At 42.6% G+C, this 43,683-nt stretch carries 37 protein-coding genes and 1 tRNA gene; 7 read left to right on the top strand and 31 right to left on the bottom strand.

Annotated features, from left to right (window positions below; translation table 11 throughout):
* Window positions 1-462: 462 nt before the first annotated feature.
* Both BM283_RS10650 and BM283_RS19455 read left to right on the top strand, forming a co-directional pair.
* The gene (locus tag BM283_RS10650) at window positions 463-705 is read left to right on the top strand and encodes a helix-turn-helix domain-containing protein (RefSeq protein WP_090692883.1); all 243 of its coding nucleotides are present in this window, start codon (window positions 463-465) and stop codon (window positions 703-705) included.
* Between the two features lie 113 nt (window positions 706-818).
* Window positions 819-974, top strand: a complete 156-nt coding sequence (locus tag BM283_RS19455; RefSeq protein WP_217646499.1) for a hypothetical protein — start codon at window positions 819-821, stop codon at window positions 972-974.
* Between the two features lie 671 nt (window positions 975-1,645).
* Here the strand turns inward: BM283_RS19455 and BM283_RS10645 are convergent.
* The 7 genes from BM283_RS10645 to petA form a co-directional block, all read right to left on the bottom strand.
* Complete coding sequence (locus tag BM283_RS10645; protein WP_090692880.1) at window positions 1,646-1,897, bottom strand: hypothetical protein; 252 nt, start codon at window positions 1,895-1,897, stop codon at window positions 1,646-1,648.
* A 324-nt stretch (window positions 1,898-2,221) separates the two neighbouring features.
* Window positions 2,222-2,297, bottom strand: a tRNA-Thr gene (locus BM283_RS10640).
* A gap of 71 nt (window positions 2,298-2,368) precedes the next feature.
* The gene (locus tag BM283_RS10635; protein WP_090692879.1) at window positions 2,369-2,800 is read right to left on the bottom strand and encodes a ClpXP protease specificity-enhancing factor; all 432 of its coding nucleotides are present in this window, start codon (window positions 2,798-2,800) and stop codon (window positions 2,369-2,371) included.
* Window positions 2,797-3,396 carry a glutathione S-transferase N-terminal domain-containing protein gene (locus tag BM283_RS10630; protein WP_090692876.1) on the bottom strand — a complete coding sequence of 200 codons (600 nt, stop codon included), beginning with the start codon at window positions 3,394-3,396 and terminating at the stop codon, window positions 2,797-2,799. Before BM283_RS10630 ends, BM283_RS10635 begins: the two co-directional genes overlap by 4 nt.
* Before the next feature lie 42 nt (window positions 3,397-3,438).
* Complete coding sequence (locus BM283_RS10625) at window positions 3,439-4,158, bottom strand: cytochrome c1 (protein WP_090692875.1); 720 nt, start codon at window positions 4,156-4,158, stop codon at window positions 3,439-3,441.
* Window positions 4,155-5,402: a cytochrome b gene (locus BM283_RS10620; protein WP_090692872.1), complete on the bottom strand. Its 1,248-nt coding sequence runs from the start codon at window positions 5,400-5,402 to the stop codon at window positions 4,155-4,157. Before BM283_RS10620 ends, BM283_RS10625 begins: the two co-directional genes overlap by 4 nt.
* Window position 5,403: 1 nt before the next feature.
* Complete coding sequence (gene petA / locus BM283_RS10615; RefSeq protein WP_090692869.1) at window positions 5,404-6,003, bottom strand: ubiquinol-cytochrome c reductase iron-sulfur subunit; 600 nt, start codon at window positions 6,001-6,003, stop codon at window positions 5,404-5,406.
* 474 nt (window positions 6,004-6,477) lie between these two features.
* Here petA and BM283_RS10610 point away from each other — a divergent pair, with 474 nt between their 5' ends.
* The gene (locus BM283_RS10610; protein ID WP_139225251.1) at window positions 6,478-6,687 is read left to right on the top strand and encodes a hypothetical protein; all 210 of its coding nucleotides are present in this window, start codon (window positions 6,478-6,480) and stop codon (window positions 6,685-6,687) included.
* Between the two features lie 733 nt (window positions 6,688-7,420).
* Here the strand turns inward: BM283_RS10610 and secA are convergent.
* The 13 genes from secA to BM283_RS10545 form a co-directional block, all read right to left on the bottom strand.
* The gene (gene secA / locus BM283_RS10605; protein WP_090692866.1) at window positions 7,421-10,144 is read right to left on the bottom strand and encodes a preprotein translocase subunit SecA; all 2,724 of its coding nucleotides are present in this window, start codon (window positions 10,142-10,144) and stop codon (window positions 7,421-7,423) included.
* A 1,119-nt stretch (window positions 10,145-11,263) separates the two neighbouring features.
* Window positions 11,264-11,638, bottom strand: a complete 375-nt coding sequence (locus tag BM283_RS10595) for a hypothetical protein (protein ID WP_090692862.1) — start codon at window positions 11,636-11,638, stop codon at window positions 11,264-11,266.
* A gap of 367 nt (window positions 11,639-12,005) precedes the next feature.
* On the bottom strand, window positions 12,006-13,316 hold the full coding sequence (locus tag BM283_RS10590; protein WP_090692859.1) for an adenylosuccinate synthase: 1,311 nt from the start codon (window positions 13,314-13,316) through the stop codon (window positions 12,006-12,008).
* Between the two features lie 37 nt (window positions 13,317-13,353).
* The gene (locus tag BM283_RS10585; RefSeq protein ID WP_090692857.1) at window positions 13,354-14,526 is read right to left on the bottom strand and encodes an ATP phosphoribosyltransferase regulatory subunit; all 1,173 of its coding nucleotides are present in this window, start codon (window positions 14,524-14,526) and stop codon (window positions 13,354-13,356) included.
* A 64-nt stretch (window positions 14,527-14,590) separates the two neighbouring features.
* On the bottom strand, window positions 14,591-14,776 hold the full coding sequence (locus BM283_RS10580; RefSeq protein WP_046849467.1) for a DUF2065 domain-containing protein: 186 nt from the start codon (window positions 14,774-14,776) through the stop codon (window positions 14,591-14,593).
* Between the two features lie 121 nt (window positions 14,777-14,897).
* Window positions 14,898-15,785, bottom strand: coding sequence for a protease modulator HflC (hflC, locus tag BM283_RS10575; protein WP_090692854.1), 888 nt, complete (start codon window positions 15,783-15,785; stop codon window positions 14,898-14,900).
* Between the two features lies 1 nt (window position 15,786).
* A complete protein-coding gene (gene hflK, locus BM283_RS10570) occupies window positions 15,787-16,962 on the bottom strand; it encodes an FtsH protease activity modulator HflK (protein ID WP_090692853.1) in 1,176 nt (391 codons plus the stop codon).
* On the bottom strand, window positions 16,949-18,160 hold the full coding sequence (hflX, locus tag BM283_RS10565) for a GTPase HflX (RefSeq protein ID WP_090692850.1): 1,212 nt from the start codon (window positions 18,158-18,160) through the stop codon (window positions 16,949-16,951). Before hflX ends, hflK begins: the two co-directional genes overlap by 14 nt.
* Window positions 18,153-18,398: an RNA chaperone Hfq gene (hfq, locus tag BM283_RS10560; RefSeq protein ID WP_046849471.1), complete on the bottom strand. Its 246-nt coding sequence runs from the start codon at window positions 18,396-18,398 to the stop codon at window positions 18,153-18,155. Before hfq ends, hflX begins: the two co-directional genes overlap by 8 nt.
* A 247-nt stretch (window positions 18,399-18,645) precedes the next feature.
* Window positions 18,646-20,157, bottom strand: coding sequence for a threonine ammonia-lyase, biosynthetic (ilvA, locus tag BM283_RS10555; RefSeq protein WP_090692847.1), 1,512 nt, complete (start codon window positions 20,155-20,157; stop codon window positions 18,646-18,648).
* Window positions 20,158-20,222: 65 nt separating this feature from the next.
* A complete protein-coding gene (locus BM283_RS18080) occupies window positions 20,223-20,489 on the bottom strand; it encodes a hypothetical protein (RefSeq protein WP_139225250.1) in 267 nt (88 codons plus the stop codon).
* 220 nt (window positions 20,490-20,709) lie between these two features.
* Window positions 20,710-21,708 (bottom strand): cytochrome-c peroxidase, encoded by a 999-nt coding sequence (locus BM283_RS10550; RefSeq protein ID WP_090692846.1) that lies wholly within the window; start codon window positions 21,706-21,708, stop codon window positions 20,710-20,712.
* A 148-nt stretch (window positions 21,709-21,856) separates the two neighbouring features.
* Window positions 21,857-22,417, bottom strand: a complete 561-nt coding sequence (locus tag BM283_RS10545) for an RNA pyrophosphohydrolase (protein ID WP_090692844.1) — start codon at window positions 22,415-22,417, stop codon at window positions 21,857-21,859.
* Between the two features lie 242 nt (window positions 22,418-22,659).
* Between BM283_RS10545 and BM283_RS10540 the strand changes: the two genes are divergently transcribed.
* Both BM283_RS10540 and BM283_RS10535 read left to right on the top strand, forming a co-directional pair.
* Window positions 22,660-24,369: a proline--tRNA ligase gene (locus tag BM283_RS10540; protein WP_090692842.1), complete on the top strand. Its 1,710-nt coding sequence runs from the start codon at window positions 22,660-22,662 to the stop codon at window positions 24,367-24,369.
* Window positions 24,357-24,962, top strand: coding sequence for a lytic transglycosylase domain-containing protein (locus BM283_RS10535; RefSeq protein WP_090692840.1), 606 nt, complete (start codon window positions 24,357-24,359; stop codon window positions 24,960-24,962). The genes BM283_RS10540 and BM283_RS10535 overlap by 13 nt, the downstream gene beginning before the upstream one ends.
* A gap of 8 nt (window positions 24,963-24,970) precedes the next feature.
* Here BM283_RS10535 and BM283_RS10530 read toward each other — a convergent pair whose 3' ends face one another.
* The 10 genes from BM283_RS10530 to BM283_RS10485 form a co-directional block, all read right to left on the bottom strand.
* Window positions 24,971-25,477 carry a TlpA family protein disulfide reductase gene (locus BM283_RS10530; protein WP_090692838.1) on the bottom strand — a complete coding sequence of 169 codons (507 nt, stop codon included), beginning with the start codon at window positions 25,475-25,477 and terminating at the stop codon, window positions 24,971-24,973.
* Between the two features lie 4 nt (window positions 25,478-25,481).
* Window positions 25,482-27,014, bottom strand: coding sequence for a 2-isopropylmalate synthase (locus BM283_RS10525; RefSeq protein ID WP_090692835.1), 1,533 nt, complete (start codon window positions 27,012-27,014; stop codon window positions 25,482-25,484).
* A gap of 254 nt (window positions 27,015-27,268) precedes the next feature.
* On the bottom strand, window positions 27,269-28,051 hold the full coding sequence (gene pssA / locus BM283_RS10520; protein ID WP_046849479.1) for a CDP-diacylglycerol--serine O-phosphatidyltransferase: 783 nt from the start codon (window positions 28,049-28,051) through the stop codon (window positions 27,269-27,271).
* Between the two features lie 121 nt (window positions 28,052-28,172).
* Window positions 28,173-28,820 carry a phosphatidylserine decarboxylase gene (locus tag BM283_RS10515; RefSeq protein WP_090692833.1) on the bottom strand — a complete coding sequence of 216 codons (648 nt, stop codon included), beginning with the start codon at window positions 28,818-28,820 and terminating at the stop codon, window positions 28,173-28,175.
* Between the two features lie 104 nt (window positions 28,821-28,924).
* Window positions 28,925-29,941 carry a ketol-acid reductoisomerase gene (ilvC, locus tag BM283_RS10510; RefSeq protein WP_090692831.1) on the bottom strand — a complete coding sequence of 339 codons (1,017 nt, stop codon included), beginning with the start codon at window positions 29,939-29,941 and terminating at the stop codon, window positions 28,925-28,927.
* A gap of 250 nt (window positions 29,942-30,191) precedes the next feature.
* On the bottom strand, window positions 30,192-30,683 hold the full coding sequence (gene ilvN / locus BM283_RS10505; RefSeq protein ID WP_090692828.1) for an acetolactate synthase small subunit: 492 nt from the start codon (window positions 30,681-30,683) through the stop codon (window positions 30,192-30,194).
* A gap of 3 nt (window positions 30,684-30,686) precedes the next feature.
* Window positions 30,687-32,390 carry an acetolactate synthase 3 catalytic subunit gene (locus BM283_RS10500; protein ID WP_090692826.1) on the bottom strand — a complete coding sequence of 568 codons (1,704 nt, stop codon included), beginning with the start codon at window positions 32,388-32,390 and terminating at the stop codon, window positions 30,687-30,689.
* Window positions 32,391-32,739: 349 nt separating this feature from the next.
* Window positions 32,740-34,188, bottom strand: a complete 1,449-nt coding sequence (tldD, locus tag BM283_RS10495) for a metalloprotease TldD (RefSeq protein WP_090692823.1) — start codon at window positions 34,186-34,188, stop codon at window positions 32,740-32,742.
* A 122-nt stretch (window positions 34,189-34,310) separates the two neighbouring features.
* Window positions 34,311-35,180, bottom strand: a complete 870-nt coding sequence (locus tag BM283_RS10490; RefSeq protein ID WP_090692821.1) for a carbon-nitrogen hydrolase family protein — start codon at window positions 35,178-35,180, stop codon at window positions 34,311-34,313.
* A gap of 120 nt (window positions 35,181-35,300) precedes the next feature.
* On the bottom strand, window positions 35,301-39,209 hold the full coding sequence (locus tag BM283_RS10485; RefSeq protein ID WP_090692819.1) for a YhdP family protein: 3,909 nt from the start codon (window positions 39,207-39,209) through the stop codon (window positions 35,301-35,303).
* Between the two features lie 238 nt (window positions 39,210-39,447).
* Here BM283_RS10485 and glnE point away from each other — a divergent pair, with 238 nt between their 5' ends.
* Window positions 39,448-42,240 (top strand): bifunctional [glutamate--ammonia ligase]-adenylyl-L-tyrosine phosphorylase/[glutamate--ammonia-ligase] adenylyltransferase, encoded by a 2,793-nt coding sequence (glnE, locus tag BM283_RS10480; RefSeq protein ID WP_090692815.1) that lies wholly within the window; start codon window positions 39,448-39,450, stop codon window positions 42,238-42,240.
* A gap of 198 nt (window positions 42,241-42,438) precedes the next feature.
* On the top strand, window positions 42,439-42,861 hold the full coding sequence (locus BM283_RS10475; RefSeq protein WP_090692813.1) for a pilin: 423 nt from the start codon (window positions 42,439-42,441) through the stop codon (window positions 42,859-42,861).
* Between the two features lie 425 nt (window positions 42,862-43,286).
* Here BM283_RS10475 and BM283_RS18845 read toward each other — a convergent pair whose 3' ends face one another.
* Window positions 43,287-43,553, bottom strand: a complete 267-nt coding sequence (locus BM283_RS18845; protein WP_175492102.1) for a hypothetical protein — start codon at window positions 43,551-43,553, stop codon at window positions 43,287-43,289.
* Window positions 43,554-43,683: the final 130 nt, after the last annotated feature.

Raw genomic sequence — 43,683 nt, 5'->3', positions numbered from 1 at the left:
CAGGCTAGTCACCTTCATCGTTTTAGTCAAGTAGTTTTTCCATATTTATAGCAGGGTATTTCAGAAAAAATTAATTTTTATTACTACTTCAATAGCTTCAGTGAATTAAAAATGAATCTAAGAATTACATTCTCGCACTGGGTTTTAATACTTAGTATCAACCCAGATTTTCTATTAGAACTTCAAATAGGGAGAAAATCAATACCTCGTTTTAATAGCTCTTTATAATAATAATATTAAGAATCAGATAATTAGAATCCTAATGGAAAACTTGGGATCAATTAAACATGTCCAAGTCTTAATAAACAATAAACTCAAATTTTCCAATAGTAAGATTTTCTAACGGATGGCATTAGAATAAGATATCGGATTCAAGCTTGAAGTGCAGCTTTATAAGGTTAAAAGCAGTAAGCTGCGATAGCATCCGAGCTTATTGAACGACGACCAAATAAAGAAGCATAGATGAAGGATTGTCAGCAATTCACCCGAGAGCAACGCTATCAGTTTTACGGGTTACGAAAAGCAGGCTTTAAGCAAAGAAAGATAGCGAATGAAGTTGGCAGGAGTAAGTCTGCGATCTCACGCAAACTCAGGCTTAATGGATGGCAATGCGGCTGGCATCCGAAGCAGGTGCAGGAATTACGATATAAACGAGTGAGGCAGAAAGCCAAAGCGGAAGCGATTTGGCCGAGAAGATCGGAATAATTCTATTTCTAAATCAAAACTTACTTTGTCGGCTTCTTTTGCCGTATTATTTATACTATCTGCGATTCGCCTTCGCGTCATGTTTGATTTGGAAATGGAATAAAGTAGACAGAATGATTCGGCAGGATATGCGACCTGAACAGGCACCAGCCCGACTATCAGCCGAACATGCCGAAGAAGCAACAGAAAGGATCAACCATCTACTGCTTCCCCAGCAGCACAAAGAGCACACCATAATAATATTTGGTAGTGACAAGAAATCTGCATAATTTGAAACAATCACCCCAGAACTGGAAGCAGCCATTTACCTTGCACTTCTTACCCTTCATGGAAGCGAGAATTGAATGGAAACAGCAATGGTTTACTACGACAATATTTTCCCCAGAATAAGAAAGGCTTTCTTACATACCAATCTCATATACTGCATCAGCCTTTTTGTTCTCACCTCGTATTTTTAAAAACTCTGAATTTTCAGAAATACCTAAGAGTTCTGAAGTAAGCAATGACTGAAATGTAATAACCCACATATCATCCCATCTGCTAATAAAGTTAGAGTTGCTCATCTCGTTCTCAGCTCAGGTAAGAAAAGCTTAGCTTTAGGAAATTTAAATTGCTGTCTTAAAATTGATTTTACAGTGGCACGGCTAATTACTATTGAATATCTATTGAAATAGCAATCAAATTTACAACGAATAAATAGAAACATGGAAGGAATATGAGTCACTTCTTCAATAAGAAAGATTCATACCCTTCCATTTGAGATAAGCCTTAGCGATTCAATTAAAAAGAATAGCTTATAATCTTTTCTCTATAACATCCTTCAGTATAGCGTAACTACAGTCTTTACTGCTCGCCATAAAACAGAAACAGCCATACAAATGACATTTACAGCAGAAATCTATTAATTACACTTAGATGTATTTAATTAGTAGCGCACTGCCTATTTAGCTAACTTAGCATTAGCATTTACCGCACTTTCAGTTTTTTTCGTTACCTCACCGCATGAAACTTTCGTTCCATCTATACGGTCTTTAATTTGGTCTTCTGCTTTTTTATCTTTGCAAGACATGATGTTCAATAGATCCTGCGCTCTAATAGGCGTTAATGCAGATTCCACATTTCCACTAGCAAAGACAGAGGTAGAACCCAATATCAATGCAGAAATGAAAGCAGAAATAATAAATTTATTCATTTTTGACTCCTTCCTTTTACCTTTTATTGAATTTAATGAAGCAAATCGCTTCTCCTAGAAACTAACAGTAACAATGAATTTATTATACTCTCGGAAACGATATTGTTATTTCCAACATAAACGAGCGCTTCATACCATTCCAGTATATAACAGCGCTTTACGTAGGCGTGAGCGATAGATTTCTTAGTGATTTATTGGTGCATGGCTGTGATGTTTTCCATAATAATTTTTCCAATAAAATCATTTTTCTTTTGGGGGTGCGTAACCCCGGTGTAGCCGCAAAAACAAAAGGGTTTAACATTTCTGCTAAACCCTTAATTTTATTGGTGCCGACACCAAGAATCGAACTCGGGACCTTCTGATTACAAATCAGCTGCTCTACCATCTGAGCTATGCCGGCACGAAAATAGATAATTAGTAATAAAAAATTTTAAATTATAAACTTTAAGTTTTAGCAAGTTAACCTATTTTTTACCTAACAATCTTTAAGTGAGCTCGTTCACGTTCATTGTGAGGAGCCGGATAATTATCCGGCAAAGATTCCAATTGTTTTGTATCTTCCTTCTCACAAGTATGAAGCATTTTTTGTTCAGTATCAGGCGTAAAGAATAAGCCACGATTAATTTCTTTCGCAAATATCGCTTTTACTGCACTAGTTGGGATAAATATCTTCCTTGATACACCACTAAAACGTGCAGTAAACTGAACAGAATCATTGTCAATTAATAAGTCACGTGCAGCTATAGGGTCAATATTCAGAGTAATTTCACCATCTTTTACATATGCCTCAGGGACAGATGTGTTTTGATCAATTTCAACAGAAATATAAGCGGTCAAGTTATTATCGACACACCACTCATAAATAGCCCGTATTAAATATGGCTTGGTCGTAGGATATTTCATTTACGCATTAATTTCTCTGAAGGAGTCAAAGCATCAATAAATAATGGTCTACTAAATAATCGCTCAGAATATTTTAATAATGGCGTAGCCTGTTTTGGCAGACTGATTCCATAATAGTCCAATCTCCATAGTAAGGGCGCTATAGCGACATCTAGCATAGAATATTCATCACCCAACATATATTTTTGCTTATCAAAGATTGGTGCAATCATTGTCAGACTCTCAGCAATGGCTACTCGCATTTTGTCAGCTATCTTTTGATCATTTTGCTCGACAGCTTCAATATGACAGAATAATTCTTGTTCAAATCGATGTAATAACAATCTTGCCCGAGCACGCATTACTGGTTCTGCTGGCATTAATTGTGGATGAGGAAACCGATCATCAACATATTCATTGATAATATTAGATTCATAGAGCACAAGATCACGTTCAATCAGGATTGGAACGCGACCATATGGACTTATCACAGCCAGATCTTCTGGTTTATTGTGAGGGTCAACATCAATGATCTGAAAATCCATGTCCTTTTCATGCAACACAATGCGACATCGGTGGCTAAAAGGACATGTTGCAGTAGAATACAACGTCATCATAATGACTTATACATCTTCGTTATATTTTTATTCAATAATTTATTAATGCACGTCTCTCCAATATTCACGTTTTAGTAAATAAGTCAATCCAAGCATACCTAATAAAAAGATAAGGACGAAAGCTCCCAGTTTCTTACGATAATTCGCATGAGGCTCACCCAAATAGACTATGTAGTTTACCAGATCTGCGGCAAAGTTATCATATTCCTCTTTGGAAAGTAATCCAGGCACACTCAGATTCAACTCTTTAACTTCTGAGCCATCTTGTGATTTGACATTAAGTGTCTGTAGACCCTGCAATTGGTAGAGAACATGCGGCATTGCAACTTTATCAAAAATTAAATTATTCCAGCCGCTAGAAGATGATTCATCTCTATAAAAAGATCTAAGATAAGTATATAGCCAATCCGCGCCACGAGAGCGCGCAATTACAGATAGATCGGGCGGAGCGACCCCAAACCATTCTTCAGCTTCACTCTTCTTCATTGAAGTAAACATTACATCACCAACTTTTTGCCCTGTAAGAATAAGACGCTCGCTAATTTCCTGGTTACTTAGTCCGATATCTTGATGTCGATTATAACGCATATAGCTTGCCCCATGGCATGTCAAGCAATAATTGACAAAGCTTTGCGCCCCACGCTGTAATGAAGCGTCGTCAGAAGTATCAATCGGGGCCTTATCAAGTGTTATGTCTGTGGATGCGAAAACAAAAGTCGGAGCCAAACTGATAAAAAAAAGCAGGAATTTAATTAATCTCATTTTGTCACTCTTTTGGGTTCTGGTTTTGTTTTATCTATCTTGCTATATAGTGGCATCAGAATAAAAAATGCAAAATAAATAACCGTAAAAATTTGTGCTAATAACGTGTATAAAGGTGTTGGTGCTTTTGTGCCAAGCCAACCTAATACAAGAAAGCTTATTACAAAAAGTGCCAGCGCGAACTTAAAGATTGGCCCTTTATAACGTATTGATTTTACCGGACTACGATCCAGCCAAGGTAAGAAACAAAAAATAATTACCGAACCCGCCATTAAGATAACCCCCCACAGTTTCGCATCTACTCCGAGAAAATTAACTGTGACTGCCCTAAGCATTGAATAATAAGGGGTGAAATACCACACAGGAGCAATATGATCGGGTGTTTGTAGCGTATTTGCAGGGATAAAATTATTATGCTCAAGAAAATACCCACCCATCTCAGGAACAAAAAATATAATGCCAGTAAACACAATTAAAAATGCAACAATTCCGACTATATCCTTGACAGAGTAGTAAGGATGAAATGGTATCCCATCTACCGGAATTCCTGTTTTTGGATCTTTGTTAGCTTTAATTTCAATCCCATCTGGATTATTCGATCCGACTTCATGTAATGCGATGATATGAACAAATACCAGCACAATTATCAATAATGGCAAAGTCACCACATGATATGCAAAGAAACGATTAAGCGCTGCATCCGAGAGCATGAAGTCACCCAGAATCCAGTTTGATAACGTGTCACCAATATATGGAATTGCCCCAAACATACTTACAATTACCTGAGCACCCCAATAAGACATCTGTCCCCAAGGTAAAATGTATCCAGTAAACGCCAGACTCATCAACACAAAAAATATCGCCATCCCTATCAACCACAAAAGCTCGCGAGGCTTGCGATAAGAGCCATACATCATTCCTCGGAACATATGCAGATATACCACCACAAAAAACATGGAGGCTCCCGTGGAATGCATATACCGAATTAACCATCCAAAGTTCACGTCCCGCATGATGTATTCAACTGATGCAAATGCAAGGCTGGCATCCGGCTTATAGCTCATAGTAAGAAAAATACCGGTAATTAATTGGTTAACCAGCACAAGCATTGCTAGCGAACCAAAGTAATACCAGAAATTAAAATTTTTAGGAGCATAATATTCAGAAAGATGCGCTCTCCAAGTAGCAGTCATTGGGAAGCGCTCATCAATCCATCCCATAAACGAATTTTCTTGTTTACTCATTTTATACAGATTCCTTGCTTTCAGAGCCAATTAAAAGCCGATTTTCACTCAAATAAACATGAGGAGGCACAACCAGATTAGTAGGTGCCGGAACATTCTTATAAACACGTCCTGCCAAATCAAATTTTGAACCATGACATGGGCAGAAAAAGCCGCCTAACCAATCAGGCCCTAAATCAGCAGGAGCAATATCCTTCCTATAAACCGGAGAACAACCAAGATGTGTACACACACCCACTACCACCAGAATTTCAGGTTTAATAGAACGCGTCTCATTCTGTGCATAAGGTGGTTGCTGATTTTTTTCCGATGTTGGGTCAGCCAGCACATCATTTAGTTTTTTCAAATTCTCTAACATCTCTTGCGTGCGCTTCAGCACCCAAACAACCTTTCCCCGCCACTCAACCATCAACAGCATACCAGGCTCCAGCTTACTAATATCGACTTCTACCGGTGCCCCAGCTGCTTTAGCACGCTCACTAGGCATCATATATAACATAAATGGGGTTGCTACCGCTACGGCAGCAACCCCACCTGCTACAGATGTGGTTAGCACTAGAAAACGACGCCGACTATTCATCTCACCATTACTATCTGCCATTTTTTAATAATTCCATCCAATGAATTTTCCAACCAGAATCGACTCAAACTGGAAGCCGATCAGCCTGTTTATCTTATGCTTTACTTTCCAAAATATTCATAATACATCATATGCTTAAAAAGCATAATCTTAAAAGTATAACATAACCCATTACGTATTAGGGTATTATATAAAGCTAATCACCAAAATAGATTCCTCCTTAAAAATTTTCATCTTTTGAATTTTACAATTATCCGAAGTAAATGATTTTTGGATGATGTTCACACCTATCAAGATGATAATCTGTATAAATTTGTACGCCAGCTCTTACTAAATAGCGCGGCTCCCCCCCCCAAAAAACCTTCTGCATGGAGATAAAACAAGGATAGCAGAGTATATAAAAAATCAGGAACAGGAATATTTCAAGCTTTATGAAGATGCGCGGATGGGGGGGCTATTCCAGACACAGACTCTAATTCCATTTCCAAATCAAACATGATGCGAAGGCAAGCCGCAGACATTATAAATAATACGGCAAGAGATGAAGTCGACAAAGTCAATTTTGATTTAGGAATGAAATACCCTGCAGCTTGCTGCAGGGATACTTTATTTGCAGTTTTTCTGGGTTTGATGCAGGTATATCGCAGACCTATGCTACCAGATGCCAATGGTTTTGATCGGGAACTGATAATCGTACCCAGATAGAATAATATTAATCTATCTTCAGAACCAAGCAATATTATAATTAACCAATTCACTTCCAATCTGTTAAGTATGACCGTTATAAATTTTCAGAGCATAAATTCGTAGTGCTGCCTTCCAACTAACTATTTATTAGCGCTTCCACTTCATCAATTTGTATAAAAGTTCTTCTGGCAGGCCATTTAAAAATTATCTACGTTATCGCTGCGATATTAAAAATAAAATTTAAAGCCTATTTACAAGCTATAGACTACGCTTTTTTTACCTGTTTCTGCCTATTAAAACAACCTCAAATATGATTTCTACATCCTATTAAGTGCTTATGCATTGGCTCGATTATCTCTTTCTTTTTTTCGAATATATATGAAATGACACATGGCATTTCATGTCATGTACGCAAGATTCTAATTATCACGCATTGGATGCGCTAGTTCTTGATCAAGCTAAAAGAATGAGGTTAACTGCCTTACCCGGTTAGATCTCTAATCATTCCCCAGCATAACCGAGGAATTACTTTATCTATTCATATGATCTGTTAACTGGAGCCGTTATATTCATTCACAAACCAATTGTTATATTAATTGAAGACTCCTTTTATTATCAATCACCCTTAACTCGTATAAAAATAATCGTAAATTCATTTGATTCTTATTAAATAGCGCTTAGATTAGAAATCTATCACCAGTAAAGGAAGTAGTCAGCAATTTTATTGACTCCACGTTTAATCAATCATTTACTATTTAAGCTTACCATGGCAATGTTTATATTTCTTGCCAGAACCACATGGACAAGGATCATTCCGACCAACTTTAGTACTTTTGCGAACAAAAGGTTGTGGTTTTTCTTCAGAACTCTGGGATTGCTTATCTATAACTTCTTCATAAGCCGCATGGTGGTATTGCATATTGCTAGAAGGAGGAACTGTTTCGGCTACTGTTTCCACTTGTTGCTCATTCTTTATTTGAACAGTCATGAGGATTTTAGTTACTTCAATCTTAATCTCTTCAAGCATATTAGCAAATAACTCGAAGGCCTCTCGTTTATATTCCTGCTTTGGATTTTTAGCAGCATAACCACGCAAATGAATCCCTTGCCGTAAATGATCCAATGCTGCCAGATGTTCTCGCCAATGAGTATCAAGACTATGTAACATCACTGCCCGCTCGTATTGGTGCATAAGATGACTGCCGACCATTTCTGATTTACTACGGTAAAGCACACGCGCTGCTTCCCAAACCCTTTCCAGTAAATTCTCAGCGTGCAAATCGGGTTCTTTATCTAACCACTCCTGAATTGGCAGATGAATATGATAATCGCTCGCCAATGCTTTCTCTAAACCAGAGATATCCCACTGTTCTTCTATACTCTGAGGTGGAATATGAAGATTGAAAAGATTACTGATTACACTTTCTTGAATAGCTGTTATCGTCTCTGTAATATCTTGTTGCGCTTCTAGTAATTCATTTCGCTGCTGATAAATTACTTTCCGCTGATCATTAGCAACATCGTCAAATTCAAGCAATTGTTTACGAATATCAAAGTTCCTCGCTTCAACTTTCCTCTGTGCATTCTCTATTGCTCGTGTTACCCATGGGTGCTCTATTGCTTCTCCTTCAGGCATTTTAAGGCGTGTCATAATATTTGCCACACGGTCAGATGCGAAAATGCGCAGAAGAGGATCTTCAAGTGACAAATAGAAACGACTTGAGCCGGAATCACCTTGCCGACCAGCACGTCCACGCAACTGGTTGTCAATTCTACGTGATTCATGCCGTTCAGTACCTATGATATGTAATCCACCCAATTTAATTACTTCATCATGTCTCTCCTGCCATACTTTCTGTATTTCAGCGGTACGCTTCGCTTTGGTTTCTTCATTGAGTGTTTCATCGGAAAGCACCCGATGAATTTCTGGCTCTGGATTACCCCCTAATACAATATCGGTACCCCTTCCAGCCATGTTAGTCGCGATCGTGATCATTTTGGATCGACCCGCCTGAGCAATAATATCCGCCTCACTGGCATGCTGCTTCGCATTGAGGACTTGATGCGGTAATTTTTCTTTGCTTAACAAAGAAGAAAGTAATTCATTATTTTCAATAGAAGTTGTTCCAACAAGCGTTGGCTGTCCACGTTGATAACAATCCTTGATATCTTCCAGAATGGCTTGGTGTTTTTCTTTCATGGTACGAAAGACTTTATCCATCTTGTCTTCACGAATCATAGGACGATGTGTCGGAATAACAACAGTTTCAAGTCCATAGATTTGTTGAAATTCAAAAGCTTCGGTATCTGCTGTGCCTGTCATGCCAGCAAGCTTGTGGTACATACGAAAATAATTTTGAAACGTGATCGAAGCAAGTGTCTGATTTTCTTTCTGAATAGGAACATTTTCTTTTGCTTCAACAGCTTGATGCAGACCTTCTGACCATCGCCGCCCTGACATTAAGCGACCAGTAAATTCGTCAACGATAATAACTTCATTATTTTGTACCACATAATGCTGATCACGGTGATATAGGGCGTGCGCACGTAATGCAGCATTGAGATGATGAATCAAATTGATATTGGCCGGATCATATAGGCTTGTCCCAGCCGCTAGTAAGCCAGCCTTAGCAAGCAATTTCTCGGCATGCTCAAAACCTTCCTCACTCAATAATACCTGTTGAGATTTTTCATCCACACTATAGTCGCCAGGACCTTTCTCTACTTGCTGCCGGGTAAGCTCAGGTATTAACGTATTGATACGCACATATATCTCAGTATCGCCTTCTGCCTGGCCTGATATGATTAATGGAGTACGCGCCTCATCGATCAAAATTGAATCGACTTCATCGACAATTGCAAAATTAAGCATACGCTGTACCCGCTCAGCAGGGTGGCTAACCATGTTGTCGCGCAAATAATCAAAACCATACTCATTATTAGTGCCATAGGTAATATCAGCAGCATAAGCAGCCTGTTTGGTATCTTGCGCCATTTGGGAAGTAATCACACCAACCGACAAACCTAGAAATTGGTATATTCTCCCCATCCAGCCAGCGTCACGAGTGGCAAGGTAATCGTTTACCGTCACAATATGCACTCCCTGCCCCGTCACGGCGTTAAGATAGGCAGGCAGGGTGGCCATTAAGGTTTTACCCTCGCCAGTACGCATCTCAGCAATTTTCCCATCATGTAGCACCATTCCGCCAATCAGTTGCACATCAAAATGACGCATTCCCAACACTCGTTTGCCTGCTTCCCGCACTACGGCGAATGCTTCGGGTAATAACGCATCGAGCGTTTCGCCATTGGAAACCCGTTGCTTGAATTCATGAGTCTTGCCGCATAGATCAGCATCAGATAAAGGTGCAATAGTTGATTCCAGTTCATTGATAACACGCACGATTTCAGAATATTGCTTGATTAAGCGGTCATTGCGGCTACCAAAAATCCTTTTAAGCAAATTGTTTAACATAAAATATTTAGTTTTTTAATTTGAATCAATTAACCACGAAAAATCTTTATATTTCTGACATTCCAGTGGAGATTAGAAAAAATAACAAGATAATTTTTATCTTGCTTTTTATGACAAAATCCCAATAATATATTGAATTTATTAATTATTTATCATTCACCAGATTTACAAAGATGGAATAAAGAATCTATCTATTTTTAAGAATTTAGAAATGAATCATAAAAGGTATTGATTTTATGTTGCCCTTTGGATTCACACTTAAGTTCTCGCAAAGAAGAGCAGTTAATTTTTTACTCTAAGTCTCTGAGATTATCCATTCATCAAATACACTCACCGCTACCGGTAAAGTTCACGACCACAATGTCTATAGTCAAAATACTCTTATCTTATCATACTCAAAATAGCAGTCAGTGGAATCAAATGATATGACGTCTTGAAACACATAAATTATGTCTTTGTAGAAAATGAAAATTTTAATGATTTTTCGTTTTATTCGATTTCATCTTGCTCATAAGAGATTACTGTATCTAAATGACAATGCAATACATGTCACCTTATCGCACAATATCACCGAAATGAATAAACAACTTGAACAAACAACTCACTTTAGAATTACACCAAACTATAAGGCTGATGATGATATCTTGGCAGTGTTAACAAACCCATTTTATTATTAACATATTGGGGTTGAATTGACATTTAGCCTTCCCTATACGTTCCTGAGATATTGAGCATCCGTGTTGTCACGAATCTAATTCCATTTCCAAATCAAAATTGATTTTGTCGGATTCAACTTGACGTATGATTGATACTGTCTACGGCTCGCATTCGAGTCATTTTTGGTTTGGAAATGGAATCAGTTTCGCAGTCAGACCATTCTAGAACTAAGCCACATCGGATTAACATTCAAATTCACATCAAATACTTATTGTAGAAACAAATTTGTACCTAGTTCTCAAGCTTGATAACAGAATGCTTCTCGCCATAATTTATTTACAATTCAGTAACTTATAAATATAAACAAAGATGGAAGAATGAGATATATACTTTTCTATAGCTTATTTGCAGGTCATATAGCAACTTAGATATTTCTTATCGTAACAATCATTTCAGATTATGTTAATTTTTCGTTGGTATATATGGCTTACAATAAACCCTTGCAGGAAAAGCTTCACTGCGACGCGAGTTTTTAATTACATCTCCCCCATTTTTTATACAAGCCATTGTTGACTTATCAAGGCTGGCAAAATATTCATTAGTACCAGGTGGTGAAGATATGGGAGCCACTTGTTCTCGGATTTTTTTGCAAGTTTCTGGCTCATCTTCTACAATCTTATCAGTAGTCATTGGGGGTAATGAGCATAAACGACACGGATCACCTACACAAAGACATCCCTTGCATGATGCTTGTACTAAAGTAGCTAATGAGCATAAAAAGATACTTGATACTAGCAAAATTATTACTCGCATTAAATTAACTAGTTTTAGTTTCATAAAATATTCTCCAAAATTAAAATCTAAAAATAATGCTTTGCACTTTTTCTTCCTTAATTTCTGCGGAAACTACTTCAATATGCTGCGGTAACCAATATCGTTTATGATCAAACGTAAGAGGCTGAACAAATAAACAACAATCGCTAGAAAACAAATCGATACAATAAATATATGGATGAATGGTAATGTATTTTAACCAAAGATTGCTGAAGCTGAACAGGAACTCTAAATAGCTTAGAAAAAATCGAAAGAAACAAAAACGAAAATAGAATCATCGAAAAAGAAGTGAGATGAGTTCTCCAATACACTCGCTCAAGAATGAAGAAGACGAAAAAACAAATGATAAAAATGAATACAAAGATTAAAATTATTTAAATGGATGCCTAGAAACAATAGTTTCGTCACGATCAGGGCCTGTCGAAATCATATCTATCGGTACTTCACAGATTTCTTCCACTCTTTTTAGATAATTCTGCGCTGCTTTCGGTAACTGCTTAAATTCTCTTAATCCTTGGGTACTCTTGGTCCATCCAGGCATTTCTTCATAAATAGGTTCACAGTTAATCAACTCATCAGCGCCTACTGGCAAGATGTCTAGAGACTTTTCCTTATCAGTATGGGTACTATTTAACTTATATCCTATGCAAAGCTTCAAAGTTTCGATACCATCAAGAACATCTAATTTAGTAATACATAAGCCCGAAACGCCATTGATCTGAGTAGAACGTTTCATTGCCACAGCATCAAACCAACCACAACGGCGGCGACGTCCCGTTGTAGAACCGTATTCATTGCCACGATTGGCTAAATACTCACCTACATCATCCTTAAGTTCAGTAGGGAATGGCCCCGATCCTACGCGAGTTGTATAAGCTTTAGTAATACCCAGGACATAATGCAACATCTGTGGTCCAACCCCACTGCCTGATGCTGCGGCACCAGCAATACAATTACTAGAGGTGACAAAAGGATAAGTGCCATGATCAATATCGAGCAATGCTCCTTGGGCACCTTCAAATAAAAGGTTATTACCTTCTCTATTGGCTTTAAATAGCAACTGCGGTACATCTGCCACCATAGGTCTAATACGCTCAGCCTCAATAAGGCTTTCCTCAATTGTCTTGTTGAGATCGACTACAGGCGCTTGATAGTAATTTCTCAGAACAAAATTATGGTAATCAAGTATCTCTTCTAATTTAGCAATAAATCTCTCACGGCAAAGTAAATCTTGCAAACGTATTGCACGGCGTGCGACTTTATCTTCATAAGCTGGACCAATACCACGACCAGTCGTACCGATTTTATCTGAACCCCTGGCTGTTTCTCGCGCATTATCAAGAGCAATGTGATGAGGTAAGATAAGCGGACAAGCTTCACTGATACGTAATCTTTGATAAACATCAATGCCTGCCTTTTCAAGCATATCAATTTCTTCAAGCAAAGCCTGCGGAGAAAGCACTACCCCGTTACCAATATAGCAAACAACACTCTCGCGCAAAATACCAGAGGGTACAAGATGTAAAATTGTTTTTTTGGTACCGATTACTAACGTATGACCAGCATTATGACCACCCTGGAAGCGAACGACACCTGTTGCATGATCAGTTAACCAATCGACAACTTTACCTTTCCCTTCATCTCCCCATTGTGTTCCAATGACGACTACATTTTTGGTCATTTCTCAGGATTCCTTCATCTTGATGTATATGGACAATTTATATTCCCACTACCTGCCATACGCCATTGTGCAAGATAATCTTCCTGTCATAGTAGAGGGTGTTTTCTTTGTTTTCACTTCCAGGTAACTCTGTTATAACGATATGACCCTCATTTCTCAACTGCTCAATTATTTTTTCCAGTGCTTTATCATCTTTTTCGTAAGGGGCTAGAATCCCCCTAGAGCATGTGTCTGATCTGACTAACCTCGATAATTCCCGCAAATCAATACTGAAGCCTGTAGCCGGCCTTGCTCTTCCAAATGCTTTGCCTATTTCATCATATCTTCCTCCCAACGCTATTGCGTTAGCACTTCCTAGCGTATAAGCAGCAAATACCATCCCTGTGTGATAATGATAACCACGTAAATCTGATAAATCGAAAGTGATGGTATCGACAAACTCTTTTAGCTCTTCCTCAACCATTTCAAGCTGATCCAGCGCATTTTCAATTTCTGGATAACTAGGGAGCATTTTACGAGCGTGTGCTAGTATTTTTTTGCCGCCATATAATTCCGGAAGAAGCATCAGAGCATCTCGAATAGGCTTATCCAGCCGTTTATCAAGCCCAGTACACAGGAGCTCCTTCAGAGCAGCGGTATCTTTGGCTTGTAATATATTGTATAAATCCACTTCAAACTGGGGGAGAGCGCCTGAATCTTTAATCAAGCTTCTGACAATAGCGACATGACCCAGGTCGAGATGAATTTTGTCAATTTCAGATACTGCAAGACATTTCAACATTAAACATTGGATCTCAAGATCACTTTCCAGACCAGAGTGACCATATAATTCTGCACCAATCTGGAAGGGTTCGCGTGTACGTGTTATTTCACAAGGAACAGTGTGTAACACGCTGTTTGCATAGCAAAGACGAGTCACTCCTTCATCATTCAGTAAATGTGCATCTATGCGTGCAGTTTGAGGTGTACTATCTGCGCGCAATCCCATCATTCTTCCGCTTAATTGATCTAGCACCTTAAACATGTGCAGATCCATGTCACTTCCACTACCTGACAATAATGATTCCACATATTCTAATAATGGGGGAATAACAAACTGATAGCCATGCACAATCAGTAAATCCAAAATGCAGCGACGCATTTTTTCGATACGTAATGCCTCGGACGGTAGAACATCTTCGACATATTCAGGAAGAAGCCAATTACGCATTCTAATAATGATTTAAGAGCCGCTTAATTTATGAACTGCTAGAAAAAGAGATATTTTTAAGAATTTAATTCACTAAATAGAGCAATATTAATCCTATTACCATTGACGTTAATCCAATGAATCGAATCTGATTATCTTCCAATTCAACAAGTTTTCTAAAACTATCACGCCAAGCATTAGGAAATGTAAAAGGAAGAATACCTTCCAATACCAACATTAATGCAATGGCCATCAGGAAGGTATCCCACATACAACAGTATCTCCAGCGAAGTTTTTAATAATCTTACGTTTTCTATGAGGTTATTCACTTTTCCAGATCAATTTTTTATATAAATCAAGAAAATACTATTCAGAATAACTTAACCTAACTTTTATTTTTTATTTGCTGAACTATTTTCCGGATTATTCAAATATTTAAAAAATTCTGAGCTGGGTTCAAGTACTAACATATCTCCTCTGTCTTTAAAGGATTTTTTATAGGCTTCCAAGCTACGGTAAAACGTATAAAATTCAGGACTCTTTTCAAAGGTACCTGCATAGATTGCAGCAGCCTGACCATCACCTTCCCCCATAATTTTCTGGGCTTCACGATAAGCTTCAGCCAATATCACTTCACGTTGCCGATCAGCATCTGCACGGATCTTTTCAGCTTCTGCAGCGCCAGTTGAACGTAATTCATTGGCTACCCGTTTTCGCTCAGCCTCCATCCTGCGATAGACTGAATCGCTAACCTCTTGGGGTAAATCAACACGTTTCAAACGCACATCCACCACTTCAACACCGATTTTTTTAGCATCCACATTTGCTTTCTGGCGCATAATTTCCATGATTCTATCACGCTCACCAGAAACGACTTCATGCACCGTGCGGTTACCAAACTCGTCACGCATACTTGAATTTACGGTTTGTGCCAATCGAGTCCGTGCCAGTGCCTCATCTCCTCGTACACTGATATAGTATTGCTTCACGTCAACGATACGCCATTTCACGAAAAAATCTACCAGAACGTTCTTCTTTTCTGAAGTAATAAAACGCTCCGGTTCTTCTGTATCCAAGGTAAGTATGCGCGAATCAAAGTAACGTACATTCTGTGCTACCGGGATCTTGAAATACAACCCCGGGGAAGTTTTTACATCAACGACTTCTCCTAGTTGAAATAAAATTGCTTGCTCGCGCTCATCAACAATAAATAATGCAGAAGTTGATATTAAAACTAGTACAGCGACTATGACCGATAATATTGATGATAATTTTCCCATTTTATCTTACCTCCCGTTCACGACTACGAAATGATTCCCGTGTGCGCGTGCTCACATCAGGAACTTCTGGAGCTATTTGCGTGGGCGTCGTTGTCACGGGTGGTTTCGAAGCACCCCCATCCGTTTGCATCAACTTATCCAGTGGTAAATACAACAAGTTGCTACCACTTTTTTGATCAATCAGAATCTTACTTGTGTTGGAAAGCACCTGCTGCATCATATCTAAATATAGACGATCGCGTGTCACGACTGGTGCTTTACTATATTCGACAAAAATCTTCTCAAAGCGGCTGACATCACCCTCTGCACTGGAAATGACACGCTGCTGATATCCCCCTGCCTCTTCCATTAAGCGCGCCGCGGCACCTCTTGCTCTAGGAATGACATCGTTGGCATAAGCCTGCCCTTCATTACGTTGCCGCTCTCTATCCTGACCAGCCTTAACCGCATCATCGAATGCCGCCTGCACCTGTTCAGGTGGCTGTGCATTCTGCATCGTTACTCTACTGATAGTAATGCCTATCCGATAGCGGTCCAGAATAGTTTGCATTATTTCTGTTGCGCGGGCGGCGACTGCCTCACGTCCTTCGTACAATACAAAATCCATTTTGCTTTTTCCGATAACTTCACGAATAGCTGTTTCCGCGATTTGCAGCACGGCGTTATCAGGCTCACGATTATTAAACAAGAAATTCTCAGGATTATTTAAAATGTATTGAACAGCAAACTGAATATCAATAATGTTTTCATCATCGGTCAACATCAGCGATTCTTTTAGCACCTTGCTTCTGACATTATTCCGATAGCCAATTTCTATTGTGCGCACTTGACTAACGTTGACAGTTTCCACTTTCTCAATCGGATAAGGTATATGCCAATTCAACCCAGCTTGGGTAGTATCAACATGTTTGCCAAAGCGAAGTACGACGCCGCGTTGACCCTCATCTACAATGTACAAACCGCTGGCAGCCCAAACAATTGACAGCAAGACGATAATGACTATGATATTACCACTACTTTGTTTTTTTGGGCTCTCTCCTTCAGGACCATCATCACCCCCGCCCTTCCGGCCAAAAAGCTCATTAATTTTTTTGCTGATATTACGCAGCACATCATCCAGATCTGGAGGGCTAGAATTGCCTTTTCTTCTTCCCCATTGAGGATCATTTAATCCCATGATAATTTAATCCTTCCTCTCGTTCTAAAAAAGGTGTAGCACTGCTATCGTTCACTTTCCCAACTTCCAAGAAGCTCTCTCTTAAATCTACAGAGTTCTGTGCAATAGCTTCTGCCAGAGCTAATTTAACAAATTCTAACCCATCGCCGGTCTTAGCACTTAACCGAATAGACATTATTCTACCATACTCATCTCGCACATAATTTGCAGTCCTGCTTGATTCGGCACAATCAATTTTATTGAATACCAAAATTTGTGGAATACTTTCTGCACCAATTTCTTTAAGTAGTTTGTTTACTTCTGCAATATGCTCATTACGCGATGGGTCAGCCGCATCAACTACATGTAAAAGCACATCAGCTTGCACTGTCTCTTCCAATGTAGCACGAAACGCAGCAACCAAAGTGTGAGGCAATCCACGAATAAAGCCAACCGTATCCGAAATAACCACTTCCCCGCACTTCGGAATAAATAATTTACGTGTCGTCGTATCTAGCGTAGCAAACAACTGATCAGCCGCATAGGTCTGAGAACGCGTTAGATTATTGAATAGAGTTGACTTCCCGGCATTAGTATAACCAACAATCGATACTGACATTACCTTAGTACGCTGCCTCGCACGTCGCTGGGTTCCTCGTTGGCGTTGCAGCTTTATGAGTTTCTCTCTCAGAAATTTAACCCTCTTAGACAGTAATCGCCGGTCTGTTTCAAGCTGTGTTTCACCCGGTCCGCGCAAACCAATCCCCCCTTTTTGTCGCTCCAAGTGAGTCCACCCTCGTACTAACCGTGATGCCAGATGTTCTAGCTGAGCAAGCTCAACTTGTAATTTACCTTCACGGCTTTTAGCACGCTGTGCAAAAATATCAAGAATTAAACTTGTGCGATCAATAACGCGGCACTGCAGCCGCTCAGTTAGATTCCGCTGCTGTATGGGGGAAAGATCATGATTGAATATGACCAGTGATGCACTAGTCTGGCTTAAAACCTGGTAAATTTCGTTTAATTTACCACTGCCAACAAAAGTCGCAGGATCAGGGCGCGAGCGCTTTCCTTCCACGACAGCTAGAACTATAAGCTGATCACTTATAGCAAGCTGACGCAACTCTTCCAAGCTCTCTTTATCGCTATCGCCTAGATTGAGCCCAACTAAGATAGCAATGTTATTCTGTTCTGTTTTTAGTTCTATGTGATTAATCATCACGTACAGCTGGTGCTTCAATTGGGAAAGTCACAGCCCTGGCTGGAACGACTGTAGAGATCGCGTGTTTGTATACCATTTGTGTAACTGAATTTTTTAATAGCACAACATATTGATCAAATGAATCAATATGTCCTTGTAACTTAATACCATTGACCAAGTAAATAGATACTGGAATATGCTCCTTCCGGAGGATATTTAAAAATGGATCTTGCAACAACTGCCCCTTAGCACTCATGAACAACCCTCCCTGTTTTTTCCAATCATCTCTAATTATAATTATTAGATATGAGACTCTACTTTATTTTTTTAAGTGGACCATCTGCGCCCAACAGGATTATCATCGAAAGACTTAAATAGAAGAATAAGATATTGCAACTGGATATTAACAAATGCAAGGAGTATATTAGAAAAAAAATTTAAATACTCAGTTTGGCAAATAAAATTTATGCAAATGAGGACTAAGCTTATCGGAATTTAGGCAATTATGCTAAGAACAGTTTATATACCGGGTTATTGCTCTCATCCCAGTATCGATACCCAAGATTGTCAAGAAAATTTTTAAAGTCATTTTTTTCACTAGGAGGCACTTCCATTCCTATTAATACGCGCCCAAAATCTGCCCCATGGTTACGATAATGGAACAAACTGATGTTCCATAGATGACTCATATTATTCAGAAAATTCATTAAAGCGCCTGGTCTATCAGGGAACTCAAAACGATAGAGAATCTCATTCTTAACATCTCTGGAACGTCCTCCTACCATGTGACGAATATGTAATTTTGCCATTTCATTCCCGCTCATATCCTCAGTACGCAATCCGCTTGCTTCCAGATTTTTGATCAGATTAAGCGCTTCCTCACGATTATGAACTGAAACCCCAACAAATACATGCGCCTTTTTAGGATCTGCATAGCGATAATTGAATTCAGTAATACTTCTTGCGCCTAACAAGGCACAGAATTTCTTGAAACTACCAGGCTCTTCAGGAATCGTAACCGCCATGAGCGCTTCACGTTGCTCGCCTAACTCTGCACGTTCAGAGACATGGCGTAAACGATCAAAATTCATGTTAGCACCTGATGCTATCGCTACGAGTGTTTTATGACGTAATTTTTCACGATCGACATAAGCCTTTAATCCAGCAACAGAGAGCGCTCCAGAAGGCTCAAGAATGGCACGGGTATCTTCAAATACGTCTTTAATAGCCGCACAAATAGCGTCCGCATCGACTAGAAAAATTTCATCAACCAGCTCTTGACACAAGCGAAAAGTTTCTTCACCAACATATCTCACTGCTACACCATCAGCAAATAGACCTACTTGCGAAAGCTTAACGCGATGTCCTTTCTGTAATGAACAATACATGGCATCTGAATCAACTGGTTCAACCCCAATAATCTTGATTTCCGGGTATAGCCTTTTTACATAGGCTGCAATCCCAGAAATCAGTCCTCCTCCTCCTACCGGTACGAATATGGCGTATATTCCAGCTCCATACTGGCGTAAAATTTCCATGCCGATGGTCCCTTGTCCAGCTATTACATCTGGATCATCATAAGGATGAATAAAAGTAGCATCCTCTTGCTGCGTAAGCTCTAAGGCATGTTCATAGGCATCGTTATAAGAATCGCCATGAAGTAACACGGTTGCACCAAGCGCCATCACTGCATTGATCTTGATTTGAGGAGTCGTTACTGGCATCACGATCGTAGCGGAGCAATCCAATTTCTGGGCAGCCAATGCAACACCTTGCGCATGATTACCAGCCGAAGCAGCAATCACGCCACGTTTGAGCATAGCGGGAGGAAGCTTTGCCATTTTATTGTAAGCGCCACGCAACTTGAATGAGAATACGGGCTGCATGTCTTCTCGTTTCAAAAACACTTGGTTATGGATGCGTGCTGAAAGATTAACTGCCTCCTCTAGTGGTGTTTCTATAGCGACATCATAAACACGGGCAGTAAGCACTCTTTCGAGATAGTCATTCCTCATAAGATGGCATTTTGGAAGTGGTAAACAAAGTCAAGAGTATGAATTTACAGGATGTGCTGATTCTATCATGCTAAACGAATTGCAATTGATAAGAGGCAAAATTTAAATGAATTAATTCCACCACTCATTGCAGATACCTGGCTAGAGTCAAGGCGATCTAATTCCATTTCTAAATTAAAAATGATGCGAAGGCGAGCCACAGATAGCATCCATAATACGGCAAGGTGAAGCCGACAAAGCCAGTTTTGATTTAGAAGTGAAATAACGGGTAGAGAGAACGCTCTAAAACCAGCATCATCATTAGAATCGTTCTTAAAATTTATTTTAGACAATTAATTTCATTCTAAATACGGAAGAATTAGAATTATTATTGATAAACAAACTGAGGTTTAGGCTCAATACAATCTGTTTTGAATTAAAGAGAGTTATACATTGCAATACTGGCAAATTAAAATTTCTGAAAAACTCACCCAGCCCATCATGAGTCTGGGTGAACCTGAAAGTATCTCAAATTCCTGATTATTTTTAATCAAACCCATTTATTAAGGCCATTTATTCAAATGGCTCATATCGATGAGTTGCATTAGTGGATGGAGGTAAAATTGGCAATTTAAAGTCTGGCTGCTTACCCGTCAATGTTTTCAGAAAAGCCACAATATTAGCAATCTCCTCTTTGTTGAATTCACGATTGACTTGTAATTTTCCCATGGTAGCCACTGCTTCTTCCAGCGTTGCAGCACCACCATCATGGAAATAGGGGTAGGTTAATTCCACATTGCGTAATGTTGGCACTTTAAATACAAAACGATCTTCTTCCTTACCTGTTACATCCATGCGGCCTACCGCAGGGCTTTCTGTCTCATAGGGTTTATAAACACCCATTTTTTCAAATGAATTTCCACCCACTGCTGGGCCATTATGGCATTTTGTACAACCAGCGCTCTTGAATAATGCATATCCATCTGATTCTGCCTTGGTCAGCGCCTCTTTATCACCTTCCAACCATTTATCAAAACGGGAGCCAGGTGTCACCAGAGTTTCCTCAAAAGCTGCGATGGCAGTAGTTACCCCATCTATATCAATTTTATCCGAATTAAAAGCTTTCTTGAATTGGTCCTTATATTGAGGAATCGTGTTTAACATCGCTACCACTTTGTCATGTGCAAAAGCCATTTCCCCGGGATTCGCGATAGGTCCACCCGCTTGCTCTTTGAGATCTTTTGCACGTCCATCCCAGAACTGCGCCAAATTCATGCTTGCATTCAGCACAGTAGGAGCATTGATCGGGCCCTGTTGCCATTTATGGCCAATGGAAGTTTTGAGGTTATCAGTCCCTCCCATGCTCAAATTATGGCAGGAATTACAGGAAATAAAACCAGATTTTGACAATCGGGTATCAAAAAATAACATCTTCCCAAGTTCAACCATTGCTGCATTTTCTGGTTTTACCGGTTTAATAGGCTGTATTGGTTCATTAGCAGCAAATACATGCACAGACATAAACATTACGCCAACCGATAATAGCGAGGCAGTCAGCTTACGCATCATCATTGTTGAGAATCTCCTAAAAAACACGGCTGTAATGGCGCAGCCGGTTACGCCTAAACTAAATATATCTTATCAAAATGAACTCATTAAAAATAATTAGTTATAATTTACTCAATCTACTTGAATCATCTATTTTATTGCTAGCAAAAATTCATTTTTTCTGCTTTTTCACAGGAGAAGCAGTCTTTGAAATAATGTGATTATTTTCTATATAACCATAATCACAGCCTTTTCCAATATCACAATCAAGCAGGTGAGATAGCTCTATAAGAGCTTGCCGGTAGACTTGACGCTTAAAATCTATAACTGAGTCAAGTTCCACCCAATACCGATTCCAGCGCCATGCATCAAATTCAGGGTGTGGGCTTTTTCTGAGTGATACATCGGTATCACGCCCAAGTAAGCGCAGTAAAAACCAGATCTGCTTCTGCCCCTTGTAGCTTCGGCGCCACTCACGTCTTATCCAGCATTCTGGCACCTCATAGCGCAACCATTCTCGAGTGCGCCCCAAAACCTCCACATGATAGGGCTGTAGCCCTACCTCCTCAGTTAATTCTCGATACATCGCTTGCGTTGGAGTTTCACCAGACTTAATACCCCCCTGCGGGAATTGCCAAGAATTCTGCTTGACACGCTTCCCCCAGAAAACTTCATTTTTAGAATTTAATAGAATAATTCCAACATTAGGACGATATCCGTTACGGTCGATCATTTAATTCATCCGTCATTGAGACGTCAATTACTAGCCATTTTTCCATAATTTCTCCCAGATTAAAAGTCATCATAGAACAAAAAATCGGGACATACTTCCTTTAATTTTTTCATTTCTCCCTTTCTTAACTGAATATGATAATCGTAGTGAGTTTAAACCGCATAGGTAACCCAGCTTTTTCAGGGTAAAATGTCGCTTTCTTATTTCTAATATAACCATAAAACATACGAGATCAATACTCCATGCGTGTTTCTCAATTCTTTATTTCAACGCTCAAAGAAGCTCCTGCAGAAGCTGAATTGATCAGCCATAAGCTGATGCTACGCGCAGGTTTAATCAAACGCCTTGGCAGTGGCCTTTATACCTGGATGCCTTTGGGTTTGAGAGTCTTGCGCAAGATCGAGTTCATTATTCGCGAGGAAATGAATAACAGCGGGGCAATTGAGCTTTTAATGCCTGCAGTTCAACCCGCAGAACTCTGGCAAGAAACTGCTCGCTGGGAAGTATTCGGACCACAAATGCTGAAAATCCAGGATAGACACCAACACAATTATTGTTTTGGTCCAACTCACGAAGAAGTCATCACCGATATTGCACGTAAAGAAATCAAAAGCTATCGCCAATTACCACTCAATTTTTATCAAATCCAAACCAAATTTCGTGATGAAATTCGTCCTCGCTTTGGCGTCATGAGAGCACGTGAATTTATAATGAAAGATGCCTACTCGTTTCATGCTGACCTAAATTCCCTTGAGAAAACCTATCGGTTAATGCATGACACTTATAGCAATATATTTACCCGTATCGGGCTAAATTTCCGAGCTGTGGCGGCAGACACTGGCGCGATGGGCGGTAGCAGTTCACATGAGTTCCATGTATTGGCTGATTCAGGTGAGGATGTGATTGCTTTCTGCCCCCAGTCAGATTATGCAGCTAATATCGAATTGGCCGAGGCCATTTCTCCTGAAAAGATTCGCGAAGTTCCTGATGGCATCATGCAAAAAATTTCTACACCTGAGCAAAAAGCCTGCGAAGAAGTTGCGAGCTTTCTAGGTATTCCCGTGCAGCAAACGGTAAAAGCATTGGCTATTACTGCAGATGATCAGTTCTATCTCTTGCTGCTACGTGGTGATCATCAGCTCAATGAAACAAAAGTCAGAAAAATTCCATTTTTAAGCCATTTCGAATGGGCCAATGAAGAAAGAATATTAGCTGAAACCGGCTGCCGACCAGGGTTTATCGGACCGGTTGGTTTGGAAAAATGTATCATCGCTGACAAAGCTGTTATGGAAATGAGTAATTTCGTCTGCGGCGCAAACGAGGAAGATTTTCATTTCATTCGGGTTAATTTTGAACGTGACTTGAAATTACCGGATCATGTTTTTGATATCCGTGATGTTATTGCGGGGGATCCCTCACCCGATGGTAAGGGAACGCTGGAAATTTGTCGTGGTATTGAGGTGGGTCATATTTTTCAGTTACGCACAAAATATTCTGAAAAAATGAAGGCGACCTACCTGGATGAATCGGGCCAAACCAAAGTAATGGAAATGGGATGTTATGGCATCGGCGTATCGCGCATTGTAGCAGCAGCCATTGAACAAAATCATGATGAGCACGGCATCATATTTCCGCTTGCGATCGCTCCCTTCCAACTCGCTATTATTCCAATCGGCCTGAAAAAAAATCCACAAATACAAGCTGAGACTGAAAGGCTGTATGACGCATTTTCAGCAGCTCATATTGAAGTGATTATGGATGATCGCGAGGAACGTCCTGGTGTAATGTTTGCTGACATTGAATTAATTGGCATTCCCCATCGAATTGTTATCAGCGAGCGAGGCCTAAAAGAGGCCACAATAGAATATCGTGGACGATGTGATGAAAAATCTCAAATGATCCCCCTGAAGGAGATCACTTCATTTGTCATTGCAAAAGTATGCGGAAATTGATTGGCTTTATTATGATGCTTATTCCGCTTATTGCTCAGGCAGGCGCCCAAATGTATGAACCTTTATCTGCCAGCACCAGAACAGTATTGCAACAGACTATCAGTGATCAAGCTGTTCCGTATTTTATTACCTTGCCCGAAACAGAAAGTAAGGCTTGGCTTACCACCATGTCTGAGCGGTTAAAAAAGCATATGCCCGATCAAAACGAGCGCAATGATTTCCTCACTACGGTTCATTATGAGGCTGTCCGTGCGGGGCTCGATCCACAATTAGTGTTGAGTATTATTCAGGTCGAAAGTAGTTTTAGAAAATATGCTATATCGACCGCGGGTGCGCGCGGCTATATGCAAATCATGCCCTTCTGGGTGGACACCATTGGCAGCAAAGAGCATAACCTCTTCCATCTACGGGTCAATTTACGTTATGGATGTACCATTTTGCGTCACTACCTTGATATGGAGAGAGGTGATTATTTTCGCGCTCTTGGAAGATATAACGGAAGCCTAGGACAAGCTACTTATCCAGAGCTGGTATTTAATACGTGGCACAAGTATTGGCACTACCCTGTTACCCAGGAGATAGCACAAAATTAGCAACATTTCTATTTAGTATGAGGGGAATCAACTGCATTGACTGGATCCGTTCTTCCTGAATAACTCTGTATGAATTTTTCAATCTCCTCTCGGTTAAGCAGGCCAATCTTTCGTGCTGCAGGTTTACCAGCAGGGTCGAATAAATAGGTACTAGGCAGCATCGATAATTCATCAAGCTGTAAAGCAATCTCTCGGGTACCGAAAACGATCGGATAAGGAATAGACATTGCATCAGCAAATTTTACTATCGTTTCGGTATCGGCATAATCCATAGCGATCCCAATGATTATTACATCCTTTCGGTTTTGGTAAAGCGAGATCAAATCAGGAATTTCCTCCAGGCAGGGAGGGCACCAGGTTGCCCAGAAATTTACCAGCACCCATTTTCCTCTATAATCACTCAATTGATGTATTTTTCCCTTGCTATCCTCAAATCTGAACTGGAACGCCTCTGCCTGACCATAAAAAGATACGAAACTCAATAAAAGAAATAAGCAAAGGAAAAAACGTTTCATGTTATCAAACCTGCGGATGGGCTTTCTCAAGCCTGCTATACAGTTTATTGAATGCGCTGAGATAAGCTTTAGCAGAAGCCACGACAATATCTGTATCTGCCCCTTGGCCATTTACAATTCTACCGGATTTCTGCAACCTGACCGTCACCTCACCTTGTGCATCCGTTCCACTAGTAATGTTGTTAACCGAAAACAATTGTAATTCGGCGCCACTATTCAAGATCTTTTCAATCGCACGAAAAGTTGCGTCAACTGGACCGCTCCCTTCAGACTCGGCATGTAGTTCATTACTCCCGGCAGCGATCACTACCCGAGCGAAAGGAGTCTCACCTGTTTCACTATGTGCAGTGAGTGAAAGCAATCGATAATGTTCTTCAGGAGTCTGCACCTCATCCGAGACCAGTGCGTGCAGATCTTCATCAAAAATTTCATGTTTTTTATCTGCCAGATCCTTAAAGCGCACAAACATAGTATTGAGCATTTCCTCAGATTCAAACTCAATGCCAAGTTCCTTTAAACGGGTACGAAACGCGTTACGGCCAGAATGCTTACCCAGCAACAACTTATTGGTTCCCCAGCCCACATCTTCTGCACGCATAATTTCATAAGTCTCACGATGTTTGAGCACACCATCTTGATGAATTCCAGATTCATGCGCAAACGCATTTGCGCCAACAATAGCTTTATTAGGTTGTACTGGAAAACCGGTAATTCCTGAAACCAATTTACTGGCAGGAACAATATGGGTGGTATCGATGCGCGTATCACATGGAAAGAAATCTTGCCGTGTACGAACGGCCATGACAACTTCTTCAAGCGCAGCATTTCCAGCGCGCTCACCCAGTCCATTAATGGTACATTCAACTTGTCTCGCGCCATTTATGACTGCCGACAATGAATTAGCGACCGCTAACCCTAGATCATTGTGACAATGAACGGAGAAAATGACTTTATCTGAATTGGGAATACGCTCACGCAATGTCCGAATAAGTTGGCCAAACTGATCTGGCATGGTATACCCTACTGTATCTGGAATATTCAATGTCTTTGCCCCCGCATCAATCACTGCTTCCAAAACACGACACAGAAAATTGATTTCAGACCGACCGGCATCCTCTGGAGAAAATTCAACGTTGTCTGTATACCGACGTGCCCATTTTATAGCTTTCACCGCTTGCTCGACCACTTGTTCCGGCGACATGCGCAATTTATTCTTCATGTGTATGGGTGAGGTGGCAATAAAAGTGTGAATGCGCGCTGCATTAGCACCACACAAGGCTTCACCCGCGCGATTGATATCGGTTTCGATAGCGCGAGCAAGTCCACAAACCACGCTATCCTTAATCGTATCAGCCACTGCCTTGACGGCTTCAAAATCCCCATTAGAAGCTGCCGGAAAACCTGCCTCAATAACATCAACCCCCATACGCTCAAGCTGTCGAGCAATCCGCACTTTCTCTTCTTTTGTCATGGAAGCACCAGGGCTTTGCTCCCCATCACGTAAGGTGGTATCAAAAATAAACAAATGGTCGCGCATCATTTTCTCCATCGAATGAAATCTAAATTACAGAGCAAAGATTAAAAATTCGGATTTCGAATTTTTTAGATTATCAGCAAGCGAGTGAAAGAAGTATTGAATTTTAGCGCCCACGGCGCAGCAGATAGCCTGTTAGATGCAACCAGGCCAAAGAAGAGAAATATAAGAAGAATAGAGATACCGGAAAATTAGTTGTCAACTTGTTCATGATAGAAATATAAAACGTTTCCAATATTTCTGCAAGCGCAAGACCGCTATGTCATATTCTGATTTTTTATCTCATCGTTCTTTTTACTTTTACTCAGCCGCCATAACTTCATGAAATAGCCTGATAAAGCATAGAGAGAGAATAAGCCAAACAACACCACAGGCGGATGACTCGGTATTAAGACAAAAAAGAACAATAATAAAAGTAAAACTGAGAAAAAAGGGACACGTCTGCGCAGATTGAACTCTTTACCACTATAGTAAGGCAAATTACTCACCATGGTAAGGCCAGCAAACAGCGTCACTGCCCATACCAGCCACTTGATATCCGCGCCTTGTATTTCAAAATCCGATGCTACCCATACCAGTCCAGCTATCAAGGCAGCGGCTGCGGGGCTAGGCAGCCCCTGGAAAAAACGCTTATCCACTACTTCTATGTTGGTGTTAAAACGTGCCAGTCGTAATGCCGCACAAGCGCAATAAATAAACGCCGCTATCCACCCCAATTTACCCATCTCTTTTAGTACCCACACATATGCGACGAGCGCAGGGGCAACCCCAAAAGAAACCATATCCGACAAGCTGTCATACTCTGCGCCAAACTCACTTTGAGTATGCGTTATACGCGCGACTCGGCCATCCAGGCCATCCAACACCATTGCCACGAAAATGGCTATGGCAGAATTCTCGTAGTGACCATTCATGGCCTGCACAATCGCAAAGAAACCTGCAAACAATGCGGCTGTGGTAAATAAATTCGGCAATAGATAAATCCCTCTGCGTCGCAATCGGGACTTAAGCGCAAAGCGCGCTGAGTTCGGTTCATGCATTTTTAGTATGAACTACATAATAGCCTACAATGGAATAAGGAAAGATAAATAGCAAAAAATAGAAAATAATTTTATTAATCTAGCAAACAAATTAAGAGGTAGCAATCATAAACAAATTTGCCTAACTGCGTAACTCAGCTAATATGGTTAGCGTCGCATAAACTTTATCACCAATATTGACATTAATTCTAGTATCGGTTGGCAGATAAACATCCACTCTTGAACCAAAGCGAATAAATCCAAATCGTTGCCCACGTGCCAGGCGATCACCAGGGTTGACGTGACATATAATACGTTTTGCGATCAAACCTGCAATCTGCACACAAGTTACATCGAGCCCCTTATCTGTTTTTATCCAGAGAGCATTACGTTCATTTTCTAAGGAAGCCTTGGATAAGCTAGCGTTAATAAATTTACCCGGGAAATACCAGCGGTCTTTTATCACTCCATCCACAGGGCTACGATTGGAATGAACATTAAACACATTCATGAATACACTGACTTTAATCGCCTCACGATTAAGAAAAGGATCCTGCGTTTTCTCAACAGCGACAATCCTCCCATCTGCAGGCGCTAATATAGCATTAGCCTGTAATGGAATGATGCGGGGTGGGTCCCGAAAAAACTGCAAAACGAACAGTGCAATAAACCAGAAGGGTAATGCCCACAACCAGCCTAAAAATAGATGAACCAATAAAGCGATTGAAAACGCGACGGTAATATGAAACCAACCTTCGCGTGCAATAATAGGATGAGGATAAGTTGACATGAGTAACTTAAATAGAAGGTTAACCCGATATTTATAAAATATCGGGTAAAAAAGCGAAGTATTTTAAATCGGTTTTAGACAAAAATGCGCAGATAAGTTCTTCATTAGTTCTTTACTTGGTCAACTAATTTATTTTCCTTAATCCAAGGCATCATGTCGCGCAATTTTGCCCCGACTGTTTCGATCGAGTGCTCAGCGGCAAGGCGACGACTGGATTTGAGCATAGGCGCTCCCGCACGGTTCTCAAGTATGAACTCACGTGCATACTGACCCGTTTGAATTTCACGCAGAATCTTGCGCATTTCTGCACGCGTTTCTTCAGTAATAATGCGGGGTCCACGCGAGATATCACCATATTCAGCATTATTAGAAATAGAATAACGCATATTGGCTATGCCACCCTCATAGATTAAATCCACAATCAGTTTTACTTCATGGAGACACTCAAAGTAGGCCATTTCAGGTGCATAGCCAGCCTCTACCAGTGTCTCAAAGCCAGTCTGAATTAATGCAGTAAGACCGCCACACAATACCACTTGTTCACCAAATAAATCTGTTTCTGTTTCCTCACGGAAAGTTGTTTCAATCACACCACCACGTGTCCCCCCATTAGCAGCTGCATAGGATAGGGCCAAATCGCGTGCATGCCCTGATTTGTCCTGATGAACTGCTATAAGTGAAGGCACGCCCCCACCTTGGGTATACGTGGAACGTACAAGATGCCCAGGCCCCTTAGGCGCAATCATAATGACATCCAGATCTTCACGCGGAGTCACCTGTCCATAGTGAATATTAAAACCATGAGCAAATGCCAGCGTCGCATTATTTTTTAAACCTGCCTCGATCTCTGATTGATAGATAGCAGCAATCTGCTCATCCGGAAGCAGTAACATCACGACATCTGCATCCTTAATGGAAGGCGCAATTTCTTTTACGGTCAAACCAGCTTTTTTTGCCTTATCCCAAGATGCCCCCCCTTTACGCAAACCGACTGTAACCTTGACACCGGAATCACGTAAATTATTAGCATGCGCATGTCCTTGTGATCCATAGCCGACTATCGTGACTTTCTTTTTTTTAATGAGAGACAAATCGGCATCTTTATCGTAATAAACTTTCATTATGTTCCTTTAATAATATATACCCAGCTGGTGCAAAAACATCAAAACAAAACTCTAATGACTGACACTGCATAGACAGTTAGTTATCTTCAGGGCGCCTCTAAAAATTCATATTCCATCACAATACTTCATTGTTCACAAAAAACATTTCCTCACCTATCAGTGATAGGCTGCGTCAACATTTTTTGTTCTTGCCTTGTCTTGTTTAGAACTCTGAATTTTTAGAGGCGCCCTTTATTAAATCAATCTGTTATTCTTTTAAAATTCGCTCTCCACGACCTAAACCGGAAGCACCCGTTCGGATAGTCTCAAGAATCATATTTCGCTGCATTGTTTCAAGAAAGGCATCAAGTTTTGAACTGGTACCTGTCAGCTCTATCGTGTATGACTTGTCTGTGACATCAATAATACTGCCGCGAAAAATATCTGCCAACCGTTTGATCTCTTCGCGATCCTCGCCAATAGCTCGGACTTTCACCAACATAAGCTCTCGCTCGATATGATCTCCCTCGCTCAAATCAACTATTTTGACCACCTCAATTAGTTTATTCAGCTGCTTGGTAATTTGCTCGATCACTTCATCCGAGCCGACTGTGACCAAAGTCATACGAGACAAAGTGGGATCTTCTGTCGGCGCTACATTGAGTGACTCAATATTATAGCCTCGTGCCGAAAACAAGCCGGCTACTCGAGACAATGCACCGGACTCATTTTCCATCAATAAAGAAATAATATGCCGCATTGGTTACACCAGAATCATTTCAGATAACCCTTTACCACCTGGGACCATAGGAAATACGTTTTCCGTTTGATCGGTAATAAAATCCATAAAAACTAATCGCTCTTTGAGTTTAAAAGCCTCCTCCAAAGCGCCCTCGATATCTTCTGGCTTCTCTATCTTCATGCCGACGTGGCCATAGCTCTCGGCCAGTTTGACAAAATCCGGAAGCGCATTCATATAAGACTCTGAATAGCGGTTGCCATGGAAAAATTCCTGCCATTGCCGAACCATGCCCATATACCGGTTATTAAGATTAATAATTTTAAGGGGTAAGCTGTATTGTTTACAGGTGGATAATTCCTGGATACACATCTGTATGCTCGCTTCACCTGTAATGCACGCGACTATGCCATCGGGATTAGCTAATTGCGCACCCATTGCGGAAGGCAGTCCAAATCCCATGGTCCCTAGTCCGCCTGAATTAATCCAACGGCGAGGTTTATTAAACCGATAGAACTGTGCCGCCCACATTTGATGCTGCCCGACATCTGACGTAACAAATGCATCACCCTTCGTCACCGCATAAAGTTTTTCCACCACCATCTGCGGTTTAATCACTGCACTCGTACGATCATATCTTAGGCAATCTCGTTCGCGCCATGAATCTATTTGTCTCCACCATTCCTTAAGCGCATGCTCATCTATTTTTTCTTTACTGGCCTTGATCAATTTAATCAGTTCATTCAATACTTCCGAAACGCTTCCCACTATGGGGATGTCCACCTTGACACGCTTGGAAATAGACGAAGGGTCAATATCAATATGAATAATCTTTCGCTCTTCACTGTAAAAATGCTTGGGATTACCAATGACACGATCATCGAAACGCGCACCGACTGCGATCAATACATCACAATATTGCATCGCCATATTCGCTTCATAGGTTCCATGCATACCTAACATACCGACAAACCGTTTATCTGTCGCAGGATAACCCCCAAGTCCCATTAAGGTATTAGTACATGGAAAATTCAGCAAATGTACCAATTCTGTCAAAGCCTCAGATGCATTATCCAGAATCACCCCTCCCCCTGAATAAACCATCGGCCTCTTTGCACTTAAAATCAATTGCGCCGCTTTTTTTATCTGTTGGCTATCTCCCTCGCTGACCGGCTTGTAAGAACGCATACTCACACTGCTTGGGTAATCAAATACCGCCTTTTGTTGTGTGACATCTTTGGGAATATCCACCAGAACGGGACCGGGACGGCCGGTTGAAGCAATCACAAAAGCCTTTTTTATCGTCGATGCAAGCTCAGTGACATCTTTCACCAGAAAATTATGTTTGACACAGGGGCGTGTAATTCCCACGGTATCCACTTCCTGAAAGGCATCTTGACCAATGGCTGCGGTAGGGACCTGCCCACTAATAATCACGAGGGGGATAGAATCCATATAGGCAGTTGCAATACCTGTTACAGCGTTCGTGACCCCAGGCCCTGATGTCACCAAAGCAACCCCTACATTGTGACTGGATCGAGCATAACCATCTGCAGCATGAAGCGCTGCTTGTTCATGGCGAACCAAAATATGCTTTACTTTATCTTGCTTAAATAGCTCATCATAAATAAACAACACTGCACCGCCAGGATAGCCAAAAATATACTTCACCCCTTCTTCCTGCAGGCAACGCACCGTAATCTCGGCACCTGTTAATTCTACACTCATACTTTGTGCATCCTGGTATCAAAAAATCAAAAATCTAAAAATAAGAATTTAGTTAAATATATCCTTGCTTATCTCAAATATATTTCATACACCTCGAATATTTCAGTCATAAATTAATCAAGATGCTTAGCTAACTCTCAGGTGTATTAAAATCAGACTGCAGGAAGCAGCCCTATTAACGACCGATCATCCTTATATATCATCAGACGAAGCGCTACTCGTTTTGCCATATAAAGGAAATGTATGCATCCGCATATATTACTAGGAATTCGGGTTTTATTCCCGCCTAATTGACACTGAGAAAATTCCTGGAGTGATGATTAACCAGCAGGAAGATAACCGGTTCTTATCAACCACCGGTCCCCCCTACTGTCAATCCTTCCACTCGCAGCGTTGGTTGCCCTACGCCTACTGGTACACTCTGTCCTTCTTTCCCACATGTGCCGATCCCTGGATCCAGCGCCATATCATTACCTATCATGGAAACACGTGTCAGAATATCCGGGCCATTACCAATTAAAGTGGCTCCCTTTATGGGGTAAGAAATTTTCCCATTCTCTATCATGTAAGCTTCCGCAGCAGAAAAGACAAATTTACCACTCGTGATATCGACTTGCCCACCCCCAAAATTTGCGGCATATAATCCATGTTTCACTGACTCAATAATTTCTTCTGGATGTTTATTTCCATTCAGCATATAGGTATTTGTCATGCGTGGCATGGGGATATGTGCAAAAGATTCTCGCCTGCCATTACCGGTAAGAGGATGATTCATGAGTCTTGCATTCAGGCTGTCTTGCAGATAGCCTTTGAGCACACCCTTCTCAATCAATACCGTACATTGAGTGGGATTCCCTTCATCATCAATATTCAACGATCCACGACGATTAACCAGCGTACCATCATCCACCACCGTCACACCATCGGCCGCAACTCGTTCACCAATGCGTCCAGAAAAAGCCGAGCTACCCTTGCGGTTAAAATCACCTTCCAATCCATGACCAATGGCTTCATGCAGCAGGATACCAGGCCAGCCATTTCCTAGAACGACTGTCATGGGTCCTGCCGGAGCAGGTCTCGCATTCAGATTCACCACCGCTTGGTGTACTGCCTTTTGGGCATAGTCATTTAGTATTTCATCCGTAAAGTAGGTGTAATCAAATCGTCCACCTCCACCCGCAACGCCCTGTTCACGCCGGCCATTTTCTTCTGCTATGACCTGTAATGACATGCGTACTAATGGCCTCACGTCTGCAGCTAGCAATCCATCACTACGCGCAACCATGATAACCTCGTACTCACCTGCAAGTGATGCCACAACCTGAATGACGCGCTTATCTATCGCACGCGCAAACTGTTCAAGTTTCTCCAACAATGCCACTTTGTCGCTATCTTTAAAGTTCGCAATAGGATCCTGCGGAAGGTAAAGTGACCTGGTGTTATAGTGCGCCACCTGTTTAACGACGTGAACGGGATGCAGGCTTCCCTGGCCAGCAATAGCGCGTGTTGCTTTGGCTGCCGACACGAGTGCATCCAGGCTGATCTCATCTGAATACGCAAAAGCAGTTTTTTCACCACTGAGCGCGCGGACGCCGACACCCTGATCGATATTAAAGCTACCTGATTTAACAATGCCTTCTTCAAGAACCCATCCTTCAGAACGATTATATTGAAAATAAAGATCGGCATAATCGATCCGATGGGTAAGTATTTGCCCAAACACGTGATGTAATCTATTCGTATCCAGCTCATAGGGCGTCAGCAGACAACGGTCAGCAATGGTAAAAAACTCATTCATTTTAAGATTAAACTCATTTTTACAACACACATTTTAACTACTTGCGATAAAAAACAGAATAAAAGCTGTCCTTCTTCAAGACATTTCATTTCTTATTCTGTTCAAAGTAAACAGTCATCTTTCTACATTTGACATAGGTATAAGCAGCGATGTTCTAATGCCGGCAGGCTTGCGCGCACGCTCGACTGGTAGGCACGATCCAACGTCGCCACCACCACGCCAGGCCCACGTGCCAGCCGGTCAATCACCACACCCCAGGGATCCACAATCATACTATCTCCATTAGTTTCACGGCCATTGACATGAAACCCCCCCTGCGCTGGTGCAATCACATAGGCCTGATTCTCTATCGCACGTGCACGGATTAAAGTCTCCCAATGCGCTTTACCTGTAATTGCAGTAAAAGCAGAGGGAGCAAGAATGATATCCACCTTCCCCATCAGACGGTAAAGTTCAGGGAAGCGGAGATCATAACAAATAGATAAACCTATCCGCCCAAAAGGAGAATCTATTGCAACGACTTTATCTCCGGCTTTGATTGTTTTTTCTTCCGCGAAACGTTCTTCACCCAGTTCAAGGCCGAATAAATGAATTTTATCGTAGCGTGCTACCTGCCTGCCCTCATGATCATAAACCAGGCAGCTATTATAAATCTTATCCGGTACCGAACTCTCCAACGGCACGGATCCCCCCACCAGCCAAATCCCGAAACGTTTAGCTGTCTCGCTTAAAAATGATTGCACCATGCCTTCGCCAGGTTGCTCACGCACACTTAATTTATCGGTATCCCGCAACCCCATAATACAGAAATATTCCGGAAGTGCAACCAGCTTTGCTTCTTGTGATACAGCCAGCTCAATCAAGCGGAGCGCCTCTTCCAGATTGGCAGCCACGCTGGGTCCTGATGCCATCTGTATAGCCGCAACACGTAATGTACCGTTATTCTCTTTCTCTGGCAGATGTTTTGAGAAAATGCCCGAATGATTCAACATATCTTCCTCCCCTATAAGTCCCCTTTTCTACTGAATTCAGGCAAGATAAGAATTTCGCTCACAAAAGCCATCAAGCAGCACATATAGCTAATAGGCAGTTTCCCAAACCATCCATACCTATCAATTCTCATTATGCTTGGATTCTGATTGCGTGTCCTTATTTTCTTGTAAATCTTGTGATTTCTTCATTACAGGCTTATCCCACCTACCTGTTATCATATATTCACTAAATAAAACACGATCAAATGGATCCTTCAGTGACTGGTTCGCAATCATGGAAGCAATCCCTGCTACTGGTGTTGCCAGCCCAAGCGAAGGAAACATTTTGACCAAGAGCGCTTGAGTTTCTTCTACCAGATCGATTTTTCCACTCACAGTCAGATAAGCTGCGCTTCCTGCAATCTGCAGTTCATCTGTCACCGCAACCCCTCGGTTAATTCTAACATCGCCGGATATATCATCAAAACCAAAACCTTGACTAAATACATCATAAAAATCCAATGTCAGTCTGCGCGGAATCGATTTTAGATCAAAAATACCCAGCAATTTGCTCATCCCTGGCCTGAATTTGGTAAATTGACCGTGCTGGGCAGTCAATTTCAGATTGCCGGAAAGAGAAGGGAAATCTATGGAAAAAGGCTGCCCTACCCATACCAATGAACCTATCGCTTCGCCTTTTCCACGCGCAATACGCCCCGGGTAACCCAAGCGCGCCAGGAATTGACCTATACTTTTTGCTCGCAGTTCGACGTCTGCTTGCATTTGAAAAGGAGCGGTGCGGTTCTGCCACACTCCCTGCAGTATAAGAGAACTGTCAGCGTGAGCAATTTGAAGTTGATCGATATGCCAGCCCTCTGCTTGCTGATGAGCTACCAATACTAATTTACCTAACAGCTTTTCTCCTACATAGAACTCGTCAGCATACAGATCCATGATAGGCCAATCCTTGGATGGATGCTTTTTTTTCATGGCCAAATCAGATTCCGGAATGGTTTCTGGTTTTACCAACTTTTTTAATCGTGCAAATGCTTCCTTATTGAGCGAATCCCAAACGATATGACCGATGACTTCTTTACTGACCACAGCAGTATGCCATTGCCCACCGTGTTTATTGGCATCCAATACAAACTCATTAAAACGGCTTCCTAGAAAATCGAGCCTGCCAATATTCAGATTGAAATTGACCCGATCAGTCAGCAATGCCTTGATTCCTTGGCCAGCTTGTCCTGAGCGGGCAGCCAATTCCTCATGCCGATCAAAAAGCGCTTTCCAGCGATCCCATTCCAATACCGGAATCGTACCATGTACGAGTGTGACAGTGTCTTTCGGTAATTCAACGGGCGCAGTTCGGAAATTCATCACGCCACGTGTCGGTAAGTAAGTGCCATCTTCTGCACGCACACGTTGAATTTCTGCGGTGACCACCTCTCCATAACGAAAACGCAGCACCTCACGTTCTGAATCAATGATTTTTTTTTCCAAACTGAGCGGAATCTTTTCTGCCGCAGCTTTGGCAAAAGGCTCAGGTAATAATAAAGCAGCGCCAACTAACGATGATTCAACACTGAGATCCATGCCTTCTTTGTTAATAACAAGCACGGCTGACCAATCAGTTATCCCCCGCATAGACTGCGTCCATAACTGCAAGGTACTTGCCGGTTGATCCGGTTTAGCTGAATGTAAGCGATCGAAATTAGCCCTGCCTGTCGCTACGATACGCATTCCGCCGTTCGGCAGTGCGGTAGAGTTAATCGTTATCGGCTCACCGGTCAATTGCCCAGTTACATTTTTTATAGCCAGCGTAGACTGAGTAAAAGCAAGCATTCCATTGACTTTACTCAATGCAGGCAAATCTTGACCCAGAGGAATCTCATTATTGATGAACTGATAATCCCCTTTGAGTTCGAGACGCCTCTCCTCATCATCGTGGTATGATTTTATCGGCATAGCAAGCTCCAGACGCAATTTCCCATTCCCGGAAACTTCACCTGGCTGGGAAAAATCAACCGCATGGAGATGCTGAGAGCCTTTTTTAATCAAATCAATGATAGTTTGGGTAGCGCCCTCGGCTCCCCCCGTCAGGTGTAAAATGGGCTGCGGTGCGTATAAATCTGCAATCTGCAAGCACACATCTTTCATAACAATATCGGCCAGTTTTGCGCGTGAAATCGTCATGGCAAGTTGATTATCCTGCAATGAAAGATCGGCTTGGATTTCCGTCATATTCGGCCATTCTTCAGGCAAATTTACCGCTGTGTCAGCCATTCGGGTTGTTAACTCGAAGGCGATCTTGTGGCGCAGATCTGAAGCAGATTCACTTAACTCGCCACGGATATTAAATCGGGTGCCTTCCAATCTACCCGCTATGAGCGCTTTATTCAGCCAGTTTTGCGAAGTATCCTGATCACCCAGGGAAGCCAGATACTTATTAAGATACGTGACCTCTGCATGTGCCAGCTCACCCGTCATATCGATTGTGCCGGGCTGCGCAAAGGTGCCACTATGGTAGCGGCCATGCATTGTTCCGGACAGATAACGATTAACAAATGAAATATGATTGAATTCAAACAAAGTGGTACCCTGATCAGGCAATATCTTCCAATTGAGCAGTGTAGTCAACCGATCAAACTCAAGCGGCTCGTTAAATGTCTCAGAGAGACTCATGTTGGCTTGATCAGAATCAAGATGAAGCGTTCCGCCTGCTTCAGATAGCTTGACACTGCCACTTATCCCACTCACTGCAGGGAGCCTGTCAAACGCCTGAATGGCTAAATTGTGAAAACTTCCCTCGACATTAAAAGAGGAAGGCCTGGTCCACTCTCCTTGCCAATCAGCTTGCACATGCTCGATGACTCCTTGCGGGGATAATTCACTCACCTGCTGTTGCCATGAAGGCTCCATAGGGAGATAACTTAATAGAGAAGCCATCACGCCTAAATCCAGAGCATTTACCAGTAATTTATTTTCGCTGGGTGCCTCGCCTTCTCCCTCCTGTCGTTGCCACAAAATGTTCACGGGTTGGGTAAATACTTCATTTTCAATAGCGACACTCAGTTGCTGGGCAAACCATTCATCCCCCGGCTGGATCGCGTCATTATTTCTTTTCCACCCCACGCGACCACGCAAATGGGCAAGATCAAGTCTGGGGAACTCCTTTGCCCAGCGCATATCAGTTTCATGCAGATTCACATCAGCCTTCCAGTAAGCCACCGACTGACCCTCTATGCCCATCCACGCACGAAAGGCACCCTTGCCACGACCCAATTCCAGGTCTCCCGGGAACGATAACCAGGTTTGTAAAGCAGCGAGATCGACGTAATTCAATTGAGCAAACAAGCGCCCGTGCCACTGACTCAATGCATTGACGGATCCGCCCGTTAAATCCCCGCGTATATCCACCGGATCGGCTAATTCAGTGGGTGGAATGAACCGTAATCCAAAAGTGTGATGGCCTTCCTTATTGTGCATACGTAAATCTACCTTTTTCAGATAGAGCGCGGGTGCAGCACGCGGCTCATCCAACCAATAAACTTCAGCATCATTGACCAACAGCTGGCGCTGTTGTAATAGCCAATCAAGAAAACCCTTATCTGCTTCCTCTTGATCAAGCCTAACGCCTGCGATGTGGATCACTTTTTCACTATCACGGCGGATGCTCAGAACAGGCCGTTCAATTTTAATCTCACGAAACAGCAATTCTCCGTACAGTAACGAGCGCCATGCAAGCGTGCCATCCAACTCAGCCAGTATCAAAACAGAATTACCATACTGATCATGCACACGCACCCCATGTAACCGTAAATAAGGGTGCAATCCGTCCCAATTGGCATCGATGCGTTCTATACTGATTGTTTGCTCGGCCACCTGCGAAATAGCGGCCGCAATGTCGGGCCGGTAGCGATCAATATCAGGCAACAGCCAATAGCGCAATAACAACAGTAACAGGAAAAAAAACATTACGATAACGAACACAACCCACCCGAGCTTACGCAAGGTGAAGATGCTATGCTTAACAAAGGAATGCATCATGGGATAATTGAATAAGAAGCACAGTTTTATTCTGAAAAACTGCTTAATCCTAGGAAGTAAAAAAGAAGAGTTTGATCAAAATGGTATTTTTAATAAGATTTCTAATAGGAACTAGGATTTCTAATAGGAGCATTGCTGTGGACTGCGGGCCGTGACCCTCCCCTACAAAATACTCTTTTATCTATCAGTGGCATAACTGATCTTAGCAAACCAAACATGCTTTATTTTAACCTTGAATATGTTTTTACACAGCATCCACCCCCCTACTGAATCAGCGCTGGAAAGTCTCCTTCGTTTCAGCCGTTATGGACGTCGTTTATTAGACAGCGAGCCTGATTTACGCACTGATCTGATTGAACATTTCCATCACCCTTTTGCACGCGAGGAAATGCTCGCATTCCTCAGCGCAACCTGCCCGGAACACACCGTGGATGAAACAAGTCTGCATAGCGCCCTGCGTAAGCTCCGTAAACAGGTCATACTGCGTCTGGCTGCGCGTGATCTCGCCGGTATGGCTGATCTGACTGAAGTCATGGTCACGATGACCAATCTGGCCGAGGTCACGATTCGTTTTGCGCTCGCGCATCATCAGAACTGGATGACGCATCCCAACCAGTTTGGTTCACCTATCGGCGAAAAAAGTTCAACCCCGCAGCAATTATTAGTCGTGGCCATGGGCAAACTCGGAGGAGGAGAGCTCAACGTTTCCTCCGACGTCGATCTGATTTTCATCTACCCAGAGGATGGCGAAACGAACGGCAGAAAATCGATCTCCAACCATGACTTCTTTACCCGCCTCGGACGCAAGCTGATTGCCAGTTTAAATGATTACACGGTGGATGGCTACGTCTTCCGGGTCGATATGCGCCTGCGCCCGCACGGAGAAAACAGCCCGCTGGCGATCAGCTTCGCAATGCTGGAGGACTATTTTGTGACCCAAGGAAGGGAATGGGAGCGCCATGCCTGGCTCAAGAGCCGGGTCATAGCAGGACCGGCTCCCGCATCAGTGGTGCTGATGGAGGACATCACCCGCCCGTTTGTCTTCCGCAAATACCTCGATTTTGAGGCTTATGAAGCCATGCGTCGCCTGCATGCGCAACTGCGCAAGGAAGTGGATCGCCGCGAAATGCATGACAACATTAAACTGGGTCCGGGCGGTATCCGCGAAATTGAATTCATCACGCAGGTTTTTCAACTGATACGCGGAGGTCGGGATGCCGATCTATGCATTCGCCCCACGCTGACCGCCCTGCACCGCTTGCAGCAAAAGCAGCCGATTCCTGCTCAAACGATCACTGAGCTCATCGAAGCCTACCGCTTTCTGCGCAAGCTGGAGCACCGTTTGCAATACCTCGATGACCAACAAACCCAGAATCTGCCTGAAAATCCCGCAGATCAGGCATTAATTGCCGCAGCCATGGGCTATGCCCGCTTTGCCGAGTTTCTGCGACAGCTCGATATCCACCGCAACCATGTCACGCGCCACTTTGAATTGATCTTCGCCGCGCCACGCAAATCGCCAGCTCATGACATCCTGGCAAGTCTCTGGCAGACGCAGGCCGGAGACAGGACTCAGGTGGAAGCCGCCACCACTCAGCTGACGACGTTGGGGTTTACCGAGCCTGAAAAAATCTCGGCGCGTATCCAGCAATGTTATGCCAGCTATTTTTTTCAGCAATTACCGCCAGCCAACCAGCAAAAAATTAAATCCCTGATGCCGATTCTGGTAGAGGCCATTGCCCAATTTCCACCGGTGGAAGCCACACTGGAACGCATGCTGCAATTACTGGAACATATCAGCCAGCAAGCCGCTTACCTGGCCTTGCTGCTGGAACACCCCCAAACCTTGCCACGGGTTACCAAACTCGTCAGCGCCAGTCGCTGGGCCAGCGATTATCTGGGCAGACACCCTATCCTGCTCGATCAACTGCTGACGCCGCGCGGGCTGTATCAATTACCGGACTGGCCGGCACTGAGACAGGAGCTGACGCGCCAGCTCAACCATGTGGACAGCCCCAGAAGCCATATCACCGAATGGCAAATGGATGTCCTGCGGCATTTCCAGCATGCGCAGGTATTTCAGTTACTGGCGATCGATCTGGAAGGAAAGCTGTTACTGGAAACCCTCAGCGATCATCTGACCGCGCTCGCCGATCTCATTCTCGATAACGTACTGCACCTTGCCTGGCTGGGGCTGAAGAAAAAACACCGCGAACAACCTGTTTTTGCCATCATCGGCTATGGCAAGCTGGGCGGAAAGGAGCTGGGCTACGTATCTGATCTCGATATCATTTTCCTTTACCAGGATAACCATGCCGATGCACAGGAGATCTACACCAAGCTGGGACAAAGCATCAACACCTGGCTCACCAGCCCCACCTCAGCCGGGGTATTGTATGCAACGGATTTACGCCTGCGTCCGAATGGCGCCAGCGGATTACTGGCCTCTTCCATCGAAGCCTTTACCCAATACCAGCATACTCAAGCCTGGGTATGGGAGCATCAGGCTTTGACGCGTGCGCGCTTCGTCACAGGTGATCCGCAAGTGGGCAAGCTGTTTGAACAAATCCGTAAGGAAATTCTGTGTCAAGCCCGCGACCTCGCTCAGCTCAGACAGGATATCCTGATGATGCGCGAAAAAATGCTGGATGCCCACCCTAACCCGACGACGCTGTTCGATATTAAACATGACCGCGGCGGCATCATCGATGTGGAATTCATCGTGCAATACCTGGTGCTCGGCTACGCGCACCAGTACCCGCAGCTCACCGGCAATATCGGCAATATTGCGCTGCTGAAACTGGCCAGTGAACTGGGGCTCATTCCGACTGAAACTGCCCAGCAAGTGTGGACAGGCTACCGTGAATTCCGCCGCGTGCAACATCGCCTGCGCTTGAATGCCGGCCCCAAGCTGGAAAGCTCAGCGACTTCCCAGGAAAAATCAGGCAACTTTGCCCGCATCGAAGCCGATGATTTAAGCCACGCGCGCATGGCGGTATTGCAGCTGTGGGAACAGGTATTTGGAGGATAAGCCTGGCGCGCTCCAAGCTTATCCCATGTTAATTCAAGAAAAGCACCTAATAATCCGTTTATTTCCAACTAAACCTTTTCTGGAATGCCGTTATGATGCTAATGGCATTCTTTTAACTAAAAGATAGTGCGCGATTATTTCTGCCCATACTAGCCCATGCACTCACTGAGTGTTTTTTAATTTAAAGGAGAATGATTCATGCAAGACATGCAAAAAGGTTTTACTCTGATCGAGTTAATGATTGTTGTGGCCATTATTGGTATTTTGGCGGCGGTGGCGATTCCGGCTTATCAGGACTACATAAAAAAAGCAGCTTATTCAGAGGTTATTGGCGCTATGGCACCATTCAAGCTTGCGGTTACTGAATGTTTTATGGGAACTGGAGATCTTAAAGCTTGCGATAATGGAAAAAATGGCGTCCCACCTGCACCCGCAGAGAGTGCAGCCGGTGCTTTTAAAACACTAACAGTAGCCGCAGATGGCAAAATTACTGCTACACCAAATGATTACAAAGGTATCAAAACCGGAGAAACTTGCGTTCTTACACCAGCTGCCAATGGAGAACGACTCACATGGACATACAGTGGAGCATGCACTGATAAAGGTTACGTCAAAAATTAACTCTAGCCAGCGTAGGGCGCAACCTGTGATCGGGTCGGGGTAACGGATTGTATCCGTTCCCTCTCCCGCACCACCGGACGTGCGGTTTTAGCTTCACTGATACTTCGTATTCCGCATCCAGCGGTTGAACCCAGCCCGCGATCGGGTCGGGGTAACGGGATTGCCCCGTTACCTCTCCCACATCACCGGACGTGCGGTTTTAGCTTCGCTGATACTCCGTATTCCCATCCGGCGGTTGAACCCAGTGACTTAAGCTGTCACAAAATCCGATGGAACCCATAACCCCCCACCGTTTCAACCTTATAGAAGGTTGTCCCGATTAAGGACGCTTTCCATCAAATTTTCATTCAGCACCTTCTATTTCTCCTTCGTCTGTGTTTCAGCTTGCATCCCACGGCCACGCTTCCGATTGGAGCCCACCAACCTCACGTGGACGCTGGGCGAGTGGTTGCCGCAGTTGCAACGCTCACCCACGCCAGAATACTCCGCGCCAATCCACAGAAATGTTTAAAATGGCCTGTCTCCTGGTTCTTCAGCCCTTTGTTCCACCTTGTTTCCAAGGCTTCTTCGCCAATACGGCTTCTGCTGATTCTCCCTAACCTCATTCGGGAGATCTCCCCGGGTAAGGTGCTAAAACTTTCAGCCCGCGTAGGGCGTAATAACCAACGGGCATTGCGCCGTATGTGCCTCACTTCACCATCCGGTGCAATGCGCTGCGCTTATTGCACCCTAGTGTGCCCGGCATGGGTTAAAACTTGTTATCTGAGAGGAGATAACCGGAGTTAGTAACGACAACCGTAGTGAAACGCAAGGGGGAAACCG

The sequence above is a fragment of the Nitrosomonas sp. Nm34 genome, assembly GCF_900113925.1.
Taxonomy (GTDB): domain Bacteria; phylum Pseudomonadota; class Gammaproteobacteria; order Burkholderiales; family Nitrosomonadaceae; genus Nitrosomonas.
The sequence above is the reverse complement of the archived record's forward strand: the minus strand, read 5'-3'. Positions and strand labels throughout refer to the sequence as shown.

Excerpts from the sequence above, each read along its gene's own strand:
- BM283_RS10535 (WP_090692840.1), top strand. The coding sequence starts at position 24,357 with ATGCGGAAATTGATTGGCTTTATTATGATGCTTATTCCGCTTATTGCT.
- BM283_RS10525 (WP_090692835.1), bottom strand. The coding sequence starts at position 27,014 with ATGCGCGACCATTTGTTTATTTTTGATACCACCTTACGTGATGGGGAG.
- ilvN (WP_090692828.1), bottom strand. The coding sequence starts at position 30,683 with ATGCGGCATATTATTTCTTTATTGATGGAAAATGAGTCCGGTGCATTG.
- ilvC (WP_090692831.1), bottom strand. The coding sequence starts at position 29,941 with ATGAAAGTTTATTACGATAAAGATGCCGATTTGTCTCTCATTAAAAAA.
- BM283_RS10475 (WP_090692813.1), top strand. The coding sequence starts at position 42,439 with ATGCAAGACATGCAAAAAGGTTTTACTCTGATCGAGTTAATGATTGTT.
- BM283_RS10515 (WP_090692833.1), bottom strand. The coding sequence starts at position 28,820 with ATGTCAACTTATCCTCATCCTATTATTGCACGCGAAGGTTGGTTTCAT.
- BM283_RS10625 (WP_090692875.1), bottom strand. The coding sequence starts at position 4,158 with ATGAGATTAATTAAATTCCTGCTTTTTTTTATCAGTTTGGCTCCGACT.
- BM283_RS10530 (WP_090692838.1), bottom strand. The coding sequence starts at position 25,477 with ATGAAACGTTTTTTCCTTTGCTTATTTCTTTTATTGAGTTTCGTATCT.
- pssA (WP_046849479.1), bottom strand. The coding sequence starts at position 28,051 with ATGCATGAACCGAACTCAGCGCGCTTTGCGCTTAAGTCCCGATTGCGA.
- BM283_RS10595 (WP_090692862.1), bottom strand. The coding sequence starts at position 11,638 with ATGAAACTAAAACTAGTTAATTTAATGCGAGTAATAATTTTGCTAGTA.
- BM283_RS10630 (WP_090692876.1), bottom strand. The coding sequence starts at position 3,396 with ATGATGACGTTGTATTCTACTGCAACATGTCCTTTTAGCCACCGATGT.
- BM283_RS10635 (WP_090692879.1), bottom strand. The coding sequence starts at position 2,800 with ATGAAATATCCTACGACCAAGCCATATTTAATACGGGCTATTTATGAG.
- BM283_RS10585 (WP_090692857.1), bottom strand. The coding sequence starts at position 14,526 with ATGCGTAATTGGCTTCTTCCTGAATATGTCGAAGATGTTCTACCGTCC.
- BM283_RS10620 (WP_090692872.1), bottom strand. The coding sequence starts at position 5,402 with ATGAGTAAACAAGAAAATTCGTTTATGGGATGGATTGATGAGCGCTTC.
- BM283_RS10650 (WP_090692883.1), top strand. The coding sequence starts at position 463 with ATGAAGGATTGTCAGCAATTCACCCGAGAGCAACGCTATCAGTTTTAC.
- tldD (WP_090692823.1), bottom strand. The coding sequence starts at position 34,188 with ATGAATGAGTTTTTTACCATTGCTGACCGTTGTCTGCTGACGCCCTAT.
- glnE (WP_090692815.1), top strand. The coding sequence starts at position 39,448 with ATGTTTTTACACAGCATCCACCCCCCTACTGAATCAGCGCTGGAAAGT.
- hflK (WP_090692853.1), bottom strand. The coding sequence starts at position 16,962 with ATGGGATTAAATGATCCTCAATGGGGAAGAAGAAAAGGCAATTCTAGC.
- BM283_RS10580 (WP_046849467.1), bottom strand. The coding sequence starts at position 14,776 with ATGTGGGATACCTTCCTGATGGCCATTGCATTAATGTTGGTATTGGAA.
- BM283_RS10610 (WP_139225251.1), top strand. The coding sequence starts at position 6,478 with ATGATGCGAAGGCAAGCCGCAGACATTATAAATAATACGGCAAGAGAT.
- secA (WP_090692866.1), bottom strand. The coding sequence starts at position 10,144 with ATGTTAAACAATTTGCTTAAAAGGATTTTTGGTAGCCGCAATGACCGC.
- hflC (WP_090692854.1), bottom strand. The coding sequence starts at position 15,785 with ATGGGAAAATTATCATCAATATTATCGGTCATAGTCGCTGTACTAGTT.
- BM283_RS10645 (WP_090692880.1), bottom strand. The coding sequence starts at position 1,897 with ATGAATAAATTTATTATTTCTGCTTTCATTTCTGCATTGATATTGGGT.
- BM283_RS10550 (WP_090692846.1), bottom strand. The coding sequence starts at position 21,708 with ATGATGATGCGTAAGCTGACTGCCTCGCTATTATCGGTTGGCGTAATG.
- ilvA (WP_090692847.1), bottom strand. The coding sequence starts at position 20,157 with ATGAGGAATGACTATCTCGAAAGAGTGCTTACTGCCCGTGTTTATGAT.
- hflX (WP_090692850.1), bottom strand. The coding sequence starts at position 18,160 with ATGATTAATCACATAGAACTAAAAACAGAACAGAATAACATTGCTATC.
- petA (WP_090692869.1), bottom strand. The coding sequence starts at position 6,003 with ATGGCAGATAGTAATGGTGAGATGAATAGTCGGCGTCGTTTTCTAGTG.
- hfq (WP_046849471.1), bottom strand. The coding sequence starts at position 18,398 with ATGAGTGCTAAGGGGCAGTTGTTGCAAGATCCATTTTTAAATATCCTC.
- BM283_RS10540 (WP_090692842.1), top strand. The coding sequence starts at position 22,660 with ATGCGTGTTTCTCAATTCTTTATTTCAACGCTCAAAGAAGCTCCTGCA.
- BM283_RS10545 (WP_090692844.1), bottom strand. The coding sequence starts at position 22,417 with ATGATCGACCGTAACGGATATCGTCCTAATGTTGGAATTATTCTATTA.
- BM283_RS10500 (WP_090692826.1), bottom strand. The coding sequence starts at position 32,390 with ATGAGTGTAGAATTAACAGGTGCCGAGATTACGGTGCGTTGCCTGCAG.
- BM283_RS10485 (WP_090692819.1), bottom strand. The coding sequence starts at position 39,209 with ATGATGCATTCCTTTGTTAAGCATAGCATCTTCACCTTGCGTAAGCTC.
- BM283_RS19455 (WP_217646499.1), top strand. The coding sequence starts at position 819 with ATGATTCGGCAGGATATGCGACCTGAACAGGCACCAGCCCGACTATCA.
- BM283_RS10590 (WP_090692859.1), bottom strand. The coding sequence starts at position 13,316 with ATGACCAAAAATGTAGTCGTCATTGGAACACAATGGGGAGATGAAGGG.
- BM283_RS10490 (WP_090692821.1), bottom strand. The coding sequence starts at position 35,180 with ATGTTGAATCATTCGGGCATTTTCTCAAAACATCTGCCAGAGAAAGAG.